General features: G+C 65.3%; 55 protein-coding genes and 1 tRNA gene (2 of these 56 running past the window's edge). 15 read left to right on the forward strand and 41 right to left on the reverse strand.

Translation table 11 applies throughout. The annotated features are described in order from the left end of the window. From QQK63_RS11475 to speB, 3 genes are all read right to left on the reverse strand, one after another. On the reverse strand, positions 1-354 hold the 5' end (the start) of the coding sequence (locus tag QQK63_RS11475) for a glutamate racemase (RefSeq protein WP_277822872.1). It extends 462 nt beyond the left edge of the window; only the first 354 of its 816 coding nucleotides appear in the window; its start codon is at positions 352-354; its stop codon lies off the left edge, out of view. After that, positions 354-1,298 carry a lysophospholipid acyltransferase family protein gene (locus QQK63_RS11480; protein WP_277822874.1) on the reverse strand — a complete coding sequence of 315 codons (945 nt, stop codon included), beginning with the start codon at positions 1,296-1,298 and terminating at the stop codon, positions 354-356. Before QQK63_RS11480 ends, QQK63_RS11475 begins: the two co-directional genes overlap by 1 nt. 73 nt (positions 1,299-1,371) lie before the next feature. Beyond that, complete coding sequence (gene speB, locus QQK63_RS11485; protein WP_277822876.1) at positions 1,372-2,334, reverse strand: agmatinase; 963 nt, start codon at positions 2,332-2,334, stop codon at positions 1,372-1,374. A 188-nt stretch (positions 2,335-2,522) separates the two neighbouring features. On the opposite strand from speB, the gene QQK63_RS11490 reads away from it, so the two are divergent. After that, the gene (locus QQK63_RS11490) at positions 2,523-3,041 is read left to right on the forward strand and encodes a flavin reductase family protein (protein WP_277822878.1); all 519 of its coding nucleotides are present in this window, start codon (positions 2,523-2,525) and stop codon (positions 3,039-3,041) included. 135 nt (positions 3,042-3,176) lie between these two features. Here QQK63_RS11490 and QQK63_RS11495 read toward each other — a convergent pair whose 3' ends face one another. Beyond that, positions 3,177-4,343, reverse strand: a complete 1,167-nt coding sequence (locus QQK63_RS11495; RefSeq protein ID WP_277822880.1) for a M20 aminoacylase family protein — start codon at positions 4,341-4,343, stop codon at positions 3,177-3,179. Between the two features lie 67 nt (positions 4,344-4,410). Between QQK63_RS11495 and mazG the strand changes: the two genes are divergently transcribed. The 3 genes from mazG (at position 4,411) to QQK63_RS11510 (ending at position 7,450) form a co-directional block, all read left to right on the forward strand. Beyond that, on the forward strand, positions 4,411-5,211 hold the full coding sequence (gene mazG, locus QQK63_RS11500; RefSeq protein ID WP_277822882.1) for a nucleoside triphosphate pyrophosphohydrolase: 801 nt from the start codon (positions 4,411-4,413) through the stop codon (positions 5,209-5,211). A gap of 90 nt (positions 5,212-5,301) precedes the next feature. Then, entirely contained in the window at positions 5,302-6,216 is a 915-nt protein-coding gene (locus tag QQK63_RS11505) for a DMT family transporter (RefSeq protein ID WP_277822884.1), read from the forward strand. 130 nt (positions 6,217-6,346) lie between these two features. Further along, the gene (locus QQK63_RS11510) at positions 6,347-7,450 is read left to right on the forward strand and encodes an OmpP1/FadL family transporter (RefSeq protein WP_277822885.1); all 1,104 of its coding nucleotides are present in this window, start codon (positions 6,347-6,349) and stop codon (positions 7,448-7,450) included. A 68-nt stretch (positions 7,451-7,518) separates the two neighbouring features. On the opposite strand, the gene hflX is transcribed toward QQK63_RS11510, so the two are convergent. The 8 genes from hflX to QQK63_RS11550 all read right to left on the reverse strand — a co-directional run bounded on the left by hflX (position 7,519) and on the right by QQK63_RS11550 (position 15,042). After that, the gene (hflX, locus tag QQK63_RS11515; protein ID WP_277822888.1) at positions 7,519-8,769 is read right to left on the reverse strand and encodes a GTPase HflX; all 1,251 of its coding nucleotides are present in this window, start codon (positions 8,767-8,769) and stop codon (positions 7,519-7,521) included. A gap of 50 nt (positions 8,770-8,819) precedes the next feature. Continuing rightward, positions 8,820-9,053, reverse strand: coding sequence for an RNA chaperone Hfq (hfq, locus tag QQK63_RS11520; RefSeq protein WP_277822891.1), 234 nt, complete (start codon positions 9,051-9,053; stop codon positions 8,820-8,822). 130 nt (positions 9,054-9,183) lie between these two features. Continuing rightward, positions 9,184-10,713, reverse strand: a complete 1,530-nt coding sequence (locus QQK63_RS11525; protein WP_277822893.1) for a potassium transporter TrkG — start codon at positions 10,711-10,713, stop codon at positions 9,184-9,186. Positions 10,714-10,717: 4 nt separating this feature from the next. After that, the gene (trkA, locus tag QQK63_RS11530) at positions 10,718-12,094 is read right to left on the reverse strand and encodes a Trk system potassium transporter TrkA (protein WP_277822895.1); all 1,377 of its coding nucleotides are present in this window, start codon (positions 12,092-12,094) and stop codon (positions 10,718-10,720) included. Positions 12,095-12,193: 99 nt separating this feature from the next. Then, positions 12,194-12,790, reverse strand: a complete 597-nt coding sequence (locus QQK63_RS11535; RefSeq protein WP_277822897.1) for an HNH endonuclease — start codon at positions 12,788-12,790, stop codon at positions 12,194-12,196. Positions 12,791-12,986: 196 nt separating this feature from the next. Continuing rightward, positions 12,987-13,655, reverse strand: coding sequence for an alpha/beta hydrolase (locus tag QQK63_RS11540; RefSeq protein WP_277822899.1), 669 nt, complete (start codon positions 13,653-13,655; stop codon positions 12,987-12,989). Beyond that, on the reverse strand, positions 13,652-14,284 hold the full coding sequence (locus QQK63_RS11545; RefSeq protein ID WP_277822901.1) for a DNA-3-methyladenine glycosylase family protein: 633 nt from the start codon (positions 14,282-14,284) through the stop codon (positions 13,652-13,654). Before QQK63_RS11545 ends, QQK63_RS11540 begins: the two co-directional genes overlap by 4 nt. After that, the gene (locus QQK63_RS11550) at positions 14,281-15,042 is read right to left on the reverse strand and encodes an RNA methyltransferase (protein ID WP_277822903.1); all 762 of its coding nucleotides are present in this window, start codon (positions 15,040-15,042) and stop codon (positions 14,281-14,283) included. The genes QQK63_RS11545 and QQK63_RS11550 overlap by 4 nt, the downstream gene beginning before the upstream one ends. A 128-nt stretch (positions 15,043-15,170) precedes the next feature. Between QQK63_RS11550 and QQK63_RS11555 the strand changes: the two genes are divergently transcribed. Beyond that, positions 15,171-15,800 (forward strand): thiamine phosphate synthase, encoded by a 630-nt coding sequence (locus tag QQK63_RS11555; RefSeq protein WP_277822905.1) that lies wholly within the window; start codon positions 15,171-15,173, stop codon positions 15,798-15,800. 76 nt (positions 15,801-15,876) lie between these two features. On the opposite strand, the gene olsA is transcribed toward QQK63_RS11555, so the two are convergent. The 3 genes from olsA to QQK63_RS11570 form a co-directional block, all read right to left on the reverse strand. Beyond that, complete coding sequence (gene olsA / locus QQK63_RS11560) at positions 15,877-16,707, reverse strand: lyso-ornithine lipid O-acyltransferase (protein ID WP_277822907.1); 831 nt, start codon at positions 16,705-16,707, stop codon at positions 15,877-15,879. Then, positions 16,704-17,474, reverse strand: coding sequence for an L-ornithine N(alpha)-acyltransferase (gene olsB / locus QQK63_RS11565; protein WP_277822909.1), 771 nt, complete (start codon positions 17,472-17,474; stop codon positions 16,704-16,706). Before olsB ends, olsA begins: the two co-directional genes overlap by 4 nt. Before the next feature lie 151 nt (positions 17,475-17,625). After that, positions 17,626-17,811 (reverse strand): DUF3553 domain-containing protein, encoded by a 186-nt coding sequence (locus tag QQK63_RS11570; RefSeq protein WP_277822911.1) that lies wholly within the window; start codon positions 17,809-17,811, stop codon positions 17,626-17,628. A gap of 15 nt (positions 17,812-17,826) precedes the next feature. On the opposite strand from QQK63_RS11570, the gene QQK63_RS11575 reads away from it, so the two are divergent. Continuing rightward, positions 17,827-18,450, forward strand: a complete 624-nt coding sequence (locus QQK63_RS11575; protein WP_277822913.1) for a histidine phosphotransferase family protein — start codon at positions 17,827-17,829, stop codon at positions 18,448-18,450. A 12-nt stretch (positions 18,451-18,462) separates the two neighbouring features. Here QQK63_RS11575 and QQK63_RS11580 read toward each other — a convergent pair whose 3' ends face one another. From QQK63_RS11580 to QQK63_RS11595, 4 genes are all read right to left on the reverse strand, one after another. Beyond that, on the reverse strand, positions 18,463-18,981 hold the full coding sequence (locus tag QQK63_RS11580; protein WP_277822915.1) for a gamma carbonic anhydrase family protein: 519 nt from the start codon (positions 18,979-18,981) through the stop codon (positions 18,463-18,465). After that, positions 18,978-19,634, reverse strand: coding sequence for a guanylate kinase (gene gmk / locus QQK63_RS11585; RefSeq protein WP_277822917.1), 657 nt, complete (start codon positions 19,632-19,634; stop codon positions 18,978-18,980). The genes QQK63_RS11580 and gmk overlap by 4 nt, the downstream gene beginning before the upstream one ends. 2 nt (positions 19,635-19,636) lie before the next feature. After that, positions 19,637-20,506, reverse strand: coding sequence for a YicC/YloC family endoribonuclease (locus QQK63_RS11590; protein ID WP_277822919.1), 870 nt, complete (start codon positions 20,504-20,506; stop codon positions 19,637-19,639). A 176-nt stretch (positions 20,507-20,682) separates the two neighbouring features. Continuing rightward, positions 20,683-22,062, reverse strand: coding sequence for a class II 3-deoxy-7-phosphoheptulonate synthase (locus QQK63_RS11595; protein ID WP_277822921.1), 1,380 nt, complete (start codon positions 22,060-22,062; stop codon positions 20,683-20,685). Between the two features lie 174 nt (positions 22,063-22,236). Between QQK63_RS11595 and QQK63_RS11600 the strand changes: the two genes are divergently transcribed. Further along, positions 22,237-23,211, forward strand: a complete 975-nt coding sequence (locus QQK63_RS11600) for a GlxA family transcriptional regulator (protein ID WP_277822923.1) — start codon at positions 22,237-22,239, stop codon at positions 23,209-23,211. A gap of 4 nt (positions 23,212-23,215) precedes the next feature. Here QQK63_RS11600 and QQK63_RS11605 read toward each other — a convergent pair whose 3' ends face one another. Both QQK63_RS11605 and QQK63_RS11610 read right to left on the reverse strand, forming a co-directional pair. Beyond that, positions 23,216-23,488 (reverse strand): hypothetical protein, encoded by a 273-nt coding sequence (locus QQK63_RS11605; RefSeq protein ID WP_277822925.1) that lies wholly within the window; start codon positions 23,486-23,488, stop codon positions 23,216-23,218. Continuing rightward, entirely contained in the window at positions 23,485-26,286 is a 2,802-nt protein-coding gene (locus QQK63_RS11610; protein ID WP_284283215.1) for a [protein-PII] uridylyltransferase family protein, read from the reverse strand. Before QQK63_RS11610 ends, QQK63_RS11605 begins: the two co-directional genes overlap by 4 nt. Before the next feature lie 95 nt (positions 26,287-26,381). On the opposite strand from QQK63_RS11610, the gene QQK63_RS11615 reads away from it, so the two are divergent. Further along, complete coding sequence (locus QQK63_RS11615) at positions 26,382-26,852, forward strand: YbaK/EbsC family protein (protein WP_277822930.1); 471 nt, start codon at positions 26,382-26,384, stop codon at positions 26,850-26,852. Positions 26,853-26,885: 33 nt separating this feature from the next. On the opposite strand, the gene lpxB is transcribed toward QQK63_RS11615, so the two are convergent. The 13 genes from lpxB to pyrH all read right to left on the reverse strand — a co-directional run bounded on the left by lpxB (position 26,886) and on the right by pyrH (position 39,216). Beyond that, positions 26,886-28,061 carry a lipid-A-disaccharide synthase gene (gene lpxB / locus QQK63_RS11620; protein ID WP_277822932.1) on the reverse strand — a complete coding sequence of 392 codons (1,176 nt, stop codon included), beginning with the start codon at positions 28,059-28,061 and terminating at the stop codon, positions 26,886-26,888. Continuing rightward, the gene (locus tag QQK63_RS11625) at positions 28,058-28,834 is read right to left on the reverse strand and encodes an LpxI family protein (protein ID WP_277822934.1); all 777 of its coding nucleotides are present in this window, start codon (positions 28,832-28,834) and stop codon (positions 28,058-28,060) included. The genes lpxB and QQK63_RS11625 overlap by 4 nt, the downstream gene beginning before the upstream one ends. A 5-nt stretch (positions 28,835-28,839) precedes the next feature. Beyond that, positions 28,840-29,643, reverse strand: a complete 804-nt coding sequence (gene lpxA, locus QQK63_RS11630) for an acyl-ACP--UDP-N-acetylglucosamine O-acyltransferase (protein ID WP_277822936.1) — start codon at positions 29,641-29,643, stop codon at positions 28,840-28,842. Then, positions 29,643-30,122 (reverse strand): 3-hydroxyacyl-ACP dehydratase FabZ, encoded by a 480-nt coding sequence (gene fabZ / locus QQK63_RS11635; RefSeq protein WP_277822938.1) that lies wholly within the window; start codon positions 30,120-30,122, stop codon positions 29,643-29,645. The genes lpxA and fabZ overlap by 1 nt, the downstream gene beginning before the upstream one ends. Positions 30,123-30,210: 88 nt before the next feature. Further along, a complete protein-coding gene (locus tag QQK63_RS11640; RefSeq protein WP_277822940.1) occupies positions 30,211-30,834 on the reverse strand; it encodes an OmpH/Skp family outer membrane protein in 624 nt (207 codons plus the stop codon). A gap of 9 nt (positions 30,835-30,843) precedes the next feature. Continuing rightward, the gene (gene bamA / locus QQK63_RS11645) at positions 30,844-33,078 is read right to left on the reverse strand and encodes an outer membrane protein assembly factor BamA (RefSeq protein WP_284283216.1); all 2,235 of its coding nucleotides are present in this window, start codon (positions 33,076-33,078) and stop codon (positions 30,844-30,846) included. Positions 33,079-33,372: 294 nt separating this feature from the next. Next, on the reverse strand, positions 33,373-33,510 hold the full coding sequence (locus QQK63_RS11650) for a hypothetical protein (protein WP_277822944.1): 138 nt from the start codon (positions 33,508-33,510) through the stop codon (positions 33,373-33,375). A 119-nt stretch (positions 33,511-33,629) separates the two neighbouring features. Beyond that, positions 33,630-34,958 carry an RIP metalloprotease RseP gene (gene rseP, locus QQK63_RS11655; protein ID WP_277822946.1) on the reverse strand — a complete coding sequence of 443 codons (1,329 nt, stop codon included), beginning with the start codon at positions 34,956-34,958 and terminating at the stop codon, positions 33,630-33,632. 3 nt (positions 34,959-34,961) lie between these two features. Next, positions 34,962-36,137 (reverse strand): 1-deoxy-D-xylulose-5-phosphate reductoisomerase, encoded by a 1,176-nt coding sequence (dxr, locus tag QQK63_RS11660; RefSeq protein WP_277822948.1) that lies wholly within the window; start codon positions 36,135-36,137, stop codon positions 34,962-34,964. A 15-nt stretch (positions 36,138-36,152) separates the two neighbouring features. Further along, a complete protein-coding gene (locus QQK63_RS11665) occupies positions 36,153-36,944 on the reverse strand; it encodes a phosphatidate cytidylyltransferase (protein WP_336618787.1) in 792 nt (263 codons plus the stop codon). Positions 36,945-36,951: 7 nt separating this feature from the next. Continuing rightward, entirely contained in the window at positions 36,952-37,668 is a 717-nt protein-coding gene (gene uppS / locus QQK63_RS11670) for an undecaprenyl pyrophosphate synthase (RefSeq protein WP_277822950.1), read from the reverse strand. A gap of 159 nt (positions 37,669-37,827) precedes the next feature. Continuing rightward, positions 37,828-38,394, reverse strand: coding sequence for a ribosome recycling factor (gene frr, locus QQK63_RS11675; protein WP_277822952.1), 567 nt, complete (start codon positions 38,392-38,394; stop codon positions 37,828-37,830). Positions 38,395-38,481: 87 nt separating this feature from the next. Next, a complete protein-coding gene (gene pyrH, locus QQK63_RS11680; RefSeq protein WP_277822954.1) occupies positions 38,482-39,216 on the reverse strand; it encodes a UMP kinase in 735 nt (244 codons plus the stop codon). 133 nt (positions 39,217-39,349) lie between these two features. On the opposite strand from pyrH, the gene miaA reads away from it, so the two are divergent. The 6 genes from miaA to QQK63_RS11710 all read left to right on the forward strand — a co-directional run bounded on the left by miaA (position 39,350) and on the right by QQK63_RS11710 (position 47,824). Continuing rightward, entirely contained in the window at positions 39,350-40,228 is an 879-nt protein-coding gene (gene miaA, locus QQK63_RS11685) for a tRNA (adenosine(37)-N6)-dimethylallyltransferase MiaA (RefSeq protein WP_277822956.1), read from the forward strand. Between the two features lie 106 nt (positions 40,229-40,334). Then, the gene (locus QQK63_RS11690; protein ID WP_277822958.1) at positions 40,335-41,132 is read left to right on the forward strand and encodes a helix-turn-helix transcriptional regulator; all 798 of its coding nucleotides are present in this window, start codon (positions 40,335-40,337) and stop codon (positions 41,130-41,132) included. Positions 41,133-41,374: 242 nt separating this feature from the next. Continuing rightward, positions 41,375-43,015, forward strand: coding sequence for an ABC transporter substrate-binding protein (locus QQK63_RS11695; protein WP_277822962.1), 1,641 nt, complete (start codon positions 41,375-41,377; stop codon positions 43,013-43,015). Between the two features lie 123 nt (positions 43,016-43,138). Continuing rightward, positions 43,139-44,227 (forward strand): ABC transporter permease, encoded by a 1,089-nt coding sequence (locus QQK63_RS11700; RefSeq protein WP_277822964.1) that lies wholly within the window; start codon positions 43,139-43,141, stop codon positions 44,225-44,227. Between the two features lie 14 nt (positions 44,228-44,241). Beyond that, positions 44,242-45,705 carry an ABC transporter permease gene (locus QQK63_RS11705; RefSeq protein WP_277822966.1) on the forward strand — a complete coding sequence of 488 codons (1,464 nt, stop codon included), beginning with the start codon at positions 44,242-44,244 and terminating at the stop codon, positions 45,703-45,705. A 4-nt stretch (positions 45,706-45,709) separates the two neighbouring features. Continuing rightward, a complete protein-coding gene (locus QQK63_RS11710; protein WP_277822968.1) occupies positions 45,710-47,824 on the forward strand; it encodes an ABC transporter ATP-binding protein in 2,115 nt (704 codons plus the stop codon). A 6-nt stretch (positions 47,825-47,830) separates the two neighbouring features. Here the strand turns inward: QQK63_RS11710 and QQK63_RS11715 are convergent, their stop codons facing one another. Beyond that, positions 47,831-48,355, reverse strand: coding sequence for a hypothetical protein (locus tag QQK63_RS11715; RefSeq protein ID WP_277822970.1), 525 nt, complete (start codon positions 48,353-48,355; stop codon positions 47,831-47,833). 186 nt (positions 48,356-48,541) lie between these two features. Between QQK63_RS11715 and QQK63_RS11720 the strand changes: the two genes are divergently transcribed. Further along, positions 48,542-49,453, forward strand: coding sequence for an MBL fold metallo-hydrolase (locus QQK63_RS11720; RefSeq protein WP_277822972.1), 912 nt, complete (start codon positions 48,542-48,544; stop codon positions 49,451-49,453). Between the two features lie 187 nt (positions 49,454-49,640). Here the strand turns inward: QQK63_RS11720 and QQK63_RS11725 are convergent, their stop codons facing one another. From QQK63_RS11725 to pdxH, 6 genes are all read right to left on the reverse strand, one after another. Then, positions 49,641-50,249, reverse strand: coding sequence for an ImmA/IrrE family metallo-endopeptidase (locus QQK63_RS11725; RefSeq protein ID WP_277822974.1), 609 nt, complete (start codon positions 50,247-50,249; stop codon positions 49,641-49,643). Positions 50,250-50,260: 11 nt separating this feature from the next. Then, on the reverse strand, positions 50,261-53,935 hold the full coding sequence (locus tag QQK63_RS11730; protein ID WP_277822976.1) for a vitamin B12-dependent ribonucleotide reductase: 3,675 nt from the start codon (positions 53,933-53,935) through the stop codon (positions 50,261-50,263). 535 nt (positions 53,936-54,470) lie between these two features. After that, positions 54,471-54,547 (reverse strand) — tRNA-Pro (locus tag QQK63_RS11735). 57 nt (positions 54,548-54,604) lie between these two features. Further along, positions 54,605-55,087: a DUF192 domain-containing protein gene (locus tag QQK63_RS11740; protein ID WP_277822978.1), complete on the reverse strand. Its 483-nt coding sequence runs from the start codon at positions 55,085-55,087 to the stop codon at positions 54,605-54,607. Between the two features lie 46 nt (positions 55,088-55,133). After that, positions 55,134-55,631 (reverse strand): cold-shock protein, encoded by a 498-nt coding sequence (locus QQK63_RS11745; RefSeq protein ID WP_277822980.1) that lies wholly within the window; start codon positions 55,629-55,631, stop codon positions 55,134-55,136. A 172-nt stretch (positions 55,632-55,803) separates the two neighbouring features. Next, positions 55,804-56,320: the 3' portion of a pyridoxamine 5'-phosphate oxidase gene (gene pdxH / locus QQK63_RS11750; protein ID WP_277822982.1), read on the reverse strand. Its footprint extends 104 nt past the window's final position; 517 of the gene's 621 nt are visible here — the last part of the coding sequence; its start codon lies beyond the right edge, outside the window; its stop codon occupies positions 55,804-55,806.

The raw sequence follows: 56,320 nt of genomic DNA on the forward strand, positions 1-56,320 counted from the left end.
CGCCACCGGGCGCGGCGGGGAATTGTCGCCCCATTTGCGCTCGGTCAGGGCCTCGATCAGCGGCACGAAGACGCCCAGCACCCGCTTGCCCTCGGGAACCCAGCCTTCCTGCATCCGCCTGAGCGCCGCGGCCGAGGCCGTGTTGCACGCGAGGATCACGAGGTCACAGCCCTCGTCGAACAGGATCTGCACGCCCCGCGTCGTCAGGTCGTAGATATCCTCGGCGTCGCGCACGCCGTAAGGCGCATGGGCATTGTCCCCGAAATAGACAAGCGGCACCTCGGGCAACCGCCGCACCACCGCATCCAGCACCGTCAGCCCGCCAAGGCCGCTGTCGAAAATGCCCACTGCCATCAGTATCTGTCCTTCAATCCACCCAGAACCCGGCCCTGCCGGGCCTCGGGATCGCGGTGGCGTTCCTCGAATTCGAAACCGCGCTGCCGCCCGTCCACGGGTTTCGGGCTCAACGCATAGGTGGTTTCGCGCAGGAACTCCATCATGGCCTTGGGGTCCTTGGCATGCGCCTCCAGCGCCGCGCGCGGGATCGGCTGGCCGATCACCACCTCCACCGGGCTGTTCACCCGTGCCCTGAATTCCTTGATCAACAGACCCATCCGCAACGTGGTGTGCAGGTGGCTCATCAACTGGAAGAGCCGCGAATTGTGGCCATCGAAAAACACCGGCACGACCGTGGCCTCGGATTTGGCGATCATCTTGGCGGTGAAACTGCGCCAGCCCGGATCCATCGGCCGCCCGAAAGGCCGCGCCGCCGTCGACACCGTTCCCCCCGGAAAGATGCCGATCGCGCCGCCATCGGCCAGATAGGCCAGCGCATGCTTGCGGGTCTGAAGGTTGAGCGCCAGCGCCTCCTTCGTGTCGTCGAAGGAGATCGGCAAGATCACCCGGTTGATATCCTCCGCCTTGCGAAAGATCCGATGCGCCATGATGCGGAAATCGCCGCGCACAAAGCTCAGGATATGACCCATCATCAACCCGTCGAGGATGCCGTAGGGATGATTGGCGATCAGAACCAGCGGCCCCTCGCGCGGGATCAGGTCCAGCGATCCGCCCACGACCCGCAATTCCAGCCCGTAGCGCTCGACGATCACCTGCCAGAAATCGCGCCCCTGCGCGACCTCGGCATCATAGCCCTCGGCCCGCTTGATCAGCGAAATCCGCCCCGTCGCATTCTCCATCACCCGGATCAGGGCCCGCCCGCCCCGCGACGCGGCCGAAGACGCGTAGGAGATCTCGCGCGCCACCGCGCGCTGCTCATCGGTCACACGGCGTCGCGGCATCCCGGCCAGTCCTCACGCGAAAAGCAAACCCTGACCAAGCTCTAGTGCCCATGCCCGAGTCGGTCCAGCACCCTCAGCGCCGCGTCCAGCCCCAAAGACAGATCAGTTCCATCGCCACATGCGCCCCCGCGACCGCCGTCATCAGGGCATGGTCATAGGGCGGCGAGACCTCGACCACATCCCCGCCCACCAGGTTGATCCCCGCCAGCCCCCGGAGCAGCGCCGCCGCCTGCGCGCTCGACAACCCGCCCCAGACCGGCGTGCCGGTGCCGGGCGCAAAGGCCGGGTCCAGCCCGTCGATGTCGAAACTCAGATAGACCGGGGCCGCGCCCACCCGCGCCTTCAGATCCGCCGCCACGGCGGCGGCCCCGCGCGCATGCACCTCGGCCGCGTCATGGATATGGATGCCCAGGTTGTCCTCGACCACCGTGCGGATGCCCACATGGGCGGAGCGCGCCACATCGATCAGCCCCTCCTGCACCGCCGTGTAGCAAAACGTCCCGTGATCGATCCGCGCCGGATCGTCATCGCGCCAGGTATCGGTATGCGCATCCACCTGAATCAGCGCCAAGGGCCCGTGTTTTTGCGCATGCGCCCGCAAGAGCGGCAGCGTCACCGAATGATCGCCGCCCAAGACGATACATCCCGCCCCCGCGCTCAAAATCCCTGCCACATGCGCCTCGATCCGCGCAGGCACATCGCCGGTATGGGCATAGTCAAAGGCCATGTCGCCGTAATCGGCGATGGCAAAGCGCTCCAGCGGCGAAAACCCGTCCCAGCCATAGGGCGGATCGAAAGGTTGCAGGCTCGACGCCTCCCGGATCGCCCGCGGCCCCAGCCGCGCGCCCGGCCGGTTCGTCACCGCCTGGTCAAAGGGAATGCCCGTGACCGCCAGATCGACTCCGGCCAGATCCTTGGTGTAGCGCCGCCTCAGGAAACTGGTCGCCCCGGCAAAGGCATTCTCGAAGGCCAATCCCTTCAAATCCGCCCGGCCAAAGGCCCCGTCCACCTCGGATTTCGCGTCTTCCAGCGCCATGGCTCATCCTCCGTCCGGCAGCACTCCTGCACATGGGCCTGCCGCGTCGTGAAAAGAAACGCAATCCCCGCCGTGACTTTCCCGGCCTTGCCCCTAGCTGGCGCTTCAGGCAGGAACGCCTGCGCAGACCGCCAAAAGCCGCGCAGCAGCAGAACCCGCGCGAAAAGCGCGGCAGCAGGAGACAGGCGATGATCGATGCGAAAACCGATGCCGAGGCGCTGCGCGCGGCCTTTCTCGACGGGATGAGCCGGGCTGCCGCCTCCGTCTCGGTCGTCACCACCGATGGGCCTGCGGGCCGCGCGGGCGTCACCGTCTCGGCCATGACCTCGATCTCGGCCGATGGCCCCGCGCCCACCATGCTCACCTGCCTCAACGCGACCTCCTCGGCGCTGCCCATGGTGCTCGAAAACGGCTGTTTCGCGATCAACGTACTGCGCACCGGCCAAACCGACATTTCCGATGTCTTCTCCTCGCGCCGCCCGGCCCCCGGCGGGGACAAGTTCAACGCGGTCCTGATCGAAACGCTCGTCACCGGCGCGCCCTGCCTGTCCGAGGCGCTGGTCAGCTTCGATTGCCGCCTCGTCTCGGCCGAGCGCGTGGGCACGCATCACATCTGCATCGGCGCGGTTCAGGCCGTGCGCACCACCCCCGACGGCAGCCCGCTCCTGTACGGCATGCGCCGCTACCTGCGCCCCGAGGATCACTGAGCACCCAAGGCGCCCCGCCCGACACCCCCTAAAACCCAGCCCCCCTTCATCTTGGCCGAAAAACTCCGGGGGAGTCGCCAAAGGCGACGGGGGCAGAGCCCCCTCATTGTCGCAGGAAAATTCGCCCCCGCGGCGTCAGCCGCCGACGGGTGCCGCCCGTTCCGCCAACCGCGCCAGCAGGCTTGCACCGATCGGCAGAACCTCGTCGTTGAACTCGAATTTGGGGTGATGCAGCCCCGCCCCCGGCCCGGCGCCAAGAAACAGGTAGGCCCCGGGCCGCGCCTCGAGCATATAGGCGAAATCCTCCGCCCCCATCTCGCGCCCGGCCTGCCCCTCGACCAGCGCCTCGCCCACCACCTCGCCCGCCACTTCGGCGGCGAAAGCCGCGCGCGCGGGATCGTTCACCGTGGCAGGATATCCCACCGCGTAATCGAGCGCAGCCTCGACCCCGAAACTCGCCGCTTGACCCGCCACGATCTCCTCCATCCGGCGCATCACCATGGCCTGCACTTCCGGGTCGAAGGTCCGCACCGTCCCGTTGATCATCGCGCTTCCGGGGATCACGTTGTCCGTTGTCCCGGCATGGATCTGCGTCACCGATACGACCAGTTCCTGCATCGCATGATGGTTGCGCGACACGATGGTCTGGATCGCCTGCACCATCGACACCGCCGCCGGGATCGGGTCGGCGGTCTCGTGCGGCATCGCCCCATGCCCGCCACGCCCCTCGATCCGGATGGTGAACTCATCCACCGCCGCCATGATCGGCCCGGGCGTGGTCAGAATGCGCCCCAGTTCCAGTCCCGGCACATTGTGCAGCGCATAGACCTCCGCGATGTCGAAGCGCTCCATGATCCCTTCCTCGACCATGACGCCCGCTCCGCCCCCATCCTCTTCCGCAGGCTGAAAGATCAGCGCGACCTTGCCGCGAAAATTCCGCGTCTCCGCAAGGTAGCTCGCCGCGCCCAGCAGCATCGCGGTATGCCCGTCATGCCCGCAGGCATGCATCCGCCCGGCATTGGTCGAGGCATGGGGCAATCCCGTCTCCTCGGTCATCGGCAGCGCGTCCATGTCTGCGCGCAAACCCACGACAGGCCCCGGCCCACGGCCCTCGATGATGGCGACGATGCCGGTCTGCGCGATCCCCTCGTGGATCTCGTCCACCCCGATCTCGCGCAGCCGTGCCGCGACGAAGGCCGCCGTCTCGTGACAGGCAAAGCCGATCTCGGGATGGGCATGCAGGTGGCGGCGCCATTCGGTCATCTGCGGATGCAGCCCCGCGATGCGGTTGAGGATCGGCATGGCTGGACTCCTTGCGCAGGCTTTTGTCTAACCGCTCCATCCCTGACCCAAAGCCCCGGCCCGTGCAATGGATGACCTGACCCACCTGCCCCCGCTCGACCGCCTGCGCGCCATCATGGCCGCCTTGCGCGATCCGGCCACGGGCTGCCCCTGGGACGTGGAACAGACCTTCGCCACCATCGCCCCCTACACGATCGAGGAAGCCTACGAGGTCTCAGACGCGATCGAGCGGCAGGATTGGGCGGAACTCAAGGGCGAATTGGGCGATCTTCTCTTCCAGTCGGTCTTTCACGCCCGCATGGCCGAGGAAGCGGGGCTTTTCGATCTCGACGACGTCGCAACCGCCATTTCCGACAAGATGATCGCGCGTCACCCCCATGTCTTCGGCAGCGACAGCAACGCCAAATCCGCCGAACAGCAGGTCGCCGATTGGGAAAGCGTCAAGGCCGCCGAACGCGCCGCCAAGGCGCGCGGCGGCGTGCTCGACGACGTGGCGCTCGGCCTGCCCGCCCTCATGCGCGCCGAGAAGCTGCAAAAACGCGCCGCCCGCGTCGGTTTCGACTGGCCCGACATCGGCCATGTCGTGGACAAGATCGCCGAGGAGGCCCGCGAACTGGCCGAGGCGCGCGACACCCTCCCTAAGGACAAGATCGAAGAGGAAATGGGCGATCTCCTGTTCGTCATGGCCAATCTCGCCCGTCACCTCAAGGTGGACCCCGAAACCGCGCTGCGCCGCGCGAATACCAAGTTCACCCGCCGCTTCGCCTTCATCGAGGCCGAACTTGCAGCCCGCGGAAAACGCCCCGAGGACAGCGACCTGCCCGAGATGGACGCACTCTGGGACGAGGCCAAGGCCCTTGGTCTGTGATCCTTCGCGCGCTGGTCGATCTCGCGCGGCGCGCCATATCATGCTCGCCACGGGGCGCTCCCCGACCCAGATTTCAGGATGCGTTCCCGCATGACCGATAACCCCACCGCCCCGATCGCTCCGCCCGCCCCGAACCGGCCGCTCCGTGCGGCGGTCTGGATGCTGGGCGCGATCGTGGCCTTTTCGGCCATGGCCGTGGCGGGCCGCGCGGCCTCCTTCGAACTCGACACCTTCGAAATGATGACCTACCGCTCGATGATCGGGCTGGTCGTGGTGCTGGTGGTGGCTAGCGTGGCGGGCACACTCAACCAGGTGACGCTGCGCCATCAGCGCGTCCACTGGCTGCGCAACCTCGCCCATTTCACCGGCCAGAACCTGTGGTTTTACGCCATCACCGTGGCCCCCCTCGCCCTCGTCTTCGCGCTTGAATTCACCTCGCCGCTCTGGACCATGCTGCTTGCCGCGCTGTTTCTGGGCGAGCGGCTCACATGGTGGAAAGCCGCAGCGGGGCTTTTGGGCTTTGTCGGGATCCTCACGGTGGTCCAGCCGGGCGCGCAGGCCATCAACATGGGCATGATCGCCGCCGCCGTGGCCGCGATCTTCTTTGCCACCACCGCGATCTTCACCAAGCGCCTCACGCGGACCGAGACGATCACCTGCATCCTGTTCTGGCTGACCACGATCCAGCTGGTGGTCGGCCTTGCCGCCTGCCTTTGGGACGGCGACATGGCGATACCATCGCCCGCGATGCTGCCGTGGCTGCTCGTGATCGGTCTGGGCGGCCTGACCGCGCATTTCTGCCTGACCAACGCGCTGTCCATCGCGCCCGCCTCGATCGTGATGCCCATGGATTTCGCCCGCCTGCCCGCCATCGCGGTCGTGGGCGTCGTGCTTTATGCCGAACCGCTGGAATGGGGCGTGATTCTTGGCGCGGCGCTGATCTTTGCGGCCAACTACCTCAACATCCTGACCAGCCAGCGCGCAGCGCGCCGGTCGGGACTGTAGCGAAATCGTCACATTCCCCCCGGTGGAAGCCTTCTCGAAAGTGCGTGACGCAGCGGAAGAATTGACCAGCCCCGACCTTTGGCCGCTTATCTCGACCCCAGAACCAAGGGACAGGTCTGGGAGGACATCCATGAACCGCATCACTGCTGCAACCGCGGCACTTCTGGCGACCACCGGCCTCGCTCAGGCCGATATCAGCCGCACCGACCAGAGCATGCGCGTGCTCTTCGAAGAGGTCGGCCCGACGAGGCAATATGCCGAACTGTCCTTCGGCACAGTCCGCCCCACCGCCGGCACGTCCAACGCCCGCGTCGCCTACAACCCGCTGCGCGACTACACCTTGCCGGGCTTGGCCTATCTCGCCCGCGTCAACGACACGCTGTCCTTCGCCGTCATCTACGACACGCCCTTCGGCGCGGATGTCGGCTACCAGACCGGCGTCCCCTTCTTCGGCGGCAACGCCTCGGTGGACAGCGACGCGCTGACGGTCATCGGCCGCTACGAATTCGGCAACGGCTTCAGCGTCCACGCCGGTATCCGCGCGCTGGAAGCGTCCGGCTCGATCTACACGAACGTCAGCGGAAACCTGTATCACCAGCTGAACGCCACCAGCGACACTGGCCTCGGCTATCTCGTGGGCGCAGCCTACGAAATGCCCGAAATTGCCTTGCGCGTGGCCCTTACGTACCATTCGGCCATCGATCTCGATTTCACCGGAACCGAGCAGTCTTTTAACCCGCAGACGGGTGCAGCAGTAGGCGCAGTCACGCCTTCGGCCTTTTCGATCGAACTGCCCGACAGCCTGAACCTCGAATTCCAGACCGGCATCGCCGAGGATACGCTGCTCTTCGGCTCGATCCGGCACCAGTGGTGGGATGGCTTCAACCTGACGACGCCGGTTGGCCGCTACGTGAACTTCACCAGCGACTCGACCACCTACCAGCTTGGTGTGGGTCGGCGGTTCACGGAAAACTGGTCGGGTTCGTTCAGCTACCAGCACCGCACTTCGGGCACTACGCCCTCCGATACGGCGCTTTCACCCACGACCGGCTTCGACACGATCACGCTGGCGGGGCGCTATGACCGCAACAACATCACCGTTTCGGCAGGCGTCACCTACGGCTTCCCCGGTGACCAGATCGTCAACACTGCCGCAGCTACCGGCGTTGGCCCGCTCAACTTCAACGACAACGAGATCCTCGCTGTCGGCCTGCGCGTCGGCTTCCGGTTCTGACGCAACGCCCAACGGCACGACAAACGAAAACCCCGCGCCACCGGCGCGGGGTTTTTCCGTTCCGCCCCTCACAACCGGCGAAACGCCTGCGCCTGCCGATCCGTCCACTGCACGCTCAGCCGCGTTTCCCCGTCGCCCGCAACCTCGTCCTCGACCACGCCTTGGGCGAACAGCCATGCGCGCCTGCGCCCGTCGTCATGCGGCAGCACCACCTCCGTCCGGTGGCGGGGCGGCGACAGCGTCTCGCCCACGGCGGCGAGCATCGCGGGCAGCCCCTCGCCCGTCAGCGCCGAAACCGCGAAAACCCCCTCGCGCCGTTCGGCCATGGCGCGCAGCGCCTCCGCCGCCTCGGGAGGCAGCCGGTCCAACTTGTTCCAGACCTCGATCATCGGCGCGGTCTCGGCCACGCCCAGATCGCGCAGGATCGCGCGCACATCGCCCGCCTGCTCCTCGGTCTCGGCATGGCTGATGTCGCGCACATGCACGATCAGATCGGCGTCCAGCACCTCTTCCAGCGTGGCGCGAAAGGCCGCCACCAATTGCGTCGGCAGATCGCTGATGAACCCCACCGTGTCGGACAAGATCACCTCTGTCCCATCAGGCAGCGCGACCGCGCGCATCGTCGGATCGAGCGTCGCGAACAGCATGTCCTTGGCCATCACCTCGGCCCCGGTCAGGTAATTGAACAACGTGGATTTTCCCGCGTTGGTATAGCCCACCAGCGCCACCACCGGATACGGCACCTTCTTGCGGGCCTTGCGGTGCAATTCGCGCGTCTTGACCACCTTGGCCAATTGCCGCCGGATCCGCGTCACCGCCTCGTCGATGGCGCGGCGGTCGGCCTCGATCTGCGTCTCGCCGGGGCCGCCCACGAACCCCAATCCGCCGCGCTGGCGTTCAAGGTGCGTCCAAGCCCGCACAAGCCGCGTCCGCTGATAGGACAAGGCCGCCAGTTCCACCTGCAACACGCCCTCGCGCGTCGCGGCGCGGTCGGCAAAGATCTCAAGGATCAGGCCCGTCCGATCCAACAGCTTGACGCCCCATTCCTTTTCGAGGTTTCGCTGCTGCACCGGCGTCACCGGCCCGTCGATCAGGACCAGCCCGACCTCCAGCTCCGTGATCCGCTCCTTCAACTCGGCGATCTTGCCCGATCCGAACAAAAGCCCCGGCTGCGCCTTGGGCAGACGCACGACCTGCGCCTCAGCGACCTCCAGATCCGGCAGGGCGGCGGCCAGTGCCACCGCCTCCTCCAGCGCGGGTCCCGGCTCGCGGCGGTCGCGGTCGGACTTGATGTCGGGATGCAAGACAAGCGCACGCATCGGCCCCTTGGCCGTTGCGTCACCGTCGCGTGCGGGCGTTGACGTTTCCGTCACTCTTCCCCGTCATACAGGTTGATCGGCTGGGCCGGCATGACGGTCGAGATCGCATGCTTGTAGACCAGCTGGCTCTGTCCGTCGCGGCGCAGCAGAACGCAGAAATTGTCGAACCAGGTGATCACGCCCTGCAGCTTGACCCCGTTGATCAAGAAGATCGTCACGGGAACCTTCGTCTTGCGGACATGGTTGAGGAAAGCGTCCTGGAGATTCTGTTTTGTTTCGGCCATTTCGTTGGTGCCTTCTTGAGGTTGGGCTGCCGGTCGTTGGGCAAGGTCTCGGTAAGCAATCCGTCGTGAATACCTATTGTGTGCCGATATTTGAGTCCAAAGATCAACCCCCAGCCATGAAAATGGGGCCTTACGCCTGGCTGCGCCAGAACCCCGGCGAAAGCACCGCAAGGAAAACGAGCGATTCCATCCGGCCCACGATCATCGCGGCGGAGAGGATGATCTTGGGCGCATCCCCCAGCGCGAGGTAGATCACCGGCTCGGTGCCCGCCACGCTCGCCAAGGGCCCGCAGGTCGACAGGGCCGCGATGGCCAGCATCAGCGCCTGTTCAAAGGGCAATCCCGCAGCCGTCAGCGCCAGCATCACGACCGCGATGGACACGAGGAACAGCATGAAAAAGATCCACGCGACAAAGGCGCCCTCGCGCCGAATGCGCCGCCCCAACCGTCCCGCGCCCGCCACCGAATGGGGATGCACCAGCCGGTCGATCTCCCGCGCCCCATGCTTGTAAAGCGCATAGACCCGGAGCAGCTTCAGCCCGCCCGCCGTGGTCGCCACCCCGCCCCCCACGATGGCCACCCCCACAAGGATCAGCCCCGAGGTTTCCAACCCCGACCAGCTTTGTGCCCCCGCCCAATGGTCGGATACAAAGCCCGTCGTCGTCAGGAAGGACAAGACGGTAAAGACACTCCCCCAAAGCGCCGTCAACGCCCCGCCCGTATTGGCCAGTTCGTCCACCTCGTAGGCGCCCAACCAGTGGCGCATGAACAAGAAGGTGGGCAGAACGACTACCGCGAACAGCGCCAACCGCACCTCCCGGTCGCGCGCCACCCGGTCCAGCGCCGCCATCCCGAAACCCGATGTGAAGCTGCGCCGCGTCAATGCGAAGATCAGGAACAGCGCGATCAGGATCTCGCCCACGACTCCCGTGTCCGAATCCTTGAAGCCCCCGGTCGCCATGATGCCCGAGGTCGACAGCGTCGACATGGCGTGGATCGCGGCATGAAGCGGCCGCTCCCCCGCCAGCGCCAACCCCGCGGCCAATACCGCGGTCAAGGCCATGTAGACCGGCGCCAGAACGCGGGCCTGCCGCCACAACCGCTCGGCCGGGGCTGCCGCGCGCATCTGGCCAGAATTGGGCATCCGCTGCCCGACCGCCGTCGCCTCCGAGGTCACCTCGAACCCGCCAAGGTTCAACGGCGCAAGGATCGCCATGGCCGTCACCCAAGTCAAAAGCCCGCCCAGCCAGCCCACCGTCGCACGCCACAGATGCACCGTATCGGCCAGCCTGAGCGGCTCGAACACGGGCGCGCCGGTCGTGGTCAGGGCCGACACCATGTCCAGATAGACGTTGATCGCCCGCGTGTTGCCGATCACCTCGAACATCGGCACACCCAGGATCACCGGCAACCAGACATAGGAAGACAACAGCGACACAAGGTATTTCTGATCGTTGTCGATCCGGCGCCGCGCCCAGCCCTGCGTCGCGAACCCCAACAGCGTCGCAAGGATGGCAACCAGAATGCCGGTGTAGAAAAACACCCGTGCCGCATCGTGGTCGCGCACCGCCAGCCCGTAGACCGACGGCACCAGCATCGCGCCCGCCGCCGTGAACAAAAGCACGACAAAAAACGGCAGGTTGCGGAAATAGCTCCCCATCGGCTCAGAAGAAATCGATCGAGACCTGAAGCAGCGTCTCGACCGCCGGCACATCGGCGGCCAGCGCGAAGATCACGATGCTGTCGCCTTCCTCCAACCGCAGCGATCCGCTGGGCCGCATCACCTTGCCGCCCTTCTGCACGGCGGCGACCAGCGCGCCCTCGGGGAAATCGATCTCCCGGATCTGACGCCCCGCGATGGAAGAGGTCGACAGAACCTGCGCCTCGATCACCTCGGCCTCCGCATCGCCGATGGAATAGACACCCCGCACCCGCCCGTGCCGGATATGACGCAGGATCGAACTCACGGTCGAGGCGCGCGGGTTGATATGCGCGTCGATCCCCAAGGGTCCCATCATCGGCAACAGCGTCGGGTCGTTGACCAGCGCGATGGCCAGCCCCGCCCCCGCCGATTTCGCCCGCACAGAACTCAGCAGGTTGGTCTTGTCGTCATCGGTGACGCACAAAACCGCATCGACCCGCTCCACCCCCGCCTCGCGCAGGATATCCATGTCGAGCCCGTCGCCATTCAAAACGATGGTCCGCTCCAGCGCATCCGCCGCCACCTCGGCCCGCGCACGCGATTTCTCGATCACGCGGGTGCGCACCCGGTCGGTGCCCTGCTCCAGCGCGCGGGCCACGTTCAACCCCACGTTGCCGCCCCCGATGATCAGCACCCGCTCGGGCCGCTTGGCGGTCTTGCCGAAAATCTCAAGCGTGCGGCCCACGTCCTGCGCATGGGTAAAAACGTAGATCTGGTCGCCCGCGAACAATTGGTCGCCGGGTTCCGGCGCGAACAACTTTCCCTTGCGCCGGACCCCCACGACAATGGCCCTGAGCGTCGAAAACAGCTCCGACAATTGCCGAAGCGGCGTGTCCAGAACCGGGCAGTCCGCGTCCAGCTGGATGCCCAGCATCTTGGCATCGCCCGACAGGAAGGTTTCGGTGTCAAAGGTCGCGGGCGACCGGATGCGCGCAAGCGCGGCCTGCGCCACCTCCTCCTCGGGGGAAATCACCACGTCGATCGGCAGGTGGTCGCGGCGATACAGGTCCGAATAGATCGCATCCAGATAGCTGCGCGCCCTGAGCCGCGCGATCTTGCGCGGCACCGCGAAAACCGAATGCGCGACCTGGCAGGTGACCATGTTCACCTCGTCCGAAAAGGTCGCGGCGATGATCATGTCAGCATCCCGCGCGCCCGCCTTTTCCAGCACGTCGGGATAGCTGGCAAAGCCCGCAAGCCCCTGAACATCCAGCGTCTCGGTCGCCCGGCGCACCAGTTCGGGGTTGCTGTCCACCACCGTCACATCGTTGTTTTCGCCGGAAAGATGGCGCGCGATCTGCCAGCCGACCTGGCCCGCGCCACAGATGATGACCTTCATGAACCGTTCGTCCCTTCGGCCGCGTCACGCGCCCTGACTGGCACGCAAAACGGTCAAAGGTCAATCCACATGCCGCCGCTCTGCCGCGTGGATGGCGTGTCAGGCGTCCAACTCGCTGTCCCAATACAGGAAATCGAGCCAGCTCTCATGCAGATGCCCCGGCGGAAACTTGCGCCCCATGTTGCGCAATTCCTCCGCACCGGGACGGCGCGGCGGCTTGCGCAGGCTCAATCCCGATTGGCGCAGGCTCTTCGATCCCTTGTGCAGGTTGCACCGCGAACAGGCCGCGACCACGTTTTCCCAACTGGTCACGCCCCCCCGGGCGCGCGGCACCACGTGGTCAAAGGTCAGATCGCCCTTGGCCCCGCAATACTGGCAGGAAAATTCGTCACGCAAAAACAGGTTGAACCGGGTGAAGGCCACGCGTTTTTGCGGCTTCACGTAATCCTTCAGCACCACGACCGACGGGATCCTGATCCGCATCGAGGGCGAATGAACGAAGGCGTCGTATTCCGCGACGATCTGAACCCGGTCGAGCCAGGCCGCCTTGATCGCTTCCTGCCATGGCCAGAGCGACAGGGGATAGTAGCTCAAGGGTCGGTAATCAGCATTCAGGACCAGCGCGGGGTGGCTCTTCAACGCGCCCGGTTCGCGCACGAACTGGGTCCGGAATTCGACCTCGGTGGCTGGTTGCATGAGTGACTCCGATCCCGCCCTGTCTGCCCGTCTTTCCGGCACCAGAGCGGGAGCACCCCGCTCCAGCAACGATTCCACTATATCTAGGCTTTTGGATCCGGCAAGCCTTACCAGATGCTGTGGCCCGACAGTTTCGGGATAGCCCGCCAAGCTCACAGTTTCGTGACGTTATCCACAGATCGCGAGACCCGGGCGATCAGTCGAGGCCGAAGCGTTCCCGCAAGAATGCCAGCGCCACCGACAACCCATCAGGCGCGATGCCATGGGCCGTGCCCTTCATCACATGGGCATAGACCTCGGTCCAACCCGCAGCCTGCAACGCCTCCGCCGCCTCGGGCAGGGACGAGATCGGGACGACATCATCCTGATCGCCATGGATCAGCAGGACGGGCGGGCGCACCACGACCTCATCGGCCAGCGCGTCGGGCAACATCAGCCGCCCCGAGAAACCGACCACGCCCGCCACGGCCTCGTCGCGGCGCGGCGCGACATGCAGGCTCATCATCGTGCCTTGCGAAAAGCCGACCAGCGCAACCTGTTCGGGGATCATGTCCGCCTCGACCATCACCCGGTCGAGAAAGGCGTTCAGATCCTCGGCCGCACGCACCATCCCTTGGGCGGCTTCCTCCTCCGACGATCCGTCGATCCACGGGATCGGGAACCATTGATAGCCCATCGGGTTCATCCCGCAGCGCTCGGGCGCATTGGGGGCAAGAAACATCGTGTTGGGCAGATGCGGGGCCAGCGGCTCGGCCAGTCCCAGCAGATCCTGCCCATCGGCCCCGTAGCCATGCAGGAAAATGACCATGCTGTCCGCCTCGCCCGAAGCGGCCTCGACCCGGCCGAAATCCAGTCCCTTGCTCACAGCACACCCTCCCGGCTCGTGTCCAAACGGTAGTAGGCCCAAAGCGCGCAGGCGGCAACCGCGCGCACGGGCGACCAATCGCCCGCCAATGCGCGCAACTGCGCCTCAGCCGGCCGCGCAGGCAAGTCAAAGGCGCGGCCAGCCGCCACCTGCAAGGCCAGATCGCCCGCCGGAAAGACATCGACATGGCCAAGCGCGAACATCGCGTAGATCTCGGCGGTCCACCGGCCGATCCCGGGCAAGGCAACCAGCCGTTCCACGACCAGTTCCGCAGGCGCGGCCCTGAGGCCCTCATAATCCAGCCGCGCCGCCGCCAGCGCCCGGACGTAGCGGATCTTGGGGCGCGACAGCCCGCAGGCGCGCAAATCCTCATCGGCTGCTGCCGCAACCGCCGCCTCCTCGGCAAGGCCCGCCGCCTCCAGCCGCGCCAGAATGGCCGCCGCCGAGGCCGTCGACACCTGCTGCCCCACGATGGCCGCCAAAAGCGCGCCGAACCCGTCGGGCCTGCGCCGCAAGGGCAAGGGGCCCGTGGCCTCCAGAATGGGTCTGAACCGCGCATCGCGCGCCACCAGCACGGCTGCACCGGCCACCAGATCGGCCTCTGTCTCGATCCGGTCGGGGGCGCTCACCCCTTGGGCCTCTTGCCCTCGGCCCAGCGGACCATCTGGCGGAACATGCCGTGGAACGTCTGCACATCGGCCCGCGTCAGCGGCAACCGCCCCCAGATCTGGCGCAGGTTCTGCCGCATCGCGGGGGCCTTGGTCGCGGGGAAAAAGAACCCCGCCTCCTCCAGCCGCTCCTCGATATGATCGCCAAGGGCGGCCAGTTCCGCACCTGTCGCGAAATCCGTGCCCGCCATCTCCATCACCTCGGGCGGCGTGGTGTCGCCCGCGCGGCGGTATTCATAGGCACAAAGCAGCACGCATTGCGCAAGGTTCAGCGACGGAAAATCCGGGTTCACGGGCACCGAGATGATGGCATTGGCCCGCGCGATATCGGCGTTTTCGAGCCCCGCGCGCTCTGGCCCGAACAGAACCGCCACCTTGCCCCCCGCCTCGAGCATCGCGCGCGCCTGCTGCATCGCGCGTTCGGGCGTGACGATGGGCGTGGTCATGCCACGCGGCCGCGCCGTGGTGGCGAAGACATAGGTGCAATCCCCGATCGCGCCCGCCACATCCTCGTAAAGCCCCGCATGGTCCAACAACCGCCCCGCGCCCGAGGCCAGCGCCACCGCGCGCTCGTTGGGCCAGCCGTCGCGGGGGCTGACCACCCGCATCCGGTCCAGCCCGAAATTCCACATCGCGCGCGCCGCCGCCCCGATGTTCTCACCCATCTGGGGACGAACAAGGACAAAGGCGGGCTGGCGGGTATCTTGTGTGTCACTCATGCCGCGCCGATACCGCGCGGCAGGCGTCGGGGCAAGAACCCCTCGTGTCTTGGCGGGACCGCGAGACGCCAGTTGCTCAAACCCGCCCGCCCCGCTATCACCCGCGCCACCAGCAAGGGGCCAGATCCATGTCCGAGCGCGACCAGAGCGACCAGCCGAACCTCTATCTCGTCACCCCCACGCGGTTCGAGATCGACGCCTTCGCCCCGCGCCTCGCCGCGCTCCTCGATGCCGAGCCCATCGCCTGCCTGCGCCTTGCGCTGGCGGTCGAGGATGAGGACGATCTGGCGCGCGCCGCCGATGCGCTCCGCGAGATCGCCCATGCCCGCGACGTGCCGCTGGTCCTGTCGAACCATGCCGGCATGGTGGAGCGTCTGGGCCTCGACGGCGTGCATCTGACCGATGGCTCCCGGTCTGTCCGCGCCACGCGCAAGGCGCTTGGCGCCGATGCCATCGTGGGCGCCTTTTGCGCCGCGTCGCGCCATGACGGGATGACGGCGGGCGAAACCGGGGCCGATTACGTCGCCTTCGGCCCCTTGGGCGAGACCAAGCTGATGGAAGGCCCCCGCGCCGAGCATGATCTGTTTGCCTGGTGGTCGCAGATGATCGAGGTGCCCGTTGTGGCCGAAGGCGCGCTGGACGTCAGCCTCGTCGAGGCCTTCGCCCCCGTCACCGATTTCTTCGCCATCGGCCCCGAGATCTGGCGCGAAGACGACGCTGTGGCCGCACTCCGCGCCCTGATCGCGCCGATCCGCTAGCGGTCAACGCCATGGGGGGCCCTGCCCCCCACGGCCCTTGGCCGTTCCCCCCGGGATATTTTCGAAACAGAGAAGATCACTCCGCGAGAGCGGCATAAAAGCCTGCGCGCACCGCCGCCTCCGCCGCCGCCGACAGGCGCTTGCGGTCGGGATAATCGGCGACCGCGAGGGGCGGGTGATAGACCACCTCCACCCTGCCCTGCCGCCGCGCGGCAAGCGTGGACAGGATCGCAGGCGCAAGCGGCATGTCCCCCCACCAGCCATAGAACCGCGCATCCTCCCCCTCGGGCGCATGGTAGACCAGCGTCACGGGCTGCACCTTCAACACATCCCGCAACCGCTCCGACAAGAAGGCCTGAAACAGCGTCGGCTTGAAGGGCAGGATGCGCCGCCCATCCGTCGATGTCCCCTCGGGAAAGAACAACAACCTGTGACCCGCCCGCAGCCGATCCTCGAAAAGCCGCGTCTGCGCCTGCGCCTGCCTGGGATCGCGCGCAATGAACACGGTCCCCGTCCCGCGCGCCAGCCAACCGATGCCGGGCCAGCCCGCAACCTCGGATTTCGCCACGAAATAAAGCCGCTTGGACGCATTGAGCACGAAGATATCCAGCCATCCGACATGATTGGCCACATAGGCCCCCGGCCCCGCCATCGGCCGCCCCCGCACCATCAGCCTCAGTCCAAGGATGCGGCACGACATCTTGCACACGAATTGCGTGAGATGGGGCGTCACCGGTCGGCTCAGGCCAAAGATCAAATGCTCGGGTATCCGCAAGATCAACAAGGCCGGAAAACAGACCAGAAGCAGCGACACGATCGCCCCGCCGCGCAAGGCGACGCGCCCCAGATCGCCCGGCCCAAGCGGGCGCCGCGCGGGCGGCGGTGCCTCGCGCCAGAACTCGCTCACGCGGCCCCCCGCCGATAGATCGCGCGGTGCTTTTCCGGGATCAGCGCCACATCCATCACGAGGCACACATCGACGCAGTTGAATTCCCGGTCGAGATAGGCGCCCTGCCCCACGAACCCGCCCAGCCGAAGATAGGCCTTGATGAGCGCGGGCATCGCCCGGATGGCTGCCGGCCGGTCCAGATCGGCCTCCGCGATACGGTCCATCGCCAAAAACCCCTCGGGCCGCGCCACGGGCCGGATCGCCTCAGGTGCCAGGTGCCGATGGTGCAAGAGCGACAGGGGCCCCGACAGCGGCGCGGGGTCGAGCCCGTGGAAACTGGCCACGCCGAACATCACCTCGATCCCGTGCTCAGCGATATATTCGGCCAACCCCGCCCACAGCTGCATCATCGCCGTGCCGCCACGATAGTCGCGGTGGACACACGACCGCCCCAGCTCCAACAGGCGCCGCCCCGAGGCGCGGAGCGGCCCAAGGTCATATTCCCCCTCGGAATAGAATTGCCCCGCGGCCTCTGCCCCGTCCTCGCGCATCAGGCGGTAGACGCCGATCACCTGATCGCCCGCATCCCTGCGGCGGTCGAGGAGGAGCAGGTGATCGAAATAGGGGTCGAACCGATCCGCCTCCAGCCGCGCGTCATGATCGACCATCGGCCCGTCGCCGCCCAGTTCGGCCACGAAAACCTCGTAGCGCAGCCGTTGCGCGGCGCGCAGGTCTTCCCCCGTCGCGGCAAGTCGCAGCTCGAAATGGCGGTCGTCGATCTCCATCGGCATCCTCGGCTGTCACCGGTCAGGCCCGCGCCCCTTAGCAGGCCGGGGCAACCTTGCAAACCGCACGCAAAGGGCGCGCGCATGTTAAACCCGTGTTAACCTCCCCGCAGCTAGGGTCGGGCCAGGAAACCCGCGGGGACAGGATGGGTCAGTCGAGAAACACCAGCTCCAGCGCCACCCGCGCGCCATCCAGCACCAGCTTGCCCGCATTCTCGAAATTGATCGTGACGCGCCCGCCCACGTTGGATTGCACCTGCCCCAGCCCCCAATCGGGCTGGTCGGGGCAGCGCACCAGCATCCCGGGTTCCAGGATCGAACTCAGATCGCCTGCCATGAAAGGATCGCCCCCATGAATGACCAGTCCCCGCATGGCGACCAGACCTTGGCGGACCTGATCGGGTCGCGCCTGTGCCATGACCTCGTAAACCCGCTGGGCGCGATCGGCAACGGGGTCGAACTGATCGAGATGACGGGCTCGGCCCGCGGCCCGGAAATGGCGTTGATCCGCGACGCGGTGCGCGATGCGCAGGCCCGAGTGCGGTTTTTGCGCGTGGCCTTCGGGGCGGCAGGCAGCCAGCAGATCATGAGCGCACGGGAGGCGCGGGCCACCGCGCTGGCCCCCTGGCAGGACAGCCGCCTGACGCTCGACTGGGCCGTGCCGGGCGACCTGCCGCGGCTTGGCGTGAAACTGGGCTACCTGATGCTTCTGTGCGCCGAAACCGCGCTGCCGATGGGGGGCAGCCTGCGCATCGGCCTTGATCCATCGGGAAACTGGCAGGTCACGGCGTCCGGCCCGCGCCTCTCGCTCGACGAGGCTTTGTGGTCGGTGCTGCGATTCGGCATGGCCTCCGCTGGCCGTCCCCTCCGCCCGTCCGAGGCGCAGTTTCCCGCGCTCCATGCTGCGGTCACGCCCTTGGACAAGACGATCAACTATGTGGCGCAAGACGACCGGCTGACCATCGCCACCGCCTGAGCGGCGCGGCTGTCAGACAGGCGTCAGACCCGCACGGAACCGGCGCATCCGCTCGCGGTAATGCGCGGCCGAGGCCAGAAGCTTGTCTTGCGCCGCCGCGTCCAACTCGCGCACTACCTTGCCGGGCATCCCCATCACCAGTGATCCATCGGGGATCACCTTGCCCTCGGGGATCAACGCCCCCGCCCCGATCAAGCAGCCCTTGCCGATCACGGCCCCGTTCAGGATCGTGGCCCCCATCCCGACCAGCGACCCGTCCCCGATCGTGCAGCCATGCAGCATCGCCTTGTGGCCGATGGTGCAGTTTTCCCCGACCGACAGCGGATAGCCCATATCGGTGTGAAAGACGCAGTTTTCCTGCACGTTCGACCCTGCGCCGATGCGGATTTCCTCGTTGTCGCCGCGCAAGGTGACGCCGAACCAGACGCTCGCACCCGCCTCCAGCACCACGCGGCCGATCACATGCGCGCCGGGGGCAACCCATGTGTCGTCATGGATTTCGGGCGCGATCCCGTCGAGCGCGTAGATCATTCCTGTTCCTCCCGGAATTCGTCATGCAGCTTGCGCACATGCGCGGCGAGGCCCGGTTGCTGTTCCCGCCGCAACCGCTCGGCTCCAACGATGGTCTTCAGCTTCTCGAAGGTCGCGTCGAGATCGTCATTGACCAGAACGTAATCATAGCCATCCCAATGGCTGATCTCGTCCCAGCTTTTCAGCATCCGCTTGGCGATGACCTCGGGGCCATCTTGTCCCCGGCTGACCAACCGCCGTTTCAGTTCCGGGATCGAGGGCGGCAGGATGAAGATCGACAGCGTATGCCGCCCCAAAGCCGAATTGCGGATCTGCTGCGCACCCTGCCAGTCGATGTCGAACAACACGTCGCGCCCCGCCTCGATGGCCTCGGCCACGGGCGCCATGGGCGAGCCGTAGAAATTCCCGAAGACATGGGCATGTTCCAGCATCGCGCCATCGGCCACCATGGCCTTGAACTGCGTCTCTTGCAGGAAGTGGTAATGTTCCCCATCCACCTCGCCCGGGCGCGGCTGGCGCGTGGTGGCCGAGACCGAAAAGCGCAAGCTGGGGTCCCAGTCCATCAAGCGCTTGGCCAGCGTCGATTTTCCCGCGCCCGAGGGCGAGGACAAGATGATCAGAAGACCCCTCCGGGACTGGGTGGCGGCGGCCATGACTACTCCACGTTCTGGACTTGTTCGCGGGTCTGGTCGATGGCCAGTTTGAGGTCAAGCCCGATCGCCGTCAGGCCCGCATCTTGCGACTTGGAACACAGCGTATTGGCCTCGCGGTTGAACTCCTGCATCAGGAAATCAAGCTTGCGCCCCACGGCACCGCCCTGCGCCAGCAACGCACGGGCCGCCGCGACATGGGCCCGCAGCCGGTCGATTTCTTCCGTCACATCGGTCTTGAGCGCCAAGGCAGCGACCTCTTGCGCCAAACGCGCCTCGTCGATCTCGGTCGCCTCGACCAACATCGCGATGGCCGCGCGCAGGCGGGCGGCCTGCGGTTCGGCGCGGGCGGCGGCGGCCTTTTGCGCGGCCTCGATCAGCTCCGCGATCCCGTCGATCTGGCCAGACAACAACGCCGCAAGCGCACGGCCCTCGTCATGGCGCATGTCGGTGAAGGCCGCGATCAACGGCTCGGCATCGGCCAGCAGAACCTCGGGCGCGGGCATGGCCGCCACCTCGCCCGCCTCCGACACTCCGCGCAACGACAGGACCGCCACAGGATCGACAGGCATGCAGGCGATGCCCTGCGCCTCGGCGGCGGCGCGCACCTGCGCCACCTGCGCCAGAGCCGCCGCAAGCTTCGCCGGATCGGTCAGGCCATGCGCCCCATGGTCTCGCGTCACTCGCAGAGACAGGCTGATCGACCCGCGCCCGATCACTTCGGACAGCCGCTTGCGCAACGGCGCCTCCAGCGCGCCCAAGCCATCGGGCAACCGCAGCCGCAGGTCGAGCCCGCGCCCGTTCACGCTGCGCAACTCCCAGCTCCAGCTTGCGCCTGTCCCGTCCGCCCCCTCGCGCGCGGCGAACCCGGTCATGGAGGCGATGACGCCTCTCGCCTCTTGGTTACCCAAATGCAAACTCCTCCCGGTCTCCTCAAGAAATCCTCAAGGAGTGGCGCGATTTGGAAGGGAAATCTTAACCTTCGTCAAGGAAACCGGACCGGATGCGGGGTACCACGTCCCCAGCACACGGCCCCGTTTACCAACGATCCTCAGACCACCGCGCGCAGGCTCTGGCGGCTTTGCTGCAACTCTTCCGCGACGAGGAAGGCCAGTTCCAGCGACTGGCTGGCGTTCAGCCGCGGATCGCAGGCCGTGTGGTAGCGCGAGGACAGATCTTCGTCCGTCACAGCCCGCATACCGCCGGTGCATTCGGTCACGTCCTTGCCGGTCATCTCGAAATGCACACCGCCCGGAACACTGCCCTCGGCGCGATGGATCGCAAAGAATTCCTGAACTTCGCGCAAAATCGCATCGAAGGGCCGCGTCTTGTAACCGGTCGAGGATTTGATGACGTTCCCGTGCATCGGATCGCAGGACCACAGCACGTTCGCGCCCTCGGCCTTGACCGTCTTGATCAGGCGCGGCAGGTGATCGCCCACCTTGCCCGCGCCAAAGCGCGCGATCAGCGTCAGGCGGCCCGGCTCATTCTCGGGATTGAGCTTGGACATCAAGACCTTGAGGTCCTCTTCCGTCGTCGTCGGCCCACATTTCAGCCCGATCGGGTTCAGAACGCCACGGCAGAATTCCACATGCGCGCCATCGGGCTGGCGTGTGCGGTCGCCGATCCAGATCATGTGGCCCGATCCCGCCAGCCACTTGCCCGAGGTGCTGTCGACGCGGCACAGCGCCTCCTCGTATTCCAAGAGCAGCGCTTCGTGGCTCGTGTAGAAATCGACCGTCGCAAGCTCGTGGTTTGTCTCGCTGGTCAGGCCCGCCGCCGTCATGAAATCAAGGCTGTCCTGAATGCGGTTGGCCAGATCGCGGTATTTCTCGGCATCGTCGTGATCGGTGAACCCAAGGGTCCAGCTGTGCACCCGGTGGATATCGGCGAAACCACCCGTCGAGAAAGCGCGCAACAGGTTTAGCGAGGCCGCGGCCTGCGTATAGGCCTGCAACATCCGGTTCGGATCGGGGATACGCGCCTCGGGCGTGGGCGCGATATCGTTGATGATGTCACCCTTGTAGCTGTCCATTTCGACGCCGCCGATCACCTCGGTGGGCGCGGAGCGCGGCTTGGCGAACTGGCCCGCCATGCGGCCGACCTTCACCACGGGCACCTTGGCGCCATAGGTCAGCACCATCGCCATCTGGAGCATCACCTTGAAGGTGTCGCGGATGTTGTCGGCGGAAAATTCTGCAAAGCTTTCAGCGCAATCGCCGCCCTGAAGCAAGAAAGCCTCCCCGCGCGAGGCGGCGGCCAAAGCCTTTTTGAGGCGGCGCGCCTCGCCCGCGAAAACCAGCGGGGGATATTTCGCCAATTGCGTCTCGGCAGCCTGCAAGGCCGCGGCGTCGGGATAGCTCGGCATCTGAACGCGCGGCTTGGCGCGCCAGTCGGATTTGTTCCAGGCCGGTCCGGTCGTGCGGGTCATGGCGCCGTGTCTCCTTCAGGGTCGTCTCTCGGGGGGTGCTTATAGGCGCATGACCGCGACCATCCAATCCCCTGAATCGCCGCCCCCGGGGATTGCGCCCGCCTGAAAAAACTGCTTTCGCTCAAGGAATGCGCGGGGCCGCCCCGTGCTTGCACGACAGGCAAAGGCCCAAAGATGCCCGACCACACCGGCCCACGGCGGTTCGTTTTCGTCCTTCTGGACCAATTCACCATGCTGTGTTTCTCCAGCGCGGTCGAAGCCTTGCGCATCGCCAACCGCATGTCGGGCCGCCCGCTTTACAGCTGGACCTTGGTGGGCGACGGCGGCGATATCGCCTATTGCAGCGCGGGCATCGGCTTTCGGCTCGACAGCGACCTCGAAGAAGTGACGCGCGACGACACGGTGCTTGTGTGCGGCGGCATCGACGTGGCCTCGGCCACGACCAAGCGTGTGGTCAGCTGGCTCAGGCGCGAGGCGCGCAAGGGCGCGGTGATGGGCGGGCTGTGTACGGCTGGCTACACGCTGGCCAAGGCGGGCCTCCTTGATGGCAAGCGCGCGACGATCCACTGGGAAAACCAAGACAGTTTCACCGAGGAATTCGAAGAGGTGATCCTGACCAAATCGGTCTTCGTGATCGACGGCAACCGCATCACCACGGCGGGGGGCACGGCCTCCATCGACCTCATGCTCAAGATCATCGCGGATGAGCATGGCGAGGACTTGGCCAATCTGGTGGCCGATCAGCTGATCTACACATCCATCCGCACCGACCAGGATACGCAGCGCCTGTCGATCCCGACCCGCATCGGCGTGCGCCATCCCAAGCTGGGACAGGTCATCCGGATGATGGAACAGGCGATCGAAGACCCGATCAGCCCCGCGACGCTGGCCAAAGAGGTCGGCATGTCGACCCGGCAGTTGGAACGCCTGTTCCGGCGCTACCTCAACCGCAGCCCAAAGCGCTATTACATGGAATTGCGGCTGTCCAAGGCGCGCAACCTGTTGATGCAAACCGACATGAGCGTGATCAACGTGGCGCTGGCCTGCGGTTTCGCCTCGCCCTCGCATTTCTCCAAATGCTACCGCGCGCATTACAACACCACCCCCTACCGCGAACGCGGGACACAGGGCGCGCGCGACAAGGTCTGAGGCTTCAGTCGGACACGCGCGCTGCACGCCCGCCGCGCCGGCGCGGTGTCGGGGCTTGGCTCAATCCTTCGCGCAGGACCGCCGTCATCGGATGATCCGCAGGCGCATCGGCATGACGTTCCAGCAGGGCGGCAATGGCCGTGCGCGGGTCGACCCCGGACAGGCTCAGCGCCCAATCGACCAGAATCGAGCGACATTCGGCATCGCCGATCCCCTCGATCCTGTAAGCCTCACGGATCAGGTTCTTGGGGTCGATCGGGTCACGGTCTGCCGTCATGCGCCATCCTGCTCGGTCACTGCGCCGAAAACGGCGTCGAGGCAGGAAAGCGCATCGGCGCGCGCTTTGTCCAGACGCGTTGCAAGCACGCCCGCATCCTCGGCCTCCGCGATCCGTGCAAGAAAGGCGCGGCCACCCGTTCCGATGGCCTCCAGATCCAGCGCCTCGTCTGTCAACAGCCGCGCCGCGCCCTGAACCCGGCTGAACAGCGCATGGGCCGCCTGCACGCAGGCCACGCCGTCGGCATCGAGCCAGCCAAGCCCCGCCGCCTCGGCCAATTGCGCGGCGCTGGCGCGATGGCCCTTGCCGGAGGCCAGCGCCGCCGCCTGCCCCAAAAGCTCGATCTCCTGCATGCCGCCCGGCCCCTCCTTGACGGCAAAGGTCGAACCGGTCCGGCCCGCCGCAGCCAGACGCGCGCGCATCGCGGCGGCCTCGGTCCGCACATGATCGGGCGCGGCCTTTTCCGCGATAACGCTGCAGCGGATGCCCTCGATCTCGGCCGCCAAAGCTGGGGGGCCTGCGATGACGCGCGCCCGCGTCAGCGCCATATGTTCCCATGTCCAGGCCTCGTCGCGCTGATAGCTGGCAAAGCCCGTCACCGATGTCGCCACCGGTCCCTGTCGCCCTGAGGGCCGCAGGCGCATATCGACCTCGTACAATTTTCCTGCCGCCGTGGGCGCGGACAGCGCGGTGATGAGGGATTTCGTCGCCTTGGCGTACCAGCCGCGTGCATCGAGCGGGCGGCGCCCCTCGCTCATCTCGACCCCTGCCGCATCGTAGATGACGATGAGGTCAAGGTCAGAGCCCGCGCTCATTCGCCCGGACCCAAGACTGCCCATGCCCAGAACGGCACCACCCACGCCCGGAGGCGGGCCGTGTCGTCGCGCGATCTCCGCGCAGACAACGGGCCAAAGCGCGCCGATCACCGCATCGGCCAGATCGGTATATTGCCCGGCTGCCTCGTCCGGCCCGATAAGCGCGCGCAGTTGGTGCACGCCGATGCGGAAATGCCAATCCTTCTGCCATCGCCGCGCAAGATCGAGCTGGGCCTCGTAATCACGGCCCGAAAGCATGTGCGAAAGGTCCGCGCGCAATCCATCCGACCCGGGCCACGGCGCAAAGAACCGACCGTCCAGAACGGCATCCAGAACGCCCGAATGGCGCGACAGGTACCGCGAGAGGCCCGGTGCCGTGGCGCAGATATCTGCCAGCAGATCGACCAGCGGAGGATTGGCGTCGAACAGTGAAAAAAGTTGAACACCGGCCGGCAAGCCTTTGAGAAAACTGTCGAAGTTTGACAGCGCCTCGTCGGGCTTCGCAGCCGTGTGGAAGCGACGCAGCAATTCGGGTTTCAGCCGTTCGAAAATCAGTCGCCCCCGTTCGCTGCGCAGCGCCGGGTAGCTGGGCCAGCGCGCCATGATCTCCGCCTCGGCCTCGGTGATCTCGAGGCTTGGCGTGGTCCCGCCACGGGTCGGCTGGAACAGGTCGCCGGTGAGATGCTCGACCCGCCGGATACGCGCGGCCAGCCTGTCGCGGAAGGCCTGCGTGTCACCCTCGCCACAAAGCCGCGCCAGACGATCGAAGCCTTGAGAAGATTTCGGTAAATCATGGGTTTGTGCGTCGTCGATCATCTGGACGCGGTGTTCGATCTCGCGGTGATGGGCGTAAAGATCGGTCAGCTCTCCCGCCACTTCGGGAGGAATCCACCCGGCTTCAGCCAGCGCGGCCAGCGCCCCCACCGTGCGGCGGGAACGAAGAGACGGGTCACGGCCACCTGCCACCAATTGGCGTGTCTGGGCAAAGAACTCGATCTCGCGGATCCCGCCCGCGCCGAGTTTCATGTTATGTCCTTCTAGTTTAAGATCGCCGTGCAAGCCTTTGTGATCGCGTATCTTCTGTCGCATATCCATGGTGTCTTGCACCATCGCGAAATCCAGATGCCGCCGCCAGACAAAGGGTTTGAGCGTTTCAAGAAACCGCGCACCCACTGCCAGGTCGCCCGCGGCAGGCCGCGCCTTGATATAGGCGGAGCGTTCCCAAGACCGCCCTTCGGCCTCGTAATAGCGTTCGGCAGCCGTCATCGAGATGCAGACCGGCGTGACGCTGGCATCGGGCCGCAGCCGCAGATCGGTGCGAAAGACATAGCCTTCGGACGTGGTATCCCCGAGGGTCGCCGCGATCTTGCGCGTGGCGCGAATGAACCCTGCCCGGGCCTCCATCGCGTCGGACCCATCGAAACGGTCGTCGTCGAACAGGCAGATCAGGTCGATGTCCGAGGAATAATTCAGCTCGCCCGCACCCATCTTGCCCATGGCGAGCGCCACCATACCCGCCCCATCGCGGTGGGCATCCTCCTCCGTCTGGCCGGGCAGCTTGCCGCGGCGGGCCTCTGCCCCGACATGGACACGCACTGCCGCTTGCAGGCAGGCATCGGCGATGTCGGTCCAATGCTGCGTCACGGTCGCCAAGGGCCAGACACCGCCCAGATCGGCCAGCGCCACGATCAACGCCGCGCGCCGCTTGATCCGGCGCAGGCCGGTGTCAAGCTCGCCGGGGGACAGGTTCGCGGCCTCTGCGATCAGGTTTCTCACCACTGTCTCGGGCGCATCCGCCAGCGCCGAAGCCAGCCAATCGGCCTCCCGCGCGATCAGGCCGCCAAGATAGGGCGACGACCCGCCTGTGCCTTCGATCAAAGGGCGCAGTTCGGGGGCCAGCCCCGGCAGGTACGACAGCGCGTCGGTGCCGCGTTCGGGGGAATGGGGGATCGGGTGGCGGGTCAGGCGCGATGCAAGGCTCATGGCGCGGAGACTGGCGCGGCGCGGGCGGGCGGTCAACGGCTTGCGGACGGGCAAAAGGCTTGGCATCACCAGCCCACAAAACGGAGGAATGGGGCATGTCAAAGAGCCTGACCCGGGTGAAACGCGCGCTGGAGGAGGCGGGCATCCGCGCCGAGGTGCTTGAAATGGCCGAAGGCACCCGCACCGCCGAGGATGCCGCGCGCGCGGCGGGGTGCGCTCTAGACCAGATCGCGAAATCCATCATCTTCGGCGCCGAGCAGAGCGGCGATGCCGTGTTGTTCATCACCGCAGGTGGCAACCGCGTCGATGCGGCCAAGGCAAGCGCGGTGGCGGGCGAACCCTTGGGCAAGGCCGATGCCGGGTTGATCCGGGAACAGACCGGTTTCGCCATTGGTGGCGTCGCGCCGGTCGGGCATCTGACCCCGATCCGGGCGTGGTTCGATCCCAGATTGCTGGACTTCGACGTGGTCTGGGCCGCCGCCGGCACGCCGCGCCACGTCTTTGCCATCGCGCCGGATGAGTTGTTGAAGCTAAGCGGCGCGCAAAAGGCCGAATTCACGGCCTGAAAGGCCTGGCAAAGGGCCAAACGGACGGTTTTGTCAGATCACCGAAAGAACCGACCGCGCCGCGCGCAGACCCGGAGCCTCGCCGCCCTTGCCCAGCCGCATCATTGTAAGGGCCATGGCGTCCAGCTGACCGAGGCGTGCGCCCTCATCATCCAGCAGCCGGTTCAACGCCGCGCCGATGGGGGCCGGACGACATTTATCGCCGATGAATTCCGGGATCGTCCGGCTGTCGGCCACCATGTTCACCAGCGTCACGGTATCGACCTGCAACATCGACAGGACCAGCTTGCGGCTGAGCCAACTCATGTCATAGGCGATGACCATCGGCGTCTCGCTGGCCGCAAGTTCGAGGCTGACCGTACCGGAGGCCGCAAGCGCAACATCCGCCACGGCAAAGGCGGCGCGTTTCTCGGCGGCAAAGGCGGCAGAGGACACGCCGCGCGGGTCCAGCACATGCGGACGGCCCGGCCAGCCCGCGATCCGATCGCCGATCATGCCGGCCACCGCAGGGGCCGCGGGCAAGATGGCATGGGCCTGCGGATGGCGGGCCAGAACCGGGCGCAGCGCCTCGCCGAAAACGGGCGAAAGCCGCTCGATCTCGGACCGCCGTGACCCGGGCAGGACAAGGATCGCCGTCTCGCCCTCTGCCACGCCGTATTTGGCCCGGAACGCCGCGATCTCGGCCACGCTCGCCTGCGGTTCGGTGACGACCGGGTGGCCCACGAAATCGCACGACATCCCTTCGGCCTGCATGTAGGGCGGCTCGAAAGGCAGGAGGGCCAGAACATGGTCGATGCTGCGCGCCATCTTGCGCGCGCGTTTGGGCCGCCACGCCCAGACCGTGGGGGCGACGTAATGCACGGTCGGCATATGGGTCGCCCGCGCCTTGACCTGCGCGGCAACGCGGAGCGAGAATTCCGGGATGTCGATGGTGATCAGCGCATCGGGTTTCCAGCCGATCACGGCATCGGCGGTATCGGTCACGCGGCGCGCAAGGCGGCGGTAATTGGCGATGATCTCGGTCAGGCCGATGACCGACAATTCCTCCATCGGGAAAAGCGGCACCAGACCCTCGGCCTGCATGAGCGGCCCGCCGATGCCATGGAATTCGATGTTTTCCTCGACCAGGGATTTGAGCCCCGCCATCAGCGCCGCGCCCAACCGGTCGCCTGACGGCTCACCCGCCACCAGAAACAACCGGAGCGTCATGGCACGGCCCATAGCGCGACACCCCGCGCCGCGCAGGCGGCCAGCACCGCCTCTGGGTCAAGCAGGAGGACGCGAGCGGCCTCGATCTCGATGCCGGACAGACCCGCGCTTGCGGCCAGTGTCACGGTATCGGGGCCGATCACCGGCATGTCGACGCGCAGATCCTGCCCGGGCTTGGCGCGTTTCACCAAAACGCCACCCGACCCCGGCGCAGTCTTTGCCACGAAGCGCAGCATGGCATCCGTGCCCTGCAAGGTTTCGATCCCCAGCATCTGGCCGCCCGCCGCCACTGCTGCCTGCCCAACGTCTAGGGGGCCGAGCGCCGCCAGAACGGCGCGGGCGCGGGCGGCATCCCCCTCGGGCCGTGGCGTGCCCGCGATGGCCCCTTCGGGCGCAGCCAGATCGGGGCGCAGCTCATGTGCGCCGCGGATGGTGAATCCCTGTTCCTCGAAGATCGCCACAATATCTCGCAAAAGGGCGTCGTCGCCCTGCCCCATGGCCGCCGTCAGCCGCGGCAGGAGCGCACGGGTCTCCGCGTCGAGGGCCGCAGGGTCGAACCCCACGCGCCGCATCGCACCCGCAAAACAAACCTCGGTCACGCCGGACCGGTGGAGATCTGCAAAAAGAGTGCCCAACCGTTCAAGCCGCGCAACGACATCGGCGCCGCCGGTGCCCCCCGGCATCCCCTCAAGCCGCACGATCAAGGCTGGGCCTGCCGCCGCGACAAGGCCGGGTAACGCCCCGTCGCCCGCAATGATGGCCCGCGCGCCCATATCCCTCAGCCCGGCGTGAGGAAAGACCGGTCGCTGTCGCCCAGAACGAAGGACACGATCTCGCGGACATAGGGGCTTTGGCCGGCCTCATCATCCTGCAACCGGCGCGCGCGATCCTGAAACGCCCCTTCGCCTTGCGCCAGCGCCTGAAAGGCCGCGCGGAGCGCCATGATATCCTCGCGCGCGACGCCGCGACGCTTGAGCCCCACGAGGTTCAGCCCGTCCAGTCCCCCGCGCGGCCCCTGCACAAGCCCATATGGGATCACGTCATGCGTGACCATGGTGACCGCCCCGATGATCGCGCCGCGCCCGATCCGGACGAATTGATGCACGCCCGACAGCCCGCCGATGATGACGTCATCGGAAATGACGCAATGGCCCGCGACTGCGGAATTGTTCGCCATGATCACGCGGTCACCGACCTGCGCGTCATGGGCGACATGGGCACCCGCCATGAACAACCCGTCATCGCCGACCTTGGTGATGCCGCCACCGCCCTCGGTGCCGGTGTTCATCGTCACGCCTTCGCGAATGCGGTTGCGCTTGCCCACGATCAGCCGGGTCCGCTCACCACCATATTTCAGATCCTGCGGCACGTCCCCGATATTGGCGAAGGGGAAGACGGTGCTGTCATCGCCAAGATCGGTCCAGCCGGTGACGACGACATGGGATTTCAGGGTGACCCGTGCCCCGAGCGTGACCTCGGACCCGACGACGCAAAACGGGCCAATATGGCAATCCGGGCCGACGTTGGCCCCCTGCTCGATCACCGCAGAGGGGTGGATCTGGGCGCTTGGATCGATCCCCATCACGCGGCCCCGCCCATCGCCTCGAGGTCCATCATGGCGGTGAATTCGGCCTCGCAGGCCAGTTCGCCCTCGACCGTGGCACGACCACCGAATTTCCAGACCTTACCGCCCGGCTTGCCGCGCAGCGTCGTGACTTCCATTTCCAGAACGTCGCCCGGCACGACCTTGCGGCGGAACTTCACCCCGTCGATGCCCATGAAATAGACCAGCAGGTTCTTGTCGGCGAGATCGGCGGAAACGCCCACCATCACGGCGGCAGTCTGGGCCATCGCCTCGACGATGGTGACGCCGGGCATGATCGGCGCCCCGGGGAAATGCCCCTGGAAATGCGGTTCGTTGAAGGTGACGTTCTTGACGCCGACCGCCGATTGGAAGGGCACGATATCGCGCACCCGATCCACCAAAAGGAAGGGGTAGCGGTGCGGAATGATCCGCTGGATCAGGTCGATATCTGCGGTGGTGGGCGTCTCGTCCGTCATGCGGAGGGCTCCTGCATCGTCATTTCAGGGCTCGCCGCCCGTGTCGCAGCGGTGGTAGCAACTCGGCCCGGTCGCGGCAAGCCGCCGGTCAGGGCGCGGTGGTCGGCGGATCCGTCGGTGTGGCCCCTTGCACCGTGCCATCCAGATCGATCAGGGGTGCATCGCCCCCCTCGCCCAGCCGCGCATCGATCAGGGCGATGGCCTCTTCGGTGATGTCGATCCCGTCCGCCGACAGGAGAAGGGCGCGATTGTCCATCAATACGCTGGCCCCGCGGTTGCGCAGGATTTCCACGAGGATCGGAAAGACCGTCTCGAAAAACGCCTGCTGCGCAGCCTCGGCCTGTTGCTGCAAGGCGCGGCCCTTGGCCTCCTGCGCAGCGCGGATGCCATTGACACGGGTGTCGAATTCCTCGGCGATGGGGCGAAAATCTTCGGGCGTCATCAGCGACCGACGCTCGGTCAGGGCCAGTTCTTCTTCGGTCAGCTGCGCTTCGATCTGGCGGTTTTCGGCGGCCAGCACCGCGCCCGCCGCCTCGACCTCGCGCTGGATGCGCTGACCGTAGAGCGATTGTGACAAGAGCCGCTCCTGGTTCAACACCAGCACCGCCGAGGCAGGATCGCCCCCCTCACCTTGCGCGAAAAGAGGCGCTGCCCCACCTGTCAGGGCCAGCGAGAGGATCAAGGCGATTAGCGTCCGGGGCGTGCGGGCCATGCCGCGCCCTCAGAACCGCGTCTCGACCGTCAGATCGAAGTTGCGCGTCAGATCGTAGCTCTCGAACTGGAGCGGATGCGAGAAATTGAACCGCAACGGCCCGATCGCCGTGTCCCAGAAGACCGAGACACCGATGGCCTGACGCCAAGCGATGCTGTCATCGACCGGGTTCGCGCCATTCGGCCCACCGTTCACGTTGTCCAAGCCCCAGACGGTGCCGACGTCGTAGAACAGACCGCCCGAGATGCCGTATTCATCCGGCAGCCCCAACGGGAAGGCCGCTTCGAACCGCGCCACGGCAAAATAATTGCCGCCCAAGGCGTCGCGGTTGGCCACATTCAGGTCGCGCGGACCAAGACCATTCGCCTCGAAGCCACGCATTTGCCGGCTGGACAGCGTGAAGCGATCCGCAAGGCGGCTGTCCCCGTCCAGCATCTGCAAGGCACCCGCTTCGAAGCTGGCGCGCAGCGTCACTTCCTCGCGCATCACTTGCCGTTCGGCGATACCGAGGAAGGTGGTTTCGAGATATTCGGTATCGCCACCAAGACCCGCCAATTCGGCCCCAAACTGCAACCGCACACCCTGCGTCGGATCGAGGCCGGTGTTGCGGGTGTCGTAGGCGTATTGCGCGCCGACGTAAGAATTCAGCCGGTCGGTCGGTTCGGCCCGCAGGATGGCCGAGCTGTTGGTCGCGCTGAGGCCGGAAATCTCGTTCACTTCCAGCCCGTAATAGACATCCATCCGGCCGAATTCACTGACCGGGAAGCCCAGCCCGAAGCGCGCACCGATATCGAGCGTGTCGAACTCGCGGTTCTGCGAATCCGTCTCGGTGTAGAACAGCCCGATCGTGCCCGACAGATCGCGCGACAGCAGATAGGGTTCGGTGAAGGAGAAGTTGAACGACTGGCTTCCCTCGGTCGTGTTGAAGCCAAGCCGGACAGCCTGCCCCCGGCCAAGGAAATTCTCCTCCGAGAAATTCACGGCAAGACCTGCGCCGGTATCAGTCGAGAAGCTGACCGAGAACCCGAGAGAGCCCGTGGGTTGCTCTTCGACATCCACGTCGACAATGACCTGATCGGGGGTCGATCCGGGGCGCCCCTCGACCGCGACATCGCTGAAGAACCCGGTCGCGCGGATGCGTTCGGCGGCCTGCCGGATCGCGCGCGGATCGAAGGGGTCGCCCTCGACCTGCGTGAACTGGCGGCGGATGACGCGGTCGATCGTGGTGGTGTTGCCCTCGATGTCGATCCGTTCGACGAAAACGCGCTCGCCCCGGGAAATCACGAATTCCACGTCCAGCGTCAGATCAGCGTCATTGCGCGTGATGCGGGGTTCGATCCTAACGAAGCGCTGCCCCTGCTGGGTGGCCAGCGTCTCCATCCGGCTGATCGTGTTGTCGATCAGGCGCGGGCTGTAGGTTTCGCCGGTGCTGATGCGGATCACATCCTGATATTCGGCCGCATCGATCCCGGGGATTTCGGAGACAGTCGTAATCTCGCCGATGTCGAAGCTCTGACCTTCCTGGATGTTGAAGGTCACGAAATACGCGCCGCGGTCACGCGACAGTTCCGGCGTGACGCTGAGGATCTGGAAATCCACATAACCGCGATCTTGGTAGAAATCGGTCAGAAGCTGGCGGTCAAGCGCGATGCGTTCCGCGATGAAGGTGTCGCGGCGGATAAGCTGCCGCAGCAGGCCCGCCTGCGTGCTTTCCAAAACGCGGCGCAGCCGACGATCCGAATAGGCGCGGTTCCCGACAAAAGACAGACGCTCGGTCTCGATCACACCGCCCTCGGCCACTTCGAACACGAGGTCGACACGATTATCCGACCGGCGGATGATCCGCGGCGTCACCGTGGCGGTCAGCCGCCCAGAGACGCGATAGGCCTCAGCGATGGCATTGGCATCCTGCTCAGCGACCGATGGTGAATAGGTGCGGCGCGGCACGGATTCGATCGCCGACAAAAGCGCATCGTCATCCAGACGGCGGTTGCCCTCGACCGTGATGCGGTTGATCGTCGGATATTCCTGCACTTCGATGACCAACGTGCCACCGCGCGGCGTGATTTCGACCGCTTCGAACAACCCGGTATTCTGGAGACGCTGAAGCGCGTCGTTGACCTGCGCGCCAGTCACGGAAGCGCCCGGGGCGATTCCCGCATAGGTCAGGATCGCGCTGTCGGAAATCCGTGCGTTGCCCTGCACGTCAAAGCTGGAAAAGCGGAACGTCTGCGCCTCGGCCATCGGGGCCAGCGGCAGCGAAAGCCCAAGAAAACCAGCGACAACAAGGGGGCCGATGCCAAAGCGCGCAGACCGCGACGATCCAGGTGCAGCAGGGCACGTCGAAAGGTTCAGACGGGCGCGCAAACGCAGGTTCATCGATTCCAACCCCAGGTTTCTTCGTGCAGCTTGACCCTGCCTAGCCGAGGGTCCGGGGGTTGTCAAAACGAACTGGCCGCCTGCGGATCATCGGGCACCGATTGCCGCATTTTCGCCATGATCGCAGGAGCGGCAGAAATGCCCGCCGCTGCAGTGGCCTCAGTGTACCGCCGCCTGGCTGAACACCATGCCGCCCAGAAACAGCGCCGCGACGATCAAAAGCGGCACAAGCAACCGATCCGTGTTCGCCTGAAGAAACACGGACATGCCGCGGGTGTTGTTGATCAGCGTTTTCATGCCAGCCTCCGTCATCCGATGCGGCGCACTCCGGCCCCGCGGCGATGGGATAGCCCGCCAATATGGCAAGACTGCGACCCCGGCGCGGCAAGTCCACGTCCTGCGCGGCGCGGCCCGCCCTAGGGGCAGAAGATGTCGTTGGTCAGCGCAAAAAGCATCAGCGACAACAAAAGCGTCAGGCCGATGGTCATGAACACCCGCATCGCCTTGTCCGAGGGCGGCTTGCCCGACACGGCCTCATAGGCGTGGAACACAAGATGGCCGCCGTCGAGAACCGGGATCGGGAACAGGTTCAAAAGCCCCACCGCCGTCGACAGGACCGCGACGAACCAAATGAAATTGTCGATCCCTTGGCTGGCCGCAGCACCCGAGGTTTCGGCAATGCCGATCGGCCCCTGCAGGTTGCACGAGGATATCGCCCCGGTGATCATGTGCCACAGGCCGGACAACGAGCTTTGCACCACAAAGACGGTCTGTTCCGCGCCATAGGCCAAGGCCGCGAGGGGGCCCACGGATTCGCGGACCGGCTCGAAGCTCAATCCGCCGGTTACCCCGATGAGCCAGCGCGTCTCGAACCCGCCATCCTCGGTCGGCAGATCGGTGCGGCGCGGTGTCAACGTCACGTCGCGCGTCTCGCCCCGGCTCCAGACCGTCAGCGTCAGGGCGCTTCCCTCAGCGGCATCGACCGCCTCGCGCAGTTGGCGAAAGGCGTAGACGGGTTCGCCATCCACGGCGCGGATCACGTCACCTTCGCGCAGACCCGCGGCAAGCGCCGCCGATTGCGGCGCGACGGATTGTACAAGCGGGATCAGGGGAAAGGCCGCCTCGATCTCGCGCAGAAGCCCGTCGCGTTCGACCGTATAGGCAACGGTCGGCTGGGGTGTCAGGTCTGCGGCAATCTCGAACAGGTCGGCGAAGGCGCTGACCGGCTGACCTTCCATCGACACGATCAGATCACCCGGTTCGAATTGCACGATATCGGCGGGCAACGCCACCTGCCCGCCCACGCGCGGCTCATCCACGGCGCGGCCGGTGAAGGCAAGAAACAGGGCGAAGACCAGAATGGACAGGATGAAGTTGAACACCGGTCCCGCCGCAACCGTCAGCGCCCGTGCCCACAGCGGTGCGCCATGCATCGACCGTCGTCTCTCGCTTGCATCAAGCGCGTCGATCGCCGCGCCGTCCTTGCCACTGGCCGCATCGGCATCGCCCAGAAATTTGACGTAACCGCCAAAAGGAAGCGCCGCCACCTGCCAGCGCGTGCCGCGCCGGTCTGTGCGGCTGAACAGGACGGGGCCGAAGCCGAGCGAAAAGACCTCGGCGTGGATCCCGCTCCAGCGGCCGACGATGTAATGACCATACTCATGGATCGCCACGATGATCGACAGCGCCGCGACAAAGGCGGCGAGGGTAAAGGCAAGGCTGCCGAATTGTGGAATGAACTCCATGGGTCAGGTCTTCTCCATCTGCGCGATCTGGGTCGTGGCCATCTGACGGGCCATCTGGTCGGTATCTAGGACATCCTCAAGGCTTGACAGGGGCGAAGACAGGCGAAGCTGAGGTGAAATCGTGTCGAGCGTCCGCTCCACCACCTCGGCCATCTGCATGAACCCGATGCGCCCGGCGATGAAACCGTCCAGCGCGATCTCCTTGGCGGCGTTGAACACTGCGCCCGACCGGCCGCCGGTTTCCATCACCGCACGTGCCAGCGCCAGCGCGGGATAACGCGCGGGATCGGGTGCGCGAAATTCCAGCGTCGCCACCTGCGCCAGATCGATCCGCGACACCGGCAGATCGCGTCGGTCCGGCCAATGCAGCGCATAGCCGATGGCATGGCGCATGTCGGGCGCACCCAGATGCGCCATCAGCGCCCCGTCGACAAAGCCCACCAGTGCGTGAACGATGGATTGCGGATGGATCACCGCCTCGATCTTGTCGGGCGCGACACCGAAGAATTCCTTGGTCTCGATCAGTTCCATGCCCTTGTTGAACATGGAGGCGCTGTCGATGGTGATGCGCTGGCCCATGGCCCAGTTGGGATGCGCGCCGGCGTCGGCAACGGTCGCCTTAGTCAGTGCCTCGATCGGCCAGTCACGCAACCCACCGCCCGAGGCAGTGATGATGATGCGTTCGACGGCCGCCATGTCTTCGCCCACAAGCGCCTGAAAGACGGCCGAATGCTCACTATCGACAGGCAGGATGGTCGCGCCGTGGTCGCGCGCTTCCTGCATCAGCAAAGGGCCTGCCGTGACCAGACTTTCCTTGTTGGCAAGCGCCAGCGTCGTGCCATGGCGCAATGCCCGGAACCCCGGCGCAAGGCCCGCCGCACCGACGATGGCCGACATGACCCAGTCGGCGGGGCGATCGGCCGCCTCGACAAGCGCAGCCTCGCCTGCCGCCGCCGCGATGCCGGTGCCGGCCAGCGCCGCGCGAAGATCGTCAAGCCGGGCGTCATCGGCGGTGACCGCGATCTCCGCCCCGAGCCGGATCGCATCACCCGCGAGCCGCGCGATATTGCCTGCCCCGGTCAGGGCCACGACCCGGTACTCGCCCGGCGCGCGCGCGATCAGGTCGACGGTGTTCTGCCCGATGGACCCCGTGGCCCCGAAGATGCTGACGCTGCGCATATGGCGATTGCTATCTCAGACCGGGGGCGGCGGAAAGGCCGTCAGGCTTTCGACGATGACCAGCAGGAAGGCCGCACCAAGAAGCCCATCGAACCGGTCATAGACCCCGCCATGCCCCGGCAAAAGGTTCGAGCTGTCCTTGACCCCCATGCGCCGCTTGACGGCGGATTCCGCGATATCGCCCATCTGGCTCGCCATGCTCAGCGCGACCGAAATCCCCACCAGTTCGACGCCCGAGCCGGTCAGGGACATGAAGGCCCAGCCGATCAGCGCCGCCCCGACCCATCCGGCGATGGTGCCAGACCACGTCTTCTTGGGGCTCACGCGCGGCCAGAATTTCGGCCCGCCAAGAATACGCCCCGCGAAATATCCAAGGATATCGGTCGCAGCCACCAACAGCACCAGCCACAACATCCATGTCAGGCCGAATTCGTCGCGGTGCAGGATCAGACCAAAACCCGCCAGCATGATCACGGTGGTCATCACGACGTAGAGCGTGCGGTTGCGCTCCAGCACGCCGATGCCCGCGATCCCGACAAGCAGCATCAGCGGCAAGGCGATACCCGGCGGCAACAACTTGGAGGAGAGGATCGCAAGCGCCGCCAACCCGCCCAGGACCAGCGCGCGTTTCGGCCCGCCACCGAGCATGCGCACCAGTTCCCAGACCAGCGTCGCGACGATCACGAGGACAAGGCCGGTAAACCACCATCCCCCTGCCCAGACTGCCGTCAGACCGACCACCGCCAGCACCAACCCGGTGAGCATCCGGGTGGCAAGGTCGCCGAAACTGCCGCGGGTCAGGGCCACGACGGGCTCAGGCCTTGACCGCGCCGAACCGGCGCTCGCGCAGGCCGAACCGCGCCAACACCTCGGCAAAGACCTTTGCCGTGAAATCGGGCCAGAGCGTGTCGATGAACTCGTATTCCGAATAGGCCGATTGCCACAGGAGGAAATTCGAGATGCGCGCCTCGCCGCTCGTGCGGATCACCAGATCGGGATCGGGCAGCACATGGGTGTCAAGATAGCGGGGAAAGGTCTCGTCGTTGATCTGGCGCGGATCGAGATTGCCCGCCTTCACGTCGTGGGCAAGGCGACGGGCGGCACGGGTCACCTCATCACGGCCGCCGTAATTCAGCGCGATGGTGAGGTTGGTGCCGGTATTGCCCGCCGTCATCAGCTCCAGCCCGTCCATCAGGTCGACCAGCGCGGGTTCCAGCCGGATCCGGTCCCCGATGAAGCGCACCCGCACGTTTTCCTTGTGCAGGTTGCTGGCCTCGCGGCGGATGTAGCGTTTGAACAGGCGCATCAGGCCGGCCACCTCGGCCTGCGTCCGTTTCCAATTCTCTGTCGAAAAGGCAAAGACCGTCAGGTAATCAACCCCAAGTTCCGGGCAGGCCCGGACGATTTCCTTGACGCGCTTTGCGCCCTCGTGATGCCCGAAGAGGCGCGGCCGTCCACGCAACTGTGCCCAGCGCCCGTTCCCGTCCATGATGATCGCCACATGGGCGGGGGTCCGATTGTCCGATGTCACGGGGCTGTCCTCATGGATACGTTCTGCGTCGGTGGGGATGATCCACGCCTCGCCACCCTGCGTCAGAGCAAGATTGCCCGAGCCTTGCGCCCGCGCAATGCCCGCCTGGCAATCCCCGACGGGGTGCGACCGGGCGGCAACGCTGCCGGGCTGGTCTTTTCAGACCTGCATGATCTCGGCCTGCTTGGTTTCCAGCGCGGCATCGACCTTGGCTATATGGGCGTTCGTCAGCTCCTGCACCTCGGTTTCCCACAGCTTTTGGTCATCCTCGGACATGCCCTGCGCCTTGGCCTTCTTGATCTGGTCCATGCCGTCGCGCCGCACGTTGCGGATCGAGACGCGCGCGTGCTCGGCATATTGCGCGGCCACCTTGGTCAGCTGGGTACGGCGTTCTTCATTCAACTCGGGGATCGGCAGCATGATGATCGTGCCGTTGAGCTGCGGGTTGATGCCGAGCCCGCTTTCGCGGATCGCCTTTTCCACCTTGCCGACCAGCGCCTTGTCCCAAACGTTGATCGTGACCATACGCGATTCCGGCACGTTCACGGTACCCACTTGGTTGATCGGCGTCGGCTGGCCATAAGCGTCGACCATCACCGGCTCCAGCATCGAGGCCGAGGCGCGGCCCGTCCTCAACGAGGCGAATTCCGTGCGCAACGCGGCAAGCGCGCCTTCCATTCGGCGCGTCAGGTCATCAAGGTCGATATCCAGATCGTCGTCTGCCATGGGGGATAGCCCTTCGTTCGGTCCTTTTGCGGCGGTGATAGCGCGCCACGTCCCCGGTTTCCAGAACCGAAGTGCGCGGCCCGCCCGTCAGGAGACGCGTGTGTAGGTGCCTTGGCCCGCCAGAATGCCCTTGAACCCGCCGGGCTCATCAAGGCTGAAGACGATGATCGGCAGGTCGTTTTCGCGCGCTAGCGCGATGGCGGACGCATCCATGACGCCAAGGTGCTGCGCCAGAACCTCGTCATAGGTGACCGTCTCGTAACGCTTGGCATCGGCATGTTTCTTGGGATCCTTGTCATAGACCCCGTCCACCTTGGTACCCTTGAAGATCGCCTGACAATTCATTTCGGACGCGCGCAGCGTCGCCGCCGTGTCGGTGGTGAAATACGGGTTGCCGGTGCCTGCCGCGAAAATGCAGACGCGCTTTTTCTCAAGGTGGCGCACGGCGCGGCGGCGGATATAGGGCTCTGCCACCTCGTTCATGGTGATGGCGCTGATAACGCGGGTGAAAACCCCGATCCCCTCCAGCGCCGATTGCATCGCCAGCGCGTTCATCACGGTCGCCAGCATCCCCATGTAATCGGCGGTGGTGCGTTCCATCCCCTGCGCCGAGCCCTGAAGCCCGCGAAAAATGTTGCCCCCGCCGATCACCATGCAGATCTCGACGCCGAGGTCGTGCACCGATTTCACTTCGCGCGCGATACGCTCCACGGTCGGCGGATGCAGGCCGAATCCCTGGTCACCCATCAGGGCTTCGCCGGAAATCTTGAGCATGACGCGGCTGTAGAGCGGCGCGAACGAGGTCTCGGTTTCGTCCGGCATCTGGGTCTCCTCGGGGCAGTTGGGATGGCGGTTGCGCGGGGCGGACCATGGGCTAAAAGCGGGCGGTGTTCAACGCCCCTTCCGCCGCCTGTCCTGCAGCCTGACGCTGCGGCAGCCCGCCAGATCGAGACGCATGATCGACCCCGCCGCCATCCCCCCATCAATGCCGGTCCTGATCGCAGGGCCGACAGCCTCGGGCAAATCCGCGCTGGCTCTTGCGATCGCCGAGGCGGGCGGCGGCGTGATCGTCAATGCCGATGCGCTTCAGGTCTATGAGGGCTGGCGCATCCTGACCGCGCGCCCGAGCCCCGAGGAAGAGGCGCGCGCGCCCCATGCGCTTTACGGTCACGTCCCCTTCGACGACGATTATTCCGTCGGGGATTGGCTGCGCGCCGTCCTGCCTCTCCTGTCCGGGTCAGAGCGCCCGATCATCGTGGGCGGCACCGGGCTCTATTTCCGCGCACTGACCGAAGGGCTGGCCGAAATCCCGCCGACGCCTGCGTCCATCCGTGCGCGGGCCGATGCGCTTGGCCCCGCCGACCTGATCGCGGATCTGCAACGGGGTGACCCTACGATCCTCGCCCGGATCGACACGCAAAACCCCGCGCGCCTGCGCCGGGCATGGGAGGTTTGGCAGGCCACCGGTCGCCCGCTGTCCGATTGGCAGGCGGACACCGGGCCGCCGCCCCTGCCGCTCGAAGCCACCCTGCCCCTTTTGATCGACGCCGACCGCGACTGGCTCGCCGCGCGCATCGAACGCCGCTTCGACGCGATGCTCGCAGCTGGCGCATTGGACGAGGCCCGCGCCAACCTGCCCCGCTGGGAGACGGCGGGCGGCGCGCGCAAGGCCATCGGCGCGCCGGAACTGATCGCGCATCTCCAGGGCCGGATCACGCTGGGCGAGGCGCGCGAGGCCGCCATCGTCGCAAGCCGCCAATATGCCAAGCGGCAGCGCACCTGGTTTCGTGCCCGGATGGGCGGCTGGACCCGCATCGCACAGCCCGCGCCTTAGGCACCTTCTTCCCCGGCTTGCACAAATCAGGCCGATCTTCGCCAAATCGAGACAATCGCCTGCGGAAAGCTTGCTATTTTGCGACCGCCGCCGCAGCTTTCGACCCATGAGCGACTCACGCCCCCCCTACAGTGTCCTTTCGCTGGGCAAGATGCGGATGCAGGAGCCGTGGCGGCTCGAATTGCTGCACGGCCGCCCCCTGCACCGGCTGTACTGGATCACGCGGGGACAGGGCCGGGTGACCATCAATTGCGTGACACGCGGCTATGGCCCCAACACCGCCGTCTTCGTTCCCGCAGGCAGCCAGATGGCGCTCGAATTGCCCGCGCAGATCCAAGGCTTGGAACTGCGCTTGCCTGCCGATGTCGATCTGGGCCTGCCCGCAGATCCCTTTCATCTGCGCATCACCAGCATCGAGGCTCAGGCCAGCCTGACCGGCCATCTGGAACGAATCGAGCGCGAATTGGGGGCACAGGCCCCCGCGATGGACCGTGCGATCACGGCCTATGGCCTGCTCGTCTCGGCCTGGATGGAACGCGAACTGACACGCGCCGAAGGGGCCATCCTGCGCGAAAAGACTCACCGCCTGGCCGAATTGTTCGGCGTGATGATGGAAGCCCGGTTCCGCAGTGGGCGCGGCATCGCCGATTACGCCGAGGCCCTGCAGGTCACGCCCACCCACCTCAGCCGCATCTGCCGCGAGGCCGCGGGCCGCCCCGCCCATGCGCTTTTGACCGAACGCATCATGTACGAGGCCCGTCGCCTTTTGCGCGACACCGACATGCCCGCGCGCGAAGTAGCCGAAACGCTTGGCTTTTCTTCAGCCGCCTATTTCACCCGTGCCTTCCAGCAGGCCAGCGGGCGCACCCCGTCCGAATTCCGCGCACCAAAGATCCGCGCTTGACCGACAGAAGCGCCTTTTCGCGCGCGCCGGGGTCGAAAAGGGGTTGCGCCTCAGGGTGGCGTCGTTTTTCCTACCGGTCGATGTCGCAAACGAACTTCAATGCTTCGCAACTTCTGATTGACGACCTTGGGGAAACCCTGCGCAATGGCGTTCAGGTCATCCAGGGGTTGCAGACCGGCGACAAGATCGGCCGCGGCCTTGCCGCCTGACCCAAGCATGACGTCACAGGGAGAGACGATAACATGAACGCACCCACGACACGCGCACGTCCGACCAGCCATCCGGCGGCCGAGATGTACGCCCGTGAATACAAGGCGGGGCAACTGAGCCGCCGCGAATTCCTCGTACGCTCCACGGCCTTGGGCCTGAGCGCCGCGGCCGCCTACAGCCTGATCGGGCTCAAGCCCGCGATGGCCCAGCGCGCGACGCCCTCCATGGGCGGCAGCCTGCGCATCCAGCAAGGCGTGCTCGCGCTTAAGGATCCGCGCACCTACGACTGGTCCGAGATGGGCAACGTGTCCCGTGGCCTTCTGGAATATCTCGTCGAATACAACCGCGACGGCAGCTTCAGCGGCATGTTGCTGGAAGGCTGGGAAACGAATGCCGACGTCACCCAGTACACGCTGCGTGTGCGCCCCGGCGTGACCTGGAACAACGGCGATGCCTTCACCGCCGAAGACGTGGCAGCCAACTTCACCGCATGGTGCGACAGCACGGTCGAGGGCAATTCCATGGCCGCACGCATGGGCGGGCTGGTTGACGCCGACACGGGACAGGCGCGCGCAGGCGGTATCGTGGTCGTCGATGACCTGACCGTGCAGATCAACCTGCCCACCCCGGACATCACGCTTGTCCCCGGCATGGCCGACTACCCCGCCGCCATCCAGCACCGCGACCTGATCGGCACCAACCCGCTCGATCACAACGTCGGCACCGGCGCCTACCGGTTCGCCGATTATCAGGTCGGCATCTCGGCCAGGCTGGAACGCACCCCCGATCACAATTACTGGGGCAATGCCTATCTGGACGATGTGACCTTCATCGACCTTGGCACCGACCCGGCAGCCTGGTTCGCCGCCGCCGAAGCCGGCGAATTCGATCTGACCTACCAGACGGTCGGTGAATTCGTCGATCTATTCTCGGCCGTGGGCTGGGAACGCTCGGATGCCACGACCGGCGCAACGCTGGCGGTGCGCTTCAACCAGCTCAACGCGCCCTACGACAATGTCGAGGTGCGTCGCGCGATCCTTGAAGCCGTCGACCTGAACGTCGTGCTGGAACTCGGCATCAACGGTCAGGGCACCACGGGCGAGAACCACCACGTCTGCCCGATCCATCCCGAATATGCCGAATTGCCCCCGATGACCGTCGACAAGGCCGCAGCCATGGCCCGTCTTCAGGCAGCGGGACACGGCGATACGGACTTCACGCTCATCTCGCTCGATGATGGTCTGGGGCGGTTCACCTGCGATGCGGTGGCCGCGCAGATGCGCGACGCGGGCATGACGGTAACGCGCGAAGTTCTGCCGGGCTCCACCTTCTGGAACGACTGGCTGAACTACCCGTTCTCGGCCACGGAATGGAACCACCGCGAACTGGGTGTGCAGATCCTCAACCTTGCCTATCGCTCGGGCGTGGCGTGGAACGAAACCGCGTTTTCCAACGCGGAATTCGACAGCCTGCTCGACCAGGCAAACGGCATTCAGGATGCCGATGCCCGCCGCGAGGTGATGGCCCGCCTGCAACAGATCATGCAAGAAGAGGCCGTGACCATCGTGCCCTACTGGCGCTCGCTGTTCCGGCATTACCGTCCGGGCGTCGTGAACGCCGACATGCATCCGAAGTTCGAGATCAACATCCACCATCTCGGCCTTTCGGCCTGATCCGGACCGGGCGGGGTGTTTCACCCCGCCCGCCCCCCCTCACAGCCCAGCGACAGGATGGCCCGCCCCCGGCGGACCGTTCCAAAAGACCCGCAAGACGGGCCGCAAGGACAGGGAAAAACGATGGCGTTCTTCATCCTCCGCCGGGTCGGCGTGATGGCCCTTACGGCATTGTGCCTGACCTTCGTGGTCTTCTTTCTGACCAATCTCGCCCCCAATCTCGAAAAGCTGGCCAAGACCCAAGGCAACGCCCGCATGAGCGATGCCGAGGTGATCTCGTGGCTCGACCGCAACGGCTATGGCGGGCCGCTGGTCCAGCGCTATGGCGAATGGTTGGGCGTCGTGCCCGGCTGGCTGCGCGAGGATCCGGTGACCGGCGAATGGCGCGGGCGCTGCCTCGCGCGCGACCAAGCCCCAGAAGATGCGCCCCGTTTCTGCGGCCTGTTGCAGGGCGATCTGGGCTATTCCACAGTCTCCGCCGACGAAGTGTCGAATATCATCGGCGGGCGGCTGCAGTTGACCGGGATCCTGATGTTCTGGGCCTTTGCCGTCATGGTGCCCTCGGCGCTCTTGGTGGGCGTTCTGGCCGGGATGCGCGAGGGCTCGCGGCTCGACCGGTCGCTGTCCACCTTCTCGATCGCCTCGACCGCCACGCCCGAATATGTCTCGGGCGTCATCTTGATCGTGCTTCTTGCCTCCTCCCAGATCGGGCTGTCGCCCCTGCTGGTCGAATGGGGCTGGCTTGACGGCGGCACCTTGTTTCTCGGGTCCGCCCGCAGCGCCATGGATGACGTGACATTCTGGAACTTCACCCTGCCGGTCCTGACCATCGCCCTTTACGGGATGGGCTACATCGCGCGGATGACGCGCGCCTCCATGGCCGAGGTGATGACCGCGCAATACATCCGCACCGCGCGCCTCAAAGGTGTCAGTTTCCGCAACATCGTCATCAAACATGCCCTCCGGAACGCGCTGATTGCGCCCTTCACCGTGATCATGCTGCAATTTCCGTGGCTGCTGACCGGTGTGGTGATCGTGGAAACACTGTTCAACTACAACGGCTTCGGCTGGACGCTCGTGCAGGCCGCCTCCAACAACGACATCGAGCTCTTGCTGGCCTGTTCGATCGTCGCCGTTCTCGTCGTGCTGGTGACGCAGCTGATCTCGGACATCGGCTATGTCTTCCTCAACCCGCGCATCCGGATCACCTGAAGGAGGGACGCACCATGGAACCGCTCACATGGTCGGGTGATCTGGGCCCCTTCCTGAACCCCGTTCTCGCGCTCAGCGCGGCCCTGTTCGCCGCGGGCTTCGTCGCCAATTTCGCCCTCAGCCTCGCCGGGCTGCGCCCGGGCGAGATGGTGGTGAATGCCGACCGCACACTTACCTTCCGCCGCACACCTGTCGATCTGGCCGTCGCCGCGATGAAGGTGGCGACACTCGTCTTCGTCCTCGGGGTTTTGGGCTATGTCCTTGGCGGGATGATCCTTGCCGATCCGCTGCGCACCGGCATCCTGGGCGGCATCGCCGCGCGGCTCACCCCTGTCTGGCTGTCGCTTGCGCTGCTCTTCGGTCTCTCCATCGCCCTCAAGCGCAGGCTTGGCCTTTACGGCAAACTCTTCGACAGCCCGATCGGCATGATCGGTCTGGGTCTCGTCATTTTCTGGGTCTTTTCCGCCGTCTTTTCGGGCATGATCGCCACCCATGGCGCGATCAGCGTCATCTCCGGGATGCGCAACGAGGTTCCGGGCACCCCGCTTCCCAGTCCCGCCGAGGGACAATACGCATGGTATCTGCTCGGCGGTGATGCCTTGGGGCGCGATGTGTTCAGCCGGGTCATCTACGGCGCCTTCGAAGTTCTCAAGATCGCGCCGCTGGCCACGCTTTTCGCTTTCATGGTCGGCATCACGCTTGGCCTGCCCGCGGGCTATTTCGGCGGCAGGCTCGACACGATCATCACCTTCCTCGCCAATCTCGTCCTCGCCTTTCCGGTGATCTTGCTCTTCTACCTTCTGGTGACGCCCGAGATCGTGGCCGCAGGCATTCCGAACTACCTGTCGATGGTGCTGTTCATCTTCCCCATCATCTTCATGGTGGTGCTCTTCAACTCCCGCTTCCGCACCGACCCGCCACGGCGCAACCTGCTGGTGGGCGCGACGGTCATCTTGGGCGGTCTGGCCTATCTCTCGCTCATCTCGAACCCGTCAGACCCGGAACTGCCGCTGCTGTTCCGGCTCTGGCCCGAGGTGCTCGATCTCTTCGACGTGCCGGGCAACCTGCTCATCGTCTTCGTTTCGGTTGTCTTCGTGAATTCGCCCACCGTCTTCCGCATCGTCCGGGGCATCGTTCTGGACATCAAGACACGCGATTACGTCGCCGCAGGTCAGACGCGCGGTGAAGGCCCGTGGTATATCATGCTGTGGGAAATGCTGCCCAATGCGCGTGGCCCCCTGATCGTCGATTTCTGCCTGCGCATCGGCTACACCACGATCTTGCTCGGAACGCTCGGGTTCTTCGGTCTGGGCGTCAGCCCCGAAAGCCCCGATTGGGGGTCCACGATCAACGAGGGCCGCAGGCTCCTGACGATCTACCCCCATCCCGCGCTGCCGCCCGCGCTTGCCCTGATGAGCCTTGTTCTTGGCCTTAACCTGCTCGCGGACGGCCTGCGCGAAGAAAGCCTGAAGGACTGACGCCATGCTCGACCAAGCCCCCGACGCCAGCGCCATCCTGCCCGAGGCCTATGACGGCCCGATCCTCGAGATCGAGAACCTGTCGATCTCCTTCTTCACCCGCGCCCGCGAAATCCCGGCCGTGATGGATTTCTCCTGCACCGTCATGCCGGGCGAAGCGATGGGCCTTGTAGGCGAAAGCGGCTGCGGCAAATCCACCGTGGCGCTTGGCGTGATGCAGGATCTGGGCGTCAACGGGCGCGTGGTCGGTGGCACGATCAAGTACAAGGGGCGCGACCTCAACAGCCTCTCTGCGCGGGAATTGCGGGCCATCCGCGGCCGTGAGATCGCGATGATCTATCAGGAACCCATGGCCTCGCTGAACCCGGCCATGCGCATCGGCGAACAACTGATGGAAGTGCCCATGATCCACGAGGGTATTTCCCGCGACGAGGCCCGCAAACGCGCCCTCGAGGTCATCACTGACGTCCGCCTGCCCGATCCCGAACGGATGCTGCGCAGCTATCCCCACCAGCTTTCGGGCGGACAGCAGCAGCGCATCGTCATCGCCATGGCGTTGATGTCAAAACCCTCGCTTCTGATCCTTGACGAACCCACCACCGCCCTCGACGTGACCGTCGAGGCGGCGGTCGTCGATCTTGTAAAAGATCTGGGCCGGAAATACGGTACCTCCATGCTCTTCATCAGCCACAATCTGGGGTTGGTGCTGGAAACCTGCGACCGCATCTGCGTGATGTATTCGGGCGAAGCGGTCGAAACCGGCGCGATCGCCGATGTCTTCGACGACATGCGCCACCCCTACACACAGGCGCTGTTCCGCTCCATCCCGCTGCCGGGTGCCGACAAGACGACGCGCCCGCTCGTGGCGATCCCCGGCAATTTCCCCCTGCCCCATGAACGGCCCAAAGGCTGCAACTTCGGCCCGCGTTGCGAATATTTCCAATCCGGGCGCTGCGATGCCACCGACATTCTCATGGCCGATCTGCCGCAGGGCGACCGGCACCAGACGCGTTGCCTGCGCCACGACGAAATCGACTGGGCGAACCCGCCGCAAGCGGCCGAAACGGCGGAACGGACAGAGGCCGGCGATGTCGTCCTCAAGGTCGAAAACCTGCGCAAATATTACGAGGTCGCGGCCAATTCCATGTTCGGCGGCGGTGAGACGCGCGTGGTCAAGGCCAATGAAACCCTCAGCTTCGAGGCCCGCGAAAGCGAAACGCTCGCCATCGTGGGCGAAAGCGGCTGCGGGAAATCCACCCTCGCCAAGGTCCTGATGGGGCTCGAGACCGCGACCGAGGGCAGTGTCCTTCTCGACAATCGCCGCATCGAACAGATCGCGATCGAAAACCGCGACACGCGGACGATTTCCTCGATCCAGATGGTGTTCCAGAACCCGTTCGACACGCTCAACCCGTCGATGACCGTGGGCCGCCAAATCATCCGCGCGCTGGAAATCTTCGGCATCGGCGACAGCGACGAGGATCGCCGCAACCGGATGCTCGACCTGCTCGACCTCGTGAAACTGCCGCGCGCCTTCGCAGACCGGATGCCGCGCCAGCTCTCGGGCGGACAGAAACAGCGCGTCGGCATCGCGCGGGCCTTTGCGGGCGGCGCGCGCATCGTCGTGGCCGATGAACCCGTTTCGGCGCTCGACGTGTCGGTTCAGGCCGCTGTCACCGATCTGTTGATGGAAATCCAGCGCCGCGAGAAAACCACGCTTCTCTTCATCTCCCATGATCTCAGCATCGTGCGCTATCTCAGCGACCGGGTGATGGTCATGTATCTGGGCCATGTGGTCGAGATCGGCACCACGGATCAGGTCTTCAGCCCGCCCTATCACCCCTATACCGAGGCGCTATTGTCCGCCGTGCCCATCGCCGACACCTCGGTCCAGAAACAGCATATCGTGCTCGAGGGCGACATCCCTTCGGCCATGAACCCGCCGTCCGGCTGTCCGTTCCAGACCCGGTGCCGCTGGAAATCCGACGTGCCGGGAAACCTCTGCGAGACCGAGGTGCCGCCCACCCGCACGCTGGCCGAAGGGCACCAGATCAAATGTCATCTCGCCGATGACATTCTCGCGCAAATGCAGCCCGTGATCACCACGGCCGACGACTGATCGGCGCTACCGCTTGCGTTCCGCCAATAGGCGGCGGCGCGCAGGCAACAAAAGGTGATCGGGCAGCGCGCGCCCCGTCTCGCAATGAAACAACGACAGGGTCAGCCTGTCGGCCCGCATCAGCGCCAGCGCGAACAGGACCGCCCCGAAACACAGGTTCGTCACCGGCCCGAACACACCCCGCTGCGCCACCAGCCCCGCCGCCATCGCGATCAACAGGCAGCCCCAGACCTGCGCCTCGGTCCGCATCGCCGTGGCGACCTGATGCGCGGAAACCTCCGCCGCGGCCCTCGGCCAGATGCCCAGAACCCTGAGCATAAGCAACCGCCGCAGATCGGCGGCGTTGCGGTAACCGGGCGGCGGGCGATCCCGCCCGAACAGGTCTGAGACGATATTGTCCTCCAGCCAGCAGATGCGCAGCAGCGCCAAAAGCGCCAGCGCCCCCAGCAGGCCCGGCGGCACCCACAAGGCCGACAGCGCGCCCGCTGCCACCAATCCCGCCCCGATCATCACCCGACCCGCGCCCGGCATCCTGAGCCCTCCGCCTTACGGCCTGTCCGTGACCGCATCATGCAGCCACATGGCCAAAGCCTGCATCGATTCGGTGAACACGGCGACAAGACGCCGATTTCCGCCGATGCGGCCTGAACATATCCGCTTTCCTGCATGTGTTCGCCGCGCTAGGCTCGCCCCCGTAACGGGGAGGAGACCCAGACCATGCAGATCACACGCCGCCAGCTCATGGCCACCGGCACGGCCCTTCTGGCCACCAGCGCCCTGCCCCGCCGCGGCTGGACGCAAACCACGCTTGCCCTTGGCGATGCCGAATTGATCACGCTCAGCGACGGCAACCTCGAATTGCCCGCCGATTTCATCTTTGGCCCGATGCCGCAGGAAGAGCTTGGGCCGGTTCTCTCCGGTTTCGGCATCGACCGTGGCGCGGCGCTGACCCCGCCCTGCAACGTCACGCTCCTGCGCCGCGGCGATACGCTCGCACTCTTCGACGCGGGTTCGGGCCTTGCCTTCCAGCCGGGTGTGGGCCGTCTGCCCGAGGCGCTGGATGCCGCGGGCATCGACCCCTTCGACATCACCCATGTGATCTTCACCCATGGCCATCCCGACCATCTCTGGGGCGTGCTCGACGATTTCGACGAACCCTTCTTTCCCGATGCCGAACACATGATGGGGGCGGTCGAATTCGACTACTGGATGGATGACGGAACCGTCGCCAGCATCGGCGCGGAACGCGCGGCTTTTGCCGTTGGCGCGCAACGCCGGCTCGAGGTGATCGCGGATCGCATGACCCGCATCGCCGACGGGGACGAGGTTCTACCGGGCGTCATCGCCGCCCTCACCCCCGGCCATACGCCGGGGCATCTGGCCTTCGCGGTCGATGGCAGGGCGATGATCCTCGGCGATGCGATCGGCAACGATCACGTGGCCTTTGCCCGCCCCGGCTGGATCTCCGGCTCGGATCAGGATCCGGCCATGGCCGCCCAGACGCGGCTCGCGCTGTTTGACCGGATCACGGCGGATGACATGGCGGTCGTGGGCTTCCATTGCGGCCATGGCGGCATTGGCCGGGTGGAACGTCTGTCCGAGGGCTTCGCCTTCCGCCCCGCGACCTGAAGAACGCGCCACAACCCATTGATGCAAAAGAAAAGCGGGGGGCCAAGGCCCCCCGTTCAAGTTTCGCGTATCAGGCTCTGATATTCCGCCCGAAGTTTCTGCCTGCGGCCTGATCCGCGTCAGGGGCGAGCGCACCCACCCCGTGTGTCAGACGCGCCCACATGGGACAGGGGCGCGCCCGATTTCTTCAAAGAACTACCCTCGGATTTGGAGTGCTCAACTTGTCTAATGCAACTTGGAAGCCTGGCAACAAAACCGCTGAACGTGCGTGCTTAACGTAGGTAACGTCAGAGGCAGCCCTCCGTGCGAGATCGAGAACACCCCACCTGAGGTCAGATAGGGCTGCCCCACACTGGAAGAATGCCGCCGCATAGTTTGCTTCCAATTCTTCGACCGTTGGAGGTAGGTTCGACAGGCCAGTAGGCCCGTCGAACAATTGAAAGTTTTTTACCACTGCGCCCGTGGCGTGGTGCCCAAGAGCCACGTGGCCAAGTTCATGGGCGAGTATGAAGTTGGATATCCGACACCCCTTCTCCGCATCGTCCAAGAGCCTCTGATCAGTAGTCAGCGTCATACGACCGTTGAAGAAAACAACACCAGCTTTGTGCTTTACCGGGACTGACGGATCAGAGTGGTAAGCTCTAATCTGCCAATCATCGTTCTCTTCACATATCTTTTCCCAAGCCTCTGTCATGACAAAGAACTGATGATCTTTGTACAGCTCCCGCCTCGCCCACAGCATCTCTTGATAGATTTGGGCAGTTCTAGGAATGGATATGATCGGCCGGCGTGCCATGCGTCAGTTCCTCAGCTGCACCCACTGGTCCCGCCGCAGGTGTTGCACTTCATGCAGGTGCCGTTCCGGACCAGCGTGTAGTTGCCGCATTCGCCGCAGGCCTCGCCCTCGTAGCCCTGCATCTTGGCCCGCGTCGCCGCATCCATGCTGACCGTGCCGGTGGTGACTGCCGTTGTCGAAGCGACGGCGGCAATCGTGCCCGACGCACCCCGCACCTCGGGGATCAGCGTCTCCAGCGTCGCGACCGGATCGGCCCCGCCCTGGAACACCAGCAGATCCTGCGGCGCGCGCTTGCGCAGATAGCCGGTCGATGCGACCTGCTTGAGCACTTCGATCGGCGTCGACCCCCGGCTTTCGGGAACCTCGCGGATGTTCGACACGCCTTCCTCGGCACCCCGGCCCACATCGTCGAAGCTCGTGCCCTGCGGGGCCACATGCGCCAGATCGGTGCGGTCGAGGTAGGACACCGCCAGCTCGCGGAAGATGTAGTCGAGGATCGAGGTCGCGTTCTTGATCGAGTCGTTGCCCTGCACCATCCCGCTCGGTTCGAACTTGGTGAAGGTGAAGGCATCCACGAATTCCTCCAGCGGCACGCCGTACTGAAGACCGACCGAGACCGCGATGGCGAAATTGTTCATCATCGCCCGGAAACCGGCGCCTTCCTTGTGCATGTCGATGAAGATCTCGCCGAGGCTGCCATCGGCATATTCCCCGGTCCGCAGATAGACCTTGTGGCCACCCACGATCGCCTTCTGGGTATAGCCCTTGCGGCGGTCGGGCATCTTTTCACGATGCGCCTTGATGACCTCCTTGATGACGATCTTCTCGACGATCTTCTCGGCGATGACCTGCGCCTTTTCCATGGTGGTGCCGGTCTCGAGGATTTCGGCGGCTTCCTCGTCATCCTCGACCAGCGCAGAGGCCAGCGGCTGCGACAGCTTGGACCCGTCCCGATAGAGCGCGTTGGCCTTCACGCCCAGCGACCAGGACAGCTCATAAGCCTTCTGGCAATCCTCGATGGTCGCGGAATTGGGCATGTTGATCGTCTTGGAGATCGCCCCCGAGATGAAGCTCTGCGCCGCCGCCATCATGTAGATATGCGCGTCGACACCAAGGTAGCGCTTGCCCTTCTTGCCGCAGGGGTTGGCGCAGTCAAAGACGTGGTAATGCTCCGTCTTCAGGAAAGGCGCGCCTTCCAGCGTCATGGTCCCGCAGACATGATCGTTCGCGGCATCGACCTCCGCCTTGGTGAATCCAAGGTGGCGCAGCATGTCGAAGGTCGGATCGTTCAGCTTTTCGGCCGGGATGCCCAGCGTCTTGGTGCAGAACTCCGCGCCCAGCGTCCACTGGTTGAACACGAACCGGATGTCGAAGGCCGACGGCAGCGCCGCCTCGATCTTCTCCAGCTCCGCGCGGCCAAAGCCATGCCCGATCAGCGAGGTGTGGTTGATCCCCGGTGCCTGACCCAACGTGCCATGGCCCACGGCATAGGCGACGATCTCCTCGATCTGGCTGGGGCTGTAGCCCAGCGTCTCCAGCGCGCCCGGAACCGACTGGTTGATGATCTTGAAATAGCCGCCACCGGCCAGTTTCTTGAACTTCACCAGTGCGAAATCCGGCTCGATCCCGGTCGTGTCGCAATCCATCACCAGACCGATGGTGCCGGTCGGCGCGATCACGGTCGCCTGAGCGTTGCGGTAGCCGTGCTGCTCACCCAGCGCCAGCGCCTCGTCCCAGGCTTGCTTGGCCAGCGCCACAAGCGTCTGGTCGGGGCAATTGGCATGGTCGAGCGCCACGGGGTTCACGTTGACGCCCTCATAGCCATCCGTCTTGCCGTGTGCGGCAGCGCGGTGGTTGCGAATGACGCGCAGCATGTGCTCGCGGTTCTTGGCGAAGCCCGGGAAAGCGCCCAGTTCCGACGCGATTTCCGCGCTGGTCGCATAGGATACGCCGGTCATGACCGCCGTCAGCGCCCCGCACATCGCGCGGCCTTCGGGGCTGTCGTAGCCCAGGCCCATGTTCATCAGCAGGCCGCCGATATTGGCATAGCCCAGACCCAGCGTGCGGAAGTCATAGGACCGCTGCGCGATTTCCTTGGAGGGGAACTGCGCCATCATCACGCTGACTTCCAGCGTCAGGGTCCAAAGACGGCAGGCGTGGATATAGCTTTCCGCATCGAACTTGCCGCCCGCGTAGAAGGTCAGCAGGTTCATCGACGCAAGGTTGCAGGCCGTATCGTCGAGGAACATGTATTCCGAACAGGGGTTCGAGCCGCGGATCGCCCCATCCTCGGGGCAGGTGTGCCACGCGTTGACCGTGTCATGGAACTGGATGCCCGGATCGGCGCAGGCCCATGCCGCGTGACCGACCTTTTCCCACAGCTCGCGCGCCTTGATCGTCTTGGCGACCTTGCCGCCGACGCGGTTGACGAGGTTCCAATCGGCATCGTCCTCGACCGCCTTCAGGAAAGCATCGGTGACGCGGATCGAGTTGTTGGAATTCTGGCCCGACACGCTGGAATAGGCTTCGCTGTCCCAGTCGGTGTCGTAGGTCGGGAATTGGATCCCCGTATAGCCCTGCTTGGCGTAATCCAGAACCCGCTTGATGTAGGTCTCGGGGATCGAGGCCGATTTCGCGGCGCGGATCGCCTTTTTCAGCCCATCGTTCTTGGCAGGCTCCACGGCATCTTCGACCGTGCCATCCCATGCGCCGATGGCTGCAAAGATCGCGTTCAGCATCTTCTCGTGCGTCTTGGAGCCCGCGACGAGGCTGGCCACTTTCTGCTCTTCGATCACCTTCCAGTCGATGAAGGCCTCGATATCGGGATGGTCGGCATCGACGATCACCATCTTGGCCGCGCGGCGCGTCGTGCCGCCCGACTTGATCGCGCCGGCCGCCCGATCGCCGATCTTGAGGAAGCCCATCAGGCCCGACGACTTTCCGCCGCCCGACAGCTTCTCGCCTTCGCCGCGCAGATGGCTGAAATTGGTGCCCGTGCCCGAGCCGTATTTGAACAGGCGCGCCTCGCGGACCCACAGGTCCATGATGCCACCCTCGTTCACCAGATCGTCCGCGACGGACTGGATGAAGCAGGCATGGGGCTGCGGATGCTCATAGGCGCTCGACGACTTGGTCAGCTTGCCGGTCTTCCAGTCGACATAGAAATGCCCCTGGCTCGGGCCGTCGATCCCATAGGCCCAGTGCAGGCCGGTGTTAAACCATTGCGGGCTGTTGGGCGCAGCCATCTGGCGCGCCAGCATCAGCTGCATTTCCTCGAAATATGCGCGGGCATCGCTCTCGGCGGTGAAATAACCGCCCTTCCAGCCCCAATAGGCCCATGCGCCCGCCAGACGACGGAACACCTGCTTGGCCGAGGTTTCGCCGACATAGCGCGCATCCTCGGGCAGCGTTTCCAGCGCCGCCTCGTCGGCGACCTGCCGCCACAGGAATTCGGGCACACCCTTTTCCTTCACCGGCTTGAGTCGTGCGGGAACGCCCGCCTTGCGGAAATATTTCTGGGCGATCACATCGGACGCGACCTGGCTCCAGCCCGCGGGAACCTCGACGTTGTCCAGCTTGAACACGACGGTCCCGTCCGGATTGCGGATCTCGGAGGTGGTGGTGGTGAATTCGAGATCGGCGTAAACGTCTGCACCATCCCGCGTGAACCTGCGTTCAATCTTCATGTCGGCTGCCCCTTGTTAGCTCAACGGTTCCCTGTCCGCGGTCTGCCAGCGTCTTGGCGCTCTGACCGTTCTTTCCGGTGGCCAGGACAAACCCCATCGCATCGCGCCGCGTGGCCCGTTCCAGCCCGATGTCACGGGCTTTGTCGCGATGTCGGTGGGTTGGTCCCCGGCCCCGCCAACCACCACCACATTTAGTGGGTGGCGTGTCGGCCTACACAAACTGACGTAGGTAGAGGGGAGTGGTCAACGCTTTTTTTGGACTGCCGCAACTGTTTTTTCTGTTGCAATCACAGGGTTTCCGCGATCCGGCCCGGGCACCCGATTCACCCCCAGATCGCGCGAACCCGCGCCGCTCGCAGATTTCCCTTGCGACAGCGCCATTTGAGCCGCGCAGGTCAGGCTATGGATGAAGCTTGTCCACAGGCCCCAACGCCACCAGCCGCGGCATATGAATGCCGTTGGATAGGACACAAACACAACATGTTGCGATACGATGGTGCGCGATGTCCATCGATAGATAGCACAGAGTGGGGATTGGTCGGGGCGGCGAGATTCGAACTCACGACCTTCTGTACCCAAAACAGACGCGCTACCAGGCTGCGCTACGCCCCGACTGCGCCCTGTTAGCGCGCCAAAGCGCCCTTGGAAAGCCCTGCGAGCCCGCTCGCGTCACTCCGCGGCGCAGGGCCACGCCGCGGCCTCCTGCACGATCGAGGGGTGGCGCATCTCGTCACCCTCCGACAGGCCCAGAACCGCCGCCATGCCGCCGTTGATCTCGAGCACATATTGTATGCCCTCGCCCCCGGGGATCGGCGTGCGATCCAGCGGCACGGCATTCTCATGGATGCGGCGCACCACCCCGGTTTCATCTGCAAAGATCATGTCGAGCGGGATCAGCGTATTCTCCATCCAGAAACTCACGCTTTGCGGCCGTTCGTAGACGAACAGCATCCCGCTCATCCGGGGCATTTCCGGCACGTTCATCAGGCCCTGCGCGCGTTCCTGAGGGGTATCGGCAATCACCACCCGGAACCTGACGCTGCCGAAATCCCCGCGCATTTCCAGCCGGTCGTCGCTGCAAGCCGCACGGGCTGGCGACCCACCCCACGCAAGGCCGACAATCGCGGCCAGAACAACAAGAAAGAGACGCATCACCTACCCCTGTTACGCGCCCTTGTCCGGGCCCGCTCCGGGCCGGTCAGACGTAATCCCAGCTGCGTACCTCGACGGCCATCTTGCCGCGCGGCCCATCTACGACCTTGATCGCGACGGCCTCACCCGGCTGCAGGTCCGCAAGCCCGAACCGGCGCAGCACCTCGACATGAACGAACACATCCTCGGGATAGCCGAAAACATTGGCAAACCCAAAACCTTTCGCCTTGTCGAACCATTTCACCCGCGCCGCGAGAAAGGGAACATCCGGAATGGGCTCGGCCGCCTCTCCCTCATACCCCTCAAGGTCCTCGGGCGGCTCTATTTCCAGCACCTCGACAGCCTGAATGCCACGGGGGGTCTCTTGGGCAACGATCATGATCCGCGCGTCTTCCGCGACAGACCCCTGGCCGAAATTCCGCAGCACGTTCGCGTGCAGCAAAATGTCGGGCCCGCCCTCATCGTTCAAAACAAAGCCAAAGCCCTTACCAGCATCAAACCACTTCACGCGCCCCCGTATCGTTGCAGGCGCGGCCTCCGTCACATCGGCCATCTTGACATACCCCATGGCGTAAACTCGCGTATCTCGTCCCGCTCCTAGAATTGGCGCGGGCGCGCGTCGCGCACAAGTATAAAATTCATTTATTTGTCATATACTTGCAAATTCACGTTTCGTGAATTCGCAGAATTCCTGACCTTCTAGCTAGGGAAAGGTTTCAGGGGTTCAGCCGCTGCACCGACCAGTCGGCATCGGCCTCCGCCCGCGTCCAGCGAAACCGGTCATGCAGCCGGAAGGCCCCATCGGCCCAAAACTCGATCTCGACCGGCGTGATCCGGAACCCGCCCCAATGCGGCGGGCGTGCCGGGTTGGGACCGTGCTGCGCCGTTACACGCGCCACTTCCGCGACCAGCGCACCGCGCCCGGACAGCGGCGTCGATTGCCGCGAGGCCCAGGCCCCCAACCGGCTCTTGAGCGAGCGCGAGGCGAAATAGGCATCCGCCTTCGGCCCGTCCTCGCGCGTCACCAGCCCCCGCACCCGAAGCTGCCGGTGCAGCGATTTCCAATGCATGACAAAGGCCGCCTTGCCCGACGCGCTGATCTCTCGGCCCTTCGCGCTCTCGTAATTGGTGTAGAAGACAAAGGCCCCCTTGCCCGCGCCCTCGGCCTCGATGTCCTTCAACAAGACCATGCGCACATTGGGCAGCCCATCGGCATCAACGCTGGCCAGCGCG

This window comes from Roseicyclus marinus (assembly GCF_030163795.1).
Taxonomy (GTDB): Bacteria; Pseudomonadota; Alphaproteobacteria; order Rhodobacterales; family Rhodobacteraceae; genus Roseicyclus; species Roseicyclus marinus.

Bases quoted from the DNA above. Each gene is read 5' to 3' on its own strand.
- QQK63_RS11480 (WP_277822874.1), bottom strand. From the start codon at position 1,298: ATGCCGCGACGCCGTGTGACCGATGAGCAGCGCGCGGTGGCGCGCGAG.
- speB (WP_277822876.1), bottom strand. From the start codon at position 2,334: ATGGCGCTGGAAGACGCGAAATCCGAGGTGGACGGGGCCTTTGGCCGG.
- QQK63_RS11490 (WP_277822878.1), top strand. From the start codon at position 2,523: ATGATCGATGCGAAAACCGATGCCGAGGCGCTGCGCGCGGCCTTTCTC.
- QQK63_RS11495 (WP_277822880.1), bottom strand. From the start codon at position 4,343: ATGCCGATCCTCAACCGCATCGCGGGGCTGCATCCGCAGATGACCGAA.
- mazG (WP_277822882.1), top strand. From the start codon at position 4,411: ATGGATGACCTGACCCACCTGCCCCCGCTCGACCGCCTGCGCGCCATC.
- QQK63_RS11505 (WP_277822884.1), top strand. From the start codon at position 5,302: ATGACCGATAACCCCACCGCCCCGATCGCTCCGCCCGCCCCGAACCGG.
- QQK63_RS11510 (WP_277822885.1), top strand. From the start codon at position 6,347: ATGAACCGCATCACTGCTGCAACCGCGGCACTTCTGGCGACCACCGGC.
- hflX (WP_277822888.1), bottom strand. From the start codon at position 8,769: ATGCGTGCGCTTGTCTTGCATCCCGACATCAAGTCCGACCGCGACCGC.
- hfq (WP_277822891.1), bottom strand. From the start codon at position 9,053: ATGGCCGAAACAAAACAGAATCTCCAGGACGCTTTCCTCAACCATGTC.
- QQK63_RS11525 (WP_277822893.1), bottom strand. From the start codon at position 10,713: ATGGGGAGCTATTTCCGCAACCTGCCGTTTTTTGTCGTGCTTTTGTTC.
- trkA (WP_277822895.1), bottom strand. From the start codon at position 12,094: ATGAAGGTCATCATCTGTGGCGCGGGCCAGGTCGGCTGGCAGATCGCG.
- QQK63_RS11535 (WP_277822897.1), bottom strand. From the start codon at position 12,790: ATGCAACCAGCCACCGAGGTCGAATTCCGGACCCAGTTCGTGCGCGAA.
- QQK63_RS11550 (WP_277822903.1), bottom strand. From the start codon at position 15,042: ATGAGTGACACACAAGATACCCGCCAGCCCGCCTTTGTCCTTGTTCGT.
- QQK63_RS11555 (WP_277822905.1), top strand. From the start codon at position 15,171: ATGTCCGAGCGCGACCAGAGCGACCAGCCGAACCTCTATCTCGTCACC.
- olsB (WP_277822909.1), bottom strand. From the start codon at position 17,474: ATGGAGATCGACGACCGCCATTTCGAGCTGCGACTTGCCGCGACGGGG.
- QQK63_RS11570 (WP_277822911.1), bottom strand. From the start codon at position 17,811: ATGGCAGGCGATCTGAGTTCGATCCTGGAACCCGGGATGCTGGTGCGC.
- QQK63_RS11575 (WP_277822913.1), top strand. From the start codon at position 17,827: ATGAATGACCAGTCCCCGCATGGCGACCAGACCTTGGCGGACCTGATC.
- QQK63_RS11580 (WP_277822915.1), bottom strand. From the start codon at position 18,981: ATGATCTACGCGCTCGACGGGATCGCGCCCGAAATCCATGACGACACA.
- gmk (WP_277822917.1), bottom strand. From the start codon at position 19,634: ATGGCCGCCGCCACCCAGTCCCGGAGGGGTCTTCTGATCATCTTGTCC.
- QQK63_RS11590 (WP_277822919.1), bottom strand. From the start codon at position 20,506: ATGACCGGGTTCGCCGCGCGCGAGGGGGCGGACGGGACAGGCGCAAGC.
- QQK63_RS11595 (WP_277822921.1), bottom strand. From the start codon at position 22,062: ATGACCCGCACGACCGGACCGGCCTGGAACAAATCCGACTGGCGCGCC.
- QQK63_RS11600 (WP_277822923.1), top strand. From the start codon at position 22,237: ATGCCCGACCACACCGGCCCACGGCGGTTCGTTTTCGTCCTTCTGGAC.
- QQK63_RS11605 (WP_277822925.1), bottom strand. From the start codon at position 23,488: ATGACGGCAGACCGTGACCCGATCGACCCCAAGAACCTGATCCGTGAG.
- QQK63_RS11610 (WP_284283215.1), bottom strand. From the start codon at position 26,286: ATGAGCCTTGCATCGCGCCTGACCCGCCACCCGATCCCCCATTCCCCC.
- QQK63_RS11615 (WP_277822930.1), top strand. From the start codon at position 26,382: ATGTCAAAGAGCCTGACCCGGGTGAAACGCGCGCTGGAGGAGGCGGGC.
- lpxB (WP_277822932.1), bottom strand. From the start codon at position 28,061: ATGACGCTCCGGTTGTTTCTGGTGGCGGGTGAGCCGTCAGGCGACCGG.
- QQK63_RS11625 (WP_277822934.1), bottom strand. From the start codon at position 28,834: ATGGGCGCGCGGGCCATCATTGCGGGCGACGGGGCGTTACCCGGCCTT.
- lpxA (WP_277822936.1), bottom strand. From the start codon at position 29,643: ATGGGGATCGATCCAAGCGCCCAGATCCACCCCTCTGCGGTGATCGAG.
- fabZ (WP_277822938.1), bottom strand. From the start codon at position 30,122: ATGACGGACGAGACGCCCACCACCGCAGATATCGACCTGATCCAGCGG.
- QQK63_RS11640 (WP_277822940.1), bottom strand. From the start codon at position 30,834: ATGGCCCGCACGCCCCGGACGCTAATCGCCTTGATCCTCTCGCTGGCC.
- bamA (WP_284283216.1), bottom strand. From the start codon at position 33,078: ATGGCCGAGGCGCAGACGTTCCGCTTTTCCAGCTTTGACGTGCAGGGC.
- QQK63_RS11650 (WP_277822944.1), bottom strand. From the start codon at position 33,510: ATGAAAACGCTGATCAACAACACCCGCGGCATGTCCGTGTTTCTTCAG.
- rseP (WP_277822946.1), bottom strand. From the start codon at position 34,958: ATGGAGTTCATTCCACAATTCGGCAGCCTTGCCTTTACCCTCGCCGCC.
- dxr (WP_277822948.1), bottom strand. From the start codon at position 36,137: ATGCGCAGCGTCAGCATCTTCGGGGCCACGGGGTCCATCGGGCAGAAC.
- frr (WP_277822952.1), bottom strand. From the start codon at position 38,394: ATGGCAGACGACGATCTGGATATCGACCTTGATGACCTGACGCGCCGA.
- pyrH (WP_277822954.1), bottom strand. From the start codon at position 39,216: ATGCCGGACGAAACCGAGACCTCGTTCGCGCCGCTCTACAGCCGCGTC.
- miaA (WP_277822956.1), top strand. From the start codon at position 39,350: ATGATCGACCCCGCCGCCATCCCCCCATCAATGCCGGTCCTGATCGCA.
- QQK63_RS11690 (WP_277822958.1), top strand. From the start codon at position 40,335: ATGAGCGACTCACGCCCCCCCTACAGTGTCCTTTCGCTGGGCAAGATG.
- QQK63_RS11695 (WP_277822962.1), top strand. From the start codon at position 41,375: ATGAACGCACCCACGACACGCGCACGTCCGACCAGCCATCCGGCGGCC.
- QQK63_RS11700 (WP_277822964.1), top strand. From the start codon at position 43,139: ATGGCGTTCTTCATCCTCCGCCGGGTCGGCGTGATGGCCCTTACGGCA.
- QQK63_RS11705 (WP_277822966.1), top strand. From the start codon at position 44,242: ATGGAACCGCTCACATGGTCGGGTGATCTGGGCCCCTTCCTGAACCCC.
- QQK63_RS11710 (WP_277822968.1), top strand. From the start codon at position 45,710: ATGCTCGACCAAGCCCCCGACGCCAGCGCCATCCTGCCCGAGGCCTAT.
- QQK63_RS11715 (WP_277822970.1), bottom strand. From the start codon at position 48,355: ATGCCGGGCGCGGGTCGGGTGATGATCGGGGCGGGATTGGTGGCAGCG.
- QQK63_RS11720 (WP_277822972.1), top strand. From the start codon at position 48,542: ATGCAGATCACACGCCGCCAGCTCATGGCCACCGGCACGGCCCTTCTG.
- QQK63_RS11725 (WP_277822974.1), bottom strand. From the start codon at position 50,249: ATGGCACGCCGGCCGATCATATCCATTCCTAGAACTGCCCAAATCTAT.
- QQK63_RS11730 (WP_277822976.1), bottom strand. From the start codon at position 53,935: ATGAAGATTGAACGCAGGTTCACGCGGGATGGTGCAGACGTTTACGCC.
- QQK63_RS11740 (WP_277822978.1), bottom strand. From the start codon at position 55,087: ATGCGTCTCTTTCTTGTTGTTCTGGCCGCGATTGTCGGCCTTGCGTGG.